This window comes from Streptomyces sp. CA189, from assembly GCF_056428985.1.
Map to the genome: position 1 here is coordinate 114071 of NZ_JBWJVM010000003.1, position 56193 is coordinate 170263.

51 protein-coding genes and 1 pseudogene (2 of these 52 only partly in view) are annotated in these 56193 nt (G+C 73.0%); 26 read left to right on the top strand and 26 right to left on the bottom strand.

Features of this window, described 5'->3' with window-relative positions:
- The 4 genes in view from AC061S_RS04055 to AC061S_RS04070 are tightly spaced (at most 49 nt apart) and all read left to right on the top strand, a layout consistent with a single transcriptional unit that may run on beyond the window.
- Window positions 1–18: the 3' portion of a rhamnogalacturonan acetylesterase gene (locus AC061S_RS04055; protein ID WP_478684416.1), read on the top strand. It extends 786 nt beyond the left edge of the window; the window shows 18 of its 804 coding nt (coding positions 787–804); its start codon lies off the left edge, out of view; it ends in the stop codon at window positions 16–18.
- 2 nt (window positions 19–20) lie between these two features.
- Window positions 21–1310, top strand: a complete 1290-nt coding sequence (locus tag AC061S_RS04060) for a pectate lyase family protein (RefSeq protein WP_478684417.1) — start codon at window positions 21–23, stop codon at window positions 1308–1310.
- A 49-nt stretch (window positions 1311–1359) separates the two neighbouring features.
- A complete protein-coding gene (locus AC061S_RS04065) occupies window positions 1360–2490 on the top strand; it encodes a pectinesterase family protein (protein ID WP_478684418.1) in 1131 nt (376 codons plus the stop codon).
- 43 nt (window positions 2491–2533) lie between these two features.
- A complete protein-coding gene (locus AC061S_RS04070) occupies window positions 2534–3658 on the top strand; it encodes a right-handed parallel beta-helix repeat-containing protein (RefSeq protein ID WP_478684419.1) in 1125 nt (374 codons plus the stop codon).
- Between the two features lie 16 nt (window positions 3659–3674).
- On the opposite strand, the gene AC061S_RS04075 is transcribed toward AC061S_RS04070, so the two are convergent.
- Genes AC061S_RS04075 through AC061S_RS04090 form a run of 4 tightly spaced genes read right to left on the bottom strand, consistent with a single transcriptional unit; the run spans window position 3675 to window position 7915 of the window.
- Entirely contained in the window at window positions 3675–4700 is a 1026-nt protein-coding gene (locus AC061S_RS04075; RefSeq protein ID WP_478684420.1) for a LacI family DNA-binding transcriptional regulator, read from the bottom strand.
- A gap of 28 nt (window positions 4701–4728) precedes the next feature.
- Complete coding sequence (locus tag AC061S_RS04080; RefSeq protein WP_478684421.1) at window positions 4729–5658, bottom strand: carbohydrate ABC transporter permease; 930 nt, start codon at window positions 5656–5658, stop codon at window positions 4729–4731.
- Entirely contained in the window at window positions 5655–6587 is a 933-nt protein-coding gene (locus AC061S_RS04085) for a carbohydrate ABC transporter permease (RefSeq protein WP_478684422.1), read from the bottom strand. The genes AC061S_RS04080 and AC061S_RS04085 overlap by 4 nt, the downstream gene beginning before the upstream one ends.
- Window positions 6584–7915, bottom strand: a complete 1332-nt coding sequence (locus tag AC061S_RS04090) for an ABC transporter substrate-binding protein (RefSeq protein ID WP_478684423.1) — start codon at window positions 7913–7915, stop codon at window positions 6584–6586. Before AC061S_RS04090 ends, AC061S_RS04085 begins: the two co-directional genes overlap by 4 nt.
- A 204-nt stretch (window positions 7916–8119) precedes the next feature.
- On the opposite strand from AC061S_RS04090, the gene AC061S_RS04095 reads away from it, so the two are divergent.
- Both AC061S_RS04095 and AC061S_RS04100 read left to right on the top strand, forming a co-directional pair.
- The gene (locus AC061S_RS04095) at window positions 8120–10141 is read left to right on the top strand and encodes a beta-galactosidase (RefSeq protein ID WP_478684424.1); all 2022 of its coding nucleotides are present in this window, start codon (window positions 8120–8122) and stop codon (window positions 10139–10141) included.
- Window positions 10142–10273: 132 nt separating this feature from the next.
- The gene (locus AC061S_RS04100; RefSeq protein WP_478684425.1) at window positions 10274–11893 is read left to right on the top strand and encodes a glycoside hydrolase family 53 protein; all 1620 of its coding nucleotides are present in this window, start codon (window positions 10274–10276) and stop codon (window positions 11891–11893) included.
- A 57-nt stretch (window positions 11894–11950) separates the two neighbouring features.
- On the opposite strand, the gene dgoD is transcribed toward AC061S_RS04100, so the two are convergent.
- The 5 genes from dgoD to AC061S_RS04125 all read right to left on the bottom strand — a co-directional run bounded on the left by dgoD (window position 11951) and on the right by AC061S_RS04125 (window position 16519).
- Entirely contained in the window at window positions 11951–13096 is a 1146-nt protein-coding gene (dgoD, locus tag AC061S_RS04105) for a galactonate dehydratase (protein ID WP_478684426.1), read from the bottom strand.
- Complete coding sequence (locus tag AC061S_RS04110; protein WP_478684427.1) at window positions 13093–13845, bottom strand: SDR family NAD(P)-dependent oxidoreductase; 753 nt, start codon at window positions 13843–13845, stop codon at window positions 13093–13095. The genes dgoD and AC061S_RS04110 overlap by 4 nt, the downstream gene beginning before the upstream one ends.
- 47 nt (window positions 13846–13892) lie before the next feature.
- Window positions 13893–14849, bottom strand: coding sequence for a sugar kinase (locus tag AC061S_RS04115; protein ID WP_478684428.1), 957 nt, complete (start codon window positions 14847–14849; stop codon window positions 13893–13895).
- Window positions 14846–15484 (bottom strand): bifunctional 4-hydroxy-2-oxoglutarate aldolase/2-dehydro-3-deoxy-phosphogluconate aldolase, encoded by a 639-nt coding sequence (locus AC061S_RS04120; RefSeq protein ID WP_478684429.1) that lies wholly within the window; start codon window positions 15482–15484, stop codon window positions 14846–14848. The genes AC061S_RS04115 and AC061S_RS04120 overlap by 4 nt, the downstream gene beginning before the upstream one ends.
- An 84-nt stretch (window positions 15485–15568) precedes the next feature.
- Window positions 15569–16519 (bottom strand): SMP-30/gluconolactonase/LRE family protein, encoded by a 951-nt coding sequence (locus tag AC061S_RS04125; protein WP_478684430.1) that lies wholly within the window; start codon window positions 16517–16519, stop codon window positions 15569–15571.
- Window positions 16520–16643: 124 nt separating this feature from the next.
- Between AC061S_RS04125 and AC061S_RS04130 the strand changes: the two genes are divergently transcribed.
- The 4 genes from AC061S_RS04130 (at window position 16644) to AC061S_RS04145 (ending at window position 22478) form a co-directional block, all read left to right on the top strand.
- Entirely contained in the window at window positions 16644–17912 is a 1269-nt protein-coding gene (locus AC061S_RS04130) for an ROK family protein (protein WP_478684431.1), read from the top strand.
- 593 nt (window positions 17913–18505) lie between these two features.
- The gene (locus AC061S_RS04135) at window positions 18506–19897 is read left to right on the top strand and encodes an MFS transporter (RefSeq protein WP_478684432.1); all 1392 of its coding nucleotides are present in this window, start codon (window positions 18506–18508) and stop codon (window positions 19895–19897) included.
- Window positions 19898–19987: 90 nt separating this feature from the next.
- Window positions 19988–21910, top strand: a complete 1923-nt coding sequence (locus AC061S_RS04140; RefSeq protein ID WP_478684433.1) for a helix-turn-helix domain-containing protein — start codon at window positions 19988–19990, stop codon at window positions 21908–21910.
- A 64-nt stretch (window positions 21911–21974) separates the two neighbouring features.
- The gene (locus AC061S_RS04145) at window positions 21975–22478 is read left to right on the top strand and encodes a GNAT family N-acetyltransferase (RefSeq protein WP_478684434.1); all 504 of its coding nucleotides are present in this window, start codon (window positions 21975–21977) and stop codon (window positions 22476–22478) included.
- A gap of 55 nt (window positions 22479–22533) precedes the next feature.
- On the opposite strand, the gene AC061S_RS04150 is transcribed toward AC061S_RS04145, so the two are convergent.
- Window positions 22534–23247, bottom strand: a complete 714-nt coding sequence (locus tag AC061S_RS04150) for a response regulator (protein ID WP_478684435.1) — start codon at window positions 23245–23247, stop codon at window positions 22534–22536.
- A complete protein-coding gene (locus AC061S_RS04155; protein WP_478684436.1) occupies window positions 23244–24149 on the bottom strand; it encodes a sensor histidine kinase in 906 nt (301 codons plus the stop codon). The genes AC061S_RS04150 and AC061S_RS04155 overlap by 4 nt, the downstream gene beginning before the upstream one ends.
- Before the next feature lie 225 nt (window positions 24150–24374).
- Here AC061S_RS04155 and AC061S_RS04160 point away from each other — a divergent pair, with 225 nt between their 5' ends.
- Window positions 24375–25139, top strand: coding sequence for an ABC transporter ATP-binding protein (locus tag AC061S_RS04160; protein WP_478684437.1), 765 nt, complete (start codon window positions 24375–24377; stop codon window positions 25137–25139).
- Window positions 25136–27439, top strand: a complete 2304-nt coding sequence (locus AC061S_RS04165; protein WP_478684438.1) for an ABC transporter permease — start codon at window positions 25136–25138, stop codon at window positions 27437–27439. The genes AC061S_RS04160 and AC061S_RS04165 overlap by 4 nt, the downstream gene beginning before the upstream one ends.
- 65 nt (window positions 27440–27504) lie before the next feature.
- On the opposite strand, the gene AC061S_RS04170 is transcribed toward AC061S_RS04165, so the two are convergent.
- On the bottom strand, window positions 27505–28218 hold the full coding sequence (locus AC061S_RS04170; RefSeq protein WP_478684551.1) for an ABC transporter ATP-binding protein: 714 nt from the start codon (window positions 28216–28218) through the stop codon (window positions 27505–27507).
- 235 nt (window positions 28219–28453) lie between these two features.
- Between AC061S_RS04170 and AC061S_RS04175 the strand changes: the two genes are divergently transcribed.
- The 3 genes from AC061S_RS04175 to AC061S_RS04185 are packed head-to-tail and all read left to right on the top strand — an operon-like array spanning window position 28454 to window position 35573.
- Complete coding sequence (locus AC061S_RS04175; protein WP_478684439.1) at window positions 28454–31780, top strand: FtsX-like permease family protein; 3327 nt, start codon at window positions 28454–28456, stop codon at window positions 31778–31780.
- Window positions 31777–34578, top strand: coding sequence for a hypothetical protein (locus tag AC061S_RS04180; RefSeq protein ID WP_478684440.1), 2802 nt, complete (start codon window positions 31777–31779; stop codon window positions 34576–34578). Before AC061S_RS04175 ends, AC061S_RS04180 begins: the two co-directional genes overlap by 4 nt.
- Window positions 34575–35573 carry an ABC transporter ATP-binding protein gene (locus AC061S_RS04185; protein WP_478684441.1) on the top strand — a complete coding sequence of 333 codons (999 nt, stop codon included), beginning with the start codon at window positions 34575–34577 and terminating at the stop codon, window positions 35571–35573. Before AC061S_RS04180 ends, AC061S_RS04185 begins: the two co-directional genes overlap by 4 nt.
- Before the next feature lie 19 nt (window positions 35574–35592).
- On the opposite strand, the gene AC061S_RS04190 is transcribed toward AC061S_RS04185, so the two are convergent.
- A complete protein-coding gene (locus AC061S_RS04190) occupies window positions 35593–36342 on the bottom strand; it encodes a hypothetical protein (protein WP_478684442.1) in 750 nt (249 codons plus the stop codon).
- Window positions 36343–36385: 43 nt separating this feature from the next.
- Between AC061S_RS04190 and AC061S_RS04195 the strand changes: the two genes are divergently transcribed.
- Entirely contained in the window at window positions 36386–36823 is a 438-nt protein-coding gene (locus AC061S_RS04195) for a hypothetical protein (protein WP_478684443.1), read from the top strand.
- A gap of 153 nt (window positions 36824–36976) precedes the next feature.
- Entirely contained in the window at window positions 36977–38464 is a 1488-nt protein-coding gene (locus AC061S_RS04200) for a condensation domain-containing protein (protein WP_478684444.1), read from the top strand.
- A 28-nt stretch (window positions 38465–38492) separates the two neighbouring features.
- Here the strand turns inward: AC061S_RS04200 and AC061S_RS04205 are convergent, their stop codons facing one another.
- Both AC061S_RS04205 and AC061S_RS04210 read right to left on the bottom strand, forming a co-directional pair.
- The gene (locus AC061S_RS04205; RefSeq protein WP_478684445.1) at window positions 38493–39722 is read right to left on the bottom strand and encodes an RNA polymerase sigma factor; all 1230 of its coding nucleotides are present in this window, start codon (window positions 39720–39722) and stop codon (window positions 38493–38495) included.
- A gap of 81 nt (window positions 39723–39803) precedes the next feature.
- Entirely contained in the window at window positions 39804–40163 is a 360-nt protein-coding gene (locus AC061S_RS04210) for a YciI family protein (protein ID WP_478684446.1), read from the bottom strand.
- A 205-nt stretch (window positions 40164–40368) separates the two neighbouring features.
- On the opposite strand from AC061S_RS04210, the gene AC061S_RS04215 reads away from it, so the two are divergent.
- Window positions 40369–40743 (top strand): DoxX family protein, encoded by a 375-nt coding sequence (locus AC061S_RS04215; protein ID WP_478684447.1) that lies wholly within the window; start codon window positions 40369–40371, stop codon window positions 40741–40743.
- A 157-nt stretch (window positions 40744–40900) separates the two neighbouring features.
- On the opposite strand, the gene AC061S_RS04220 is transcribed toward AC061S_RS04215, so the two are convergent.
- A complete protein-coding gene (locus tag AC061S_RS04220) occupies window positions 40901–41170 on the bottom strand; it encodes a hypothetical protein (protein ID WP_478684448.1) in 270 nt (89 codons plus the stop codon).
- Window positions 41171–41292: 122 nt separating this feature from the next.
- On the opposite strand from AC061S_RS04220, the gene AC061S_RS04225 reads away from it, so the two are divergent.
- Window positions 41293–41631, top strand: a complete 339-nt coding sequence (locus AC061S_RS04225; protein WP_478684449.1) for a thioredoxin family protein — start codon at window positions 41293–41295, stop codon at window positions 41629–41631.
- A 15-nt stretch (window positions 41632–41646) separates the two neighbouring features.
- Here AC061S_RS04225 and AC061S_RS04230 read toward each other — a convergent pair whose 3' ends face one another.
- Both AC061S_RS04230 and AC061S_RS04235 read right to left on the bottom strand, forming a co-directional pair.
- The gene (locus AC061S_RS04230) at window positions 41647–43392 is read right to left on the bottom strand and encodes a cation:proton antiporter (protein WP_478684450.1); all 1746 of its coding nucleotides are present in this window, start codon (window positions 43390–43392) and stop codon (window positions 41647–41649) included.
- A 113-nt stretch (window positions 43393–43505) separates the two neighbouring features.
- On the bottom strand, window positions 43506–44540 hold the full coding sequence (locus AC061S_RS04235; protein ID WP_478684451.1) for a BtrH N-terminal domain-containing protein: 1035 nt from the start codon (window positions 44538–44540) through the stop codon (window positions 43506–43508).
- 112 nt (window positions 44541–44652) lie between these two features.
- On the opposite strand from AC061S_RS04235, the gene AC061S_RS04240 reads away from it, so the two are divergent.
- Both AC061S_RS04240 and AC061S_RS04245 read left to right on the top strand, forming a co-directional pair.
- Window positions 44653–45006: a DUF1304 domain-containing protein gene (locus tag AC061S_RS04240; RefSeq protein ID WP_478684452.1), complete on the top strand. Its 354-nt coding sequence runs from the start codon at window positions 44653–44655 to the stop codon at window positions 45004–45006.
- Window positions 45003–45644, top strand: a complete 642-nt coding sequence (locus AC061S_RS04245; protein WP_478684453.1) for a TetR/AcrR family transcriptional regulator — start codon at window positions 45003–45005, stop codon at window positions 45642–45644. The genes AC061S_RS04240 and AC061S_RS04245 overlap by 4 nt, the downstream gene beginning before the upstream one ends.
- Window positions 45645–45744: 100 nt before the next feature.
- Here AC061S_RS04245 and AC061S_RS04250 read toward each other — a convergent pair whose 3' ends face one another.
- The 4 genes and pseudogenes from AC061S_RS04250 to AC061S_RS04265 all read right to left on the bottom strand — a co-directional run bounded on the left by AC061S_RS04250 (window position 45745) and on the right by AC061S_RS04265 (window position 48246).
- Complete coding sequence (locus AC061S_RS04250) at window positions 45745–46260, bottom strand: hypothetical protein (RefSeq protein WP_478684454.1); 516 nt, start codon at window positions 46258–46260, stop codon at window positions 45745–45747.
- A gap of 152 nt (window positions 46261–46412) precedes the next feature.
- Window positions 46413–47303 (bottom strand): annotated as a pseudogene (locus tag AC061S_RS04255) (RHS repeat-associated core domain-containing protein); the annotation flags it as partial.
- A 103-nt stretch (window positions 47304–47406) separates the two neighbouring features.
- The gene (locus AC061S_RS04260) at window positions 47407–47943 is read right to left on the bottom strand and encodes an AAA family ATPase (protein ID WP_478684552.1); all 537 of its coding nucleotides are present in this window, start codon (window positions 47941–47943) and stop codon (window positions 47407–47409) included.
- A 96-nt stretch (window positions 47944–48039) separates the two neighbouring features.
- Window positions 48040–48246: a cold-shock protein gene (locus tag AC061S_RS04265; RefSeq protein WP_478684455.1), complete on the bottom strand. Its 207-nt coding sequence runs from the start codon at window positions 48244–48246 to the stop codon at window positions 48040–48042.
- Between the two features lie 223 nt (window positions 48247–48469).
- Here AC061S_RS04265 and AC061S_RS04270 point away from each other — a divergent pair, with 223 nt between their 5' ends.
- Window positions 48470–49516: a 2-oxoglutarate and iron-dependent oxygenase domain-containing protein gene (locus tag AC061S_RS04270; RefSeq protein WP_478684456.1), complete on the top strand. Its 1047-nt coding sequence runs from the start codon at window positions 48470–48472 to the stop codon at window positions 49514–49516.
- On the opposite strand, the gene AC061S_RS04275 is transcribed toward AC061S_RS04270, so the two are convergent.
- A complete protein-coding gene (locus tag AC061S_RS04275) occupies window positions 49434–49802 on the bottom strand; it encodes an HGxxPAAW family protein (RefSeq protein ID WP_478684457.1) in 369 nt (122 codons plus the stop codon). The two genes, AC061S_RS04270 and AC061S_RS04275, sit on opposite strands and share 83 nt — an antisense overlap.
- Before the next feature lie 121 nt (window positions 49803–49923).
- Here AC061S_RS04275 and AC061S_RS04280 point away from each other — a divergent pair, with 121 nt between their 5' ends.
- Together AC061S_RS04280 and AC061S_RS04285 are read left to right on the top strand one after the other, a co-directional pair.
- Window positions 49924–50418: a MarR family transcriptional regulator gene (locus tag AC061S_RS04280; RefSeq protein ID WP_478684458.1), complete on the top strand. Its 495-nt coding sequence runs from the start codon at window positions 49924–49926 to the stop codon at window positions 50416–50418.
- Between the two features lie 92 nt (window positions 50419–50510).
- Entirely contained in the window at window positions 50511–52013 is a 1503-nt protein-coding gene (locus tag AC061S_RS04285; RefSeq protein ID WP_478684459.1) for a DEAD/DEAH box helicase, read from the top strand.
- 88 nt (window positions 52014–52101) lie between these two features.
- Here the strand turns inward: AC061S_RS04285 and AC061S_RS04290 are convergent, their stop codons facing one another.
- Window positions 52102–52629: a hypothetical protein gene (locus AC061S_RS04290; RefSeq protein ID WP_478684460.1), complete on the bottom strand. Its 528-nt coding sequence runs from the start codon at window positions 52627–52629 to the stop codon at window positions 52102–52104.
- A 206-nt stretch (window positions 52630–52835) separates the two neighbouring features.
- Between AC061S_RS04290 and AC061S_RS04295 the strand changes: the two genes are divergently transcribed.
- Window positions 52836–53900 (top strand): hypothetical protein, encoded by a 1065-nt coding sequence (locus tag AC061S_RS04295; protein WP_478684461.1) that lies wholly within the window; start codon window positions 52836–52838, stop codon window positions 53898–53900.
- Between the two features lie 9 nt (window positions 53901–53909).
- On the opposite strand, the gene AC061S_RS04300 is transcribed toward AC061S_RS04295, so the two are convergent.
- Both AC061S_RS04300 and AC061S_RS04305 read right to left on the bottom strand, forming a co-directional pair.
- Window positions 53910–54440: an SRPBCC family protein gene (locus tag AC061S_RS04300; protein WP_478684462.1), complete on the bottom strand. Its 531-nt coding sequence runs from the start codon at window positions 54438–54440 to the stop codon at window positions 53910–53912.
- Window positions 54441–54494: 54 nt separating this feature from the next.
- The gene (locus AC061S_RS04305; protein WP_478684463.1) at window positions 54495–55556 is read right to left on the bottom strand and encodes an NUDIX domain-containing protein; all 1062 of its coding nucleotides are present in this window, start codon (window positions 55554–55556) and stop codon (window positions 54495–54497) included.
- 296 nt (window positions 55557–55852) lie between these two features.
- On the opposite strand from AC061S_RS04305, the gene AC061S_RS04310 reads away from it, so the two are divergent.
- Window positions 55853–56193: the start of a VanW family protein gene (locus tag AC061S_RS04310; RefSeq protein WP_478684464.1), read on the top strand. It continues 1402 nt past the right edge of the window; only the first 341 of its 1743 coding nucleotides appear in the window; it begins with the start codon at window positions 55853–55855; the stop codon falls past the right edge of the window.

Here is a 56193-nt window from a genome sequence, read left to right on the forward strand (position 1 = left end):
GATTCCGAGGAGAGCTGAGCATGCGACCCACACGAACATGGGCGGTGGGCGCCACCGCCCTCGTCCTGAGCGTCACCGGTCCCACGACCGCCGCGCACGCCGGACCTGCGGCGCACGACCCCGCCCGTCAGGTTCTTCCGGCCGGTGACGGCTGGGCGTCCGAAGGTACGGGAACCAGAGGCGGCGCCGCTGCCGATGCCTCCCGCGTCTTCACCGTCACCACCTGGGAGGGGTTGCGTGCGGCGCTCGCCGTCGCGGGCACCGAGCCGCGGATCGTCAAGGTCGTGGGCACGCTGAACGCCACGGCCGCCGGCTGCGCGGCCTTCGAGGCTCCCGGGTACGACTTCGAGGCGTACCTCGCCGCCTACGACCCCGCGGTCTGGGGACACGACAACGAGGTAAGCGGGGAGCAGGAGGATCTGCGCGCCGCCTCCGCCAAGGCGCAGGGGAAGGCCATCAAGGCGTACGTCCCCGCCAACACGACGATCGTCGGCGTCGGCAGGAACGCCGGCATCACCGGCGGCAGCCTTCAGATCCAGGGCGTCGACAACGTCGTCGTCCGCAACCTGACCGTGGAGAGCCCGCTCGACTGCTTCCCGCAGTGGGACCCGACGGACGGGGCGACGGGGGCGTGGAACTCCGAGTACGACAGCGTGGTCGTGTACGGCTCCACCCATGTGTGGATCGACCACAACACGTTCACCGACGGGGCCCACCCGGACAGTTCCCTGCCCTCGTACTACGGGGTGCCCTACCAGCAGCACGACGGCGAGCTGGACATCGTGCGCGGCGCCGACCTGGTCACCGTCTCCTGGAACGTCTTCGCCGACCACGACAAGACCCTGATGATCGGCAACAGCGACAGCGCGGGCGCCACCGACCGCGGCAAGCTGCGTACCACCCTCCACCACAATCTCTTCAAGAACGTGGTCGAGCGGGCGCCGCGGGTCCGCTTCGGCAAGGTCGACGCGTACAACAACCACTTCGTGGTGCCCGGTTCGGACTACTCCTACAGCCTGGGCATCGGAATCGAATCCCAGCTCGTCGCGGAGAAGAACGCCTTCACGCTCGCCCCGGGCGTCCAGGCCGGAAAGATCCTCAAGAAGTGGAAGGATGCCCCGGTCACCACCGCGGGCAACCTCGTCAACGGTGCGCCGCTCGATCTCCTCGCTGTCCACAACGCCGAGTTCCCCGGCGAGATCCTGCGCGCCGACGCGGGCTGGACGCCGTCCCTGCGCACCCGGGTCGACGTGCCGCAGGCTGTGCCCGGCCTCGTCGGCCACCGCGCGGGCGCGGGCCGGCTGCGCTGACCTCCCGGCCGCCGCTCACTCCACCCTTTCGCAGCGAAGGAGCTCTCCCATGCCCTCGCACCACCCACGAGCCGTCCTCGGCCGCCGTTCCCTGCTCACCGCCGGCGCCGGAGCGGCGTTCGCGCTCGCCCTGGCCGCCGGTCCCGCCGTCGCCGGCGCGGGGGCCGGCCCGTTCGGCCGGTTCGGTTCGCCCGCCGCCCGGCTCACCGAGCGCACCCTGTACGTCCACCCGGGCGGCCTCGGGGACCACACCACCGTTCAGGCCGCGGTGAACGCGGCGGAGGGCCCGGGCTGGACGCTGGTCCTCGCTCCGGGCACGTACCGGGAGACCGTCGCCGTCAGCCCGGCCCGGCCCGCCATGACCTGGATCGGCGCGAGCGGGAACCCGCGCGACGTCGTCGTCGTGTACGACAACGCGGCCGGCACGGCCCGGCCCGACGGCGGCACGTACGGCACGACCGGTTCGGCGACCACGACCGTCCAGGCCGACGGATTCACCGCCCAGTGGATCACCTTCGCGAACGACTTCCTGCGTACCGACCTCCCGGGGAACCCCGGCACGCAAGCAGTCGCGATCAAGGTCCAGGGCGACCGGTCCGCCTTCTTCCACTGCCGGTTCCTCGGGCACCAGGACACCCTCTACACCGACTCGATGACCTTGGCGGCCGTCGCCCGCCAGTACTTCGCGCACTGCTACGTCGAGGGCGACGTCGACTTCGTCTTCGGCCGGGCCCGTGCGGTGTTCGAGCACTGCCACTTCCGCACCCTGCTCCGCACCGATCTGGCGGGCGCCCCGTACGGCTTCGTCTTCGCCCCCTCGACCGCCCGCGTCAACCCGTACGGTCTCCTGGCCGTCCGCTGCCGGGTCACCAGCGAGGCGCCCGCCGGCTTCTACAAGCTGGCCCGGCCCTGGGTTCCGGGCTCGGACCCGACCGCCTGGCCGTCCCTCGTCGTGCGCGACAGCGTGCTCGGTCCCGGCATCGACGCCACCGCGCCGTACGCGAACATGCGGGACGCCTATCCGTGGCAGGCCCAGCGCTTCGCGGAGTACCGCAACAGGGGTCCGGGTGCGGTGATCGACATCCCGCAGAACCGCCCTCAACTCACCTCCTTGGAGGCTGAGTCGGCGACGCGCGCGTGCTATCTGACCGACTGGCTTCCCGTGCCCGCCTGTTCCTGAACTCCACGCCTGTTCCCGAACCCCACGAGAGGACCCGCACGTCATGTCTCTCAACCGAACCTTGCGCAGCGCTCTCATCACGCTGTCCCTCATCGCCCCCACCGCCGGCCTCGGCGCACTGGCCGCACCCGCCCATGCCGCCACCGTCGTCGTCGCCACCTCGACCGAACTGGCGAGCGCGGTCAAGAACGCGACACCCGGCACGCTCATCCAGGTCCGCGGCGGCACCTACTACCCCACCGCCGTCCTCCAGTCCACCGCCAACGGCACCGCGAGCAGCCGCATCCGGCTCCAGCCCTACGGCTCCGAGACGGTGAAGATCGACGGCTCGAAGCTGCCCGCCGGGTCCTGGATCTTCAAACTGACCGCCGACTACTGGACCGTCTCCGACATCACCTTCCAGAACTCCCCGGACAGCGCCGTCGTCTGCACCTCCTGCACGGGCACGGAGTGGTCCCGCATCAAGACGATCAACGGCGGCGACTCCGGTTTCACGCTCACCGGCAACGACACGAACAACAACACCGTCAGGAACCTTGATTCCTACGGCCATTACGATGCGGCCAACCACGGTGAGAACGCCGACGGAGTCGCCGTCAAATTCGGTTCGGGCACCGGCAACCTGATCACCGGGGCGCGGCTCTTCAACAACTCCGACGACGGCATCGACCTGTGGTCCTGGTCCAGCCCCGTGACGATCGAACACACCTGGTCGTACGGAAACGGCAGGAACCGCTGGTCGGACTCCGCCTTCGCGGGAGACGGCAACGGCTACAAGCTGGGTGGCGACGGTGAGGTCGTCGCCCATGTCGTCAACAACTCTGCGGCCTGGGACAACGCGGGCAACGGCTTCACCGAGAACAGCAACAAGGGCGCCATCGTCCTCAACCGTACGACCGCCTACGCCAACGGGAAGTGGGGCTACTACTTCGCGACGGGGGCGGCCCGGCTGGCCCGGAACCTGGCCGTGGACAACGGCTCGGGGCTCGCCAAGCGGGGCTCCTCGGTCGTCTCGGCGGCCAACAACTGGGACTCGGGAATCGCGACCCCGGCCTTCGTCAGCAAGGACGCCGCCAGCGCGTACGGCGCCAGGAAGGCGGACGGCTCGCTCCCGGCGACCACGTTCCTGACGACCGGTTCCGCGACGATCGGCTCCACCATGAACTGAGGGCAGACGGCAGCGGCTATGCCGATTCGCGGCGGACGAGCTCCGTGGGCAGGATGACCGCGGCCGGCTCCTCTCCCGCTATGCGGGCGAGGAGCATCCGCACCATCTCGGTGCTGATCCGGTCCCAGGGCTGGCGGATCGTCGTGAGCGAGGGCCGGGAGGAGACCGCCGCCGGGGAGTCGTCGAAGCCTCCCACGGCGATGTCCTCGGGCACGCGGCGGCCGGCCCGGGCCAGGGTGTCGAGGACGCCCTGGGCCATCAGGTCCGAGGCCACGAAGACGGCGTCGAGGTCCGGGGAGCGTTCCAGGAGCAGGCGCGCCGCCTCCTCGCCGCTCGCGCGGCTGTAGTCGCCGGTGACGATCAGCGCGTCGTCCACGGGCAGGCCGTACTCGGAGAGCGTCTCCCGGTAGCCCGTGAGGCGTTCCACACCGCCGGGGGTGTCGAGCGGGCCGGTGACGGTGGCGATCCGGCGGCGGCCCGTCTCGTACAGGTGGCGCACCATGTCGCGGGCGCCGTCGCGGTCGTCGGCGGCCACGTAGCCGATCTTGGCGGTCTGGCCGAGGATCTTGCCGCAGGCGACGACGGGTACGCCGGCCTGGTGCAGGTGGGCGACGACGGGATCTCCGGCGTGGCTGGAGACCAGGAGGACGCCGTCGACGTGGCCGGCTTCGATGTACCGGAGGTTGCGTCGGCGTTCGTCCTCGGTGCCCGCGATCATCAGCAGCAGCGGGATGTCCTGGGCGGCGAGCGCCTGGGTGCAGGCCCGTAGCAGCACGTTGAAGTTGGGGTCTTCGAAGAAGCGCTCCTGCGGCTCGGTCAGCAGGAAGGCCACGGAACCGGACTTGCCGGTGATCAGCGAGCGGGCGTGCCGGTTGACGACGTAGCCCGTTCTGCGGATCGCGGCGTCGACGGCCGCCTTCGCGGCGGGGCTCACGTAGTGCCCGCCGTTGAGGACGCGGGAGACGGTGCCGCGCGAGACGCCGGCCTCGCGTGCCACGTCGTGGATCGTCGTCGGGCGACGCCTGTTCGCTGCTGTGCTCATGCTGTGATTCCCCTCGATCCCCAGTGTGTCAGGACTTTACGGCGCCGGAGAGCAGGTCGAGGCTCCAGAACCGCTGGATGAGCAGGAAGAGGGCGATGAGCGGGACGATCGCGAGGAGCGCGCCGGTGATCACCAGGGTGTAGAGGGCGGGCTGGCCCGCGCCCTGCTTCAGCAGGGTGAACAGGCCGACGGTCACCGGGAACTTCTCGTCGTCGCCCAGCATGATGAACGGCAGCAGGAAGTTGTTCCAGATGGCCACGAACTGGAAGAGGAAGATCGTGACCAGACCCGGGGACATCATCGGGACCGCGATCCTCAGGAAGATCCGCCACTCGCTCGCGCCGTCCATCCGGCCCGCCTCCACGAGTTCCATCGGGATGGCGGCCTCGGCGTAGATCCGGCCGAGGTAGACGCCGTACGGCGAGAGGATCAGCGGCAGCAGGACGGAGAGGTACGTGTCCGTCAGGCCGGCCTCGGCCATCAGCAGGTACTGGGGGATGGCGAGGATCACCGGGGGCATCAGAACGCCCGTCAGGATCAGGTTGAAGAACGTCTCGCGGCCGCGGAAGCGGTAGACGGCAAGGCCGTAGCCGGCGAGCGCCGACACCGTCGTGGACAGGACGGCGCCCAGCCCCGCGTAGAAGACGGAGTTGCCCATCCACCGCCAGTAGAGGCCGTCGCGGTACGCGTTCAGGTCCGCGACGTTGGCTCCGAGGGAGTCGCCGGGCAGGAAGGTGAACGTGGCGAAGAGGTCCGCGCCCGACTTGGTGGAGGCGACCAGGACCCAGGCGATGGGCAGCAGGCAGTAGAGCGCGCCGAGGGCCAGGGCGGCCGTCGGCAGCAGGGCGGTGCGGGGTGGGCGCGGCGGTCCCTGGGAGGTGCCGGGGGTGGTGGCGGCAGCACGGCCCCCGGCAGTTGCGGCCGTGCGCGTGCGCGCCGGGGAGGCGAGCCCGGTCATCGGGTTGCTCCTTGCTTCGTACGGCGGTTGGAGGCCTTGAGTAGGCCGAAGGACAGCAGGAAGGTCGCGGCGGCGAGGACCACGGCGGTGGCCGACGCCGCGTGGATGTTCCCGCCGGTGAAGGCGTCGTTGTAGACCTTCATCAGGGGGCTCCAGGTGGTGGGGATGCCGTTGGTGAGCGGCCTGAGCGTGGTCGGCTCGTTGAAGACCTGGAGCGTGGCGATGATCGAGAAGAAGAAGGTCAGCACCAGCGAGGGCGCCACCATCGGGATCTTGATGCGCAGGGCGGTCTGGAGTTCCGAGCAGCCGTCGAGCTTGGCCGCCTCGTACACCTCCGCGGGAAGGGACCGCAGCGCGGTGTAGATCACGATCATGTTGAATCCGGTGCCGCCCCAGACGGCGATGTTCGACATCGCCAGGTAGAGGGGCCCACCGTCCATCAGGTCCGGCTGCGGCAGACCGACGGCGTCGAGCACGTAGAAGAAGGGGCTGACGTCCGGCAGGTACAGGAACCCCCACATCAGGGCCGCGATGACCCCGGGGACCGCGTAGGGCAGGAAGATCGCGAGCCGGGAGAAGGAGCGGGCCCGCACCCGCTCGGAGTCGAGCAGCAGCGCGAACAGCAGGGCCAGGCCCAGCATGAGGGGGACGACGATCGCGCCGTAGCCGAGGATCCGCAGGGCGCTGTGGCCGAGCTCGGCGTCGGTCAGGGCCGCGGTGTAGTTCTCCAGGCCGGCCCAGACCTCGCTCCGGGCTCCCTTGCCCAGACCGAGGCCCTTGACCTCGATCTTGTGGAAGCTGAGCCGGATCGCGTAGCCGATGGGCAGCGCGAAGAAGAGGGCGAAGAGGACGGCTGCCGGGAGGAGGAAGCCGTACGGGGCCACCTTGACCCCGTACGACCGGCGCACGCCCGTGGTGGGCTGCGTCACTGGGCGACCTCGAAGCCCTGCTTCTTCAGGTCGGCGACGGTGGCGCCCTGCATGGCGGTGAGGGCCGCGCCGAAGCCCGACTTGGCCTTGGCGGCCGTGCCGAACTCGTCCTTGAAGGAGGTGTAGGCCACGTTCACGTTGGGGCCCCAGGCTGCGGGGGCGGTGGTCTTCGCGATCTCCGCGGCCTTCGTGTAGAAGTCGCTCTGGCCGGCGAAGAACTCCGGGGCCTGGGCGAGCGCCCCGCCGGTCTGGGCGGCGGTGGCCGCCGGGTAGATGCCGCTCTCCTTCACCAGCGCGGCCAGCGCCTCCGGGTCGGTGTTCAGCCAGGTCGCGAACTTCGCCGCGGCGGCTTTGTGCTTGGAGTCGGTGGTGACGGCCGTGGTGGATCCGCCCCAGCTGCCGGTGGCGGGCTTGGAGGTGTCCCACTGGGGCAGCGGGGCCATGCCCCACTTGCCCTTGGTGTCGGGCGCGGCGGTGGTCAGGACGCCCGGGGCCCAGACGGCGCTGACCCAGCCGATCTGTGTGCCGGTGTTCAGGGCCTTGTTCCAGGCGGGGGTGTACATCGGCTGATTGTCCACTGCGCCGTCCGCGACCAGGCCGCCCCAGAAATCGGCGACCTTCTTGGTGGCCGCGTCGTCGATGCCGACCTTCCACTTCTTGCCCTCGGTGGTCCACCACTGGGCGCCGGCCTGCTGGGCGAGACCGGCGAAGAGCCCGGAGTCGTTGGAGGAGAAGGTGGTCAGCGCCTTGTCGGGGGCCTTGGCCTTGAGGGCCCTGGCGGTGGTGGCGAACTCGTCCCAGGTGGTGGGCACCTTCAGGCCGTACTCCTGGAACAGGTCGGTCCGGTAGAAGAACATGAGCGGCCCGGAGTCCTGGGGTACGGCGTATACGGCATCGCCGCCCAGCGTGATCTGCTGCCAGAGACCGGGGGCGAAGGCCTCTTTGGCGCCGCCGACCTCCTTGGATATGTCGGCGAGGGCGTCATTGCTGACGAGGGTCGGCAGTGCCTGGTACTCGGCCTGGACAAGGTCGGGAGCCTGGTGCGCCTTGGCCGCGGTGATGATCTTGGTGACCAGGTCGTCGCCGGAAGCCTGCTTCTGGACCGTGACCTGGACCTCCGGGTGCTTCTGGTTCCAGAGCGCGGCCACCTTGTCCATGTTGGGCGCCCAGGCCCAGTAGGTGAGCGCGACCGGGCCGGACCCGGCCGCGGCCCCGTCCTTGCCGGCGGAGTCGGAGCCGGAGCCGGAGGATCCGCAGGCGGTGAGTGCGGTGGCGCCGAGGAGGACGGCGAGGGCGGCCGAAATTCCGCGGTACGTCGTGTGGGGCATGGGTACTTCTCCCTGACCGAAAGGGCCTCACCCTCGGAAGGGGAGGCCGACCATGCGTCTGTGAGCGTTCACAGTAGAGAAACGCCCCGGACACTTGTCAATGGTTGATCGAGTGCGGTTATCTTGCGTTGCCGCATTGAGACCGGATGTGTGAACGTTCCCAGTCCGGTGAAACTTTCAGGCTCGAACACCCAGGAGAGACCCATGCCGCAGACCACTCCGAAGGGCCTGCATCGGCTCGCCTTCGGCGGGGACTACAACCCCGAGCAGTGGCCGGAAAGCGTCTGGCAGGAGGACGTCCGGCTGATGCGCGAGGCCGGCGTCACCCTGGTGAGCGTCGGGATCTTCTCCTGGGCCCTGCTGGAGCCCGAGCCCGGCCGGTACGACTTCGGCTGGCTCGACCGGCTCCTCGACCTGCTGCACGAGCACGGCATCCGGGTCGACCTGGCCACGCCCACCGTGGCGCCTCCCGCCTGGTTCTACCGCGCCCACCCCGAGGCGCTGCCGGTCAGCCGCGAGGGCGTGCGGTACTCCTTCGGGTCGCGCGGCGCGATCTGCCACAGCTCCCCCGCCTACCGCGAGGCCGCCGCCCGCATCACCACCGAGCTCGCCCGCCGCTACGGCGGCCACCCCGTGCTCGCGCTCTGGCACGTGCACAACGAGTACGGGGTCCCCGTCAGCGCCTGCTACTGCGACGGCTGCGCCGCCCACTTCCGCCGCTGGCTGCAACAGACGTACGGATCGCTCGAAGAGGTCAACGAAGCCTGGGGCACCGCGTTCTGGGGCCAGCGTTACACCTCGTACGAGCAGATCGACCCGCCGCGCACCACGCCCACCGTCGGCAACCCGGCGCAGCAGCTCGACTACCGCCGCTTCACCGACGCCACCCTGCGCGAGAACTTCCGGATGGAGCGGGACATCCTGCACCGGCTCTCGCCCGGCATCCCCGTCACCACCAACTTCATGACCGCGCTGAGCCAGTGCGACTCGATCGACTACTGGGCCTGGGGCCGTGAGGTCGACCTCGTCACCAACGACCACTACCTGATCACCGACGGCCGGCGCACCCACGTCAATCTGGCCATGGCAGCCGACCTCACCCGCTCGGTCGCGGGCGGTTCGCCCTGGCTGTTGCTCGAGCACTCCACGTCCGGAGTGAACTGGCAGCCGCGCAACCCGGCCAAGCGCCCCGGCGAGATGGCCCGCAACGCGCTCGCCCACGTCGCCCGCGGCTCCGAGGGCGCGATGTTCTTCCAGTGGCGCCAGTCCCGGCGCGGCGCCGAGAAGTTCCACTCCTCGATGCTTCCGCACGGGGGCACCGACACCCGTGTCTGGCGCGAGGTGGTCCGCCTGGGCGCCGACGTCGACTCGCTGGCCTCCGTGCGCGGTACCCGCACGGTTGCGGACGTCGCCATGGTGTGGGACTGGCAGTCCTGGTGGGCGCAGAGCCTTGAGTGGCGCCCGAGCGAGGCCCACGAGGCCCGCGAGCGCGCCGACAGCTTCTACGAGACGCTGTACGACCGCCACCTCACGGTCGACTTCGCCCACCCGGAGGCCGATCTGTCGGCCTACCCGCTGGTGGTCGTCCCCGCGCTTTACCTCGCCACCGAGGCCGCCGGACAGAACCTGCGCGCGTACGTCGAGAACGGCGGCACACTCGTCGTCTCCTACTTCTCCGGGATCGTCGACGAGCACGATGCCGTGCACCCGGGGCCCTACCCGGGCGCGCTGCGCGACGTGCTCGGGCTGACCGTCGAGGAGTGGTCGCCGCTGCTCGACGGCGAGACCGTACGGATCGGCGGGCCCGGCGGCGCCTCGCTCACCGCCGACGTGTGGACCGAGTTCGTCGTGCCCCGAGGGGCCGAGACCATGTGGACGTACACCGACGGACCGGCCGCCGGCGGGCCCGCCGTCACCCGCCACCGGCTGGGCCGGGGCACCGCCTGGTACGTGTCCACCCGGCTCGACGCGGCCGCGCTGGACACGATCGTCGCCGCCGCCTGCGAGGACGCGGGGATCGGTGCGCGCGACGCGCTGCCCCGTGACGTGGAGGTCGTACTGCGCTCCGGGGACGGCGGCCGGTACCTCTTCGCCCTCAACCACTCCGGCCAGGAGGCCGAGGTGCCGCTGGAGGGCTCCGGAACCGAGCTCCTCGGCGGTGCGCCGGTGCACGGGAAGCTCGCCGTCCCGGCCGGTGCGGTCCGGGTCGTGCGACTGGACGCCTGACGGCATCCCCGACTCCCCCATTCCCCCCGGGGGACGGCCGCCGCTCGGCGCCGGCCCCCGGGTGACATCCGCACCATCACGGCACCACCCGCATCACCCCTCCCGTCCGCCACCGTCGAAGGGACATCGACGATGCACTCCGTACGAAGCACACCCCTGCGGAACCTGCTGAGAGGACTGAACCTGTTCAGAGGTACGGGGCTGCGAACCGCCGCCGTCGCCGCGCTCGGCGCCCTGCTCCTGACCCCGCTGCCCGCGCACCCGGCGCAGGCGGCAACCACCCTGGCCAATACCGGCTTCGAGGCCGACGGCGCCGGCACGGCCACTCCGGCCGGCTGGACCGCGTACTCGGCGACCGGACAGACGGCCGCCTCCTTCACCGAGTCCGGCGGCCACAGCGGCGGATACCGGCTCACCCACTGGTCCTCGTCCGCGTACAAGGTGGAGACCTACCAGTACCTGTCCGGACTGGCCGCCGGCAGTTACACGCTCAGTGCCTGGGTGCGCTCCGGCGGGGGCCAGAACTCCGCCTACATCGCCCTGCGCAACTGCGGGTCCGCCGAGCAGCGCACCGATCTGCCGCCCACCTCCAACGGGGCCTGGATACGACTCGTGACCTCGGTGACGGTGACCGGCGGCCAGTGCACGGTCAGCGTCAACTCGGACGCCAAGGCAGGCAATTGGCTCAACGTCGACGATCTGACCTTCACCGCCGGTTCAACCGGGCTCGCGGTCAAGGGAGTCGACGTCTCCTCCCTGAAGAAGAGCGAGGACCTCGGCGGCGTCTACCGCACCAGCGGCGGCGCCGCCGGTGACGCCCTGACGATCCTGAAGTCCGCCGGCGCCAACTACGGCCGGCTCAAGGTGTGGGTCGACCCGGCCGACGGCTACAACGACAAAGCCCGCGTCCTCGCGACGGCCAAGCGGATCAAGGCCCAGGGCATGAAGCTCCTCGTCGACTTCCACTACTCCGACATCTGGGCCGATCCCGGCGCCCAGACCAAGCCCGCCGCCTGGTCCGGGCACTCGTACTCCCAGCTCACGACGGACGTCTACCAGCACACGTACGACGTGCTGAACGCCCTGAAGGCGCAGGGCACCACCGCCGACATGGTGCAGATCGGCAACGAGACCAACACCGGAATGCTCTGGCCCGAGGGGTCGACCGACAACTGGGCGCAGCTCGCGGGGCTGCTGAAGTCAGGCGCCTCGGCGGCCAAGGCGGTCTCCTCCTCCACTCAGGTCGCGCTCCATCTCGCGCACGGCGGCGACAACTCCCTGTACCGCTGGTGGTTCGACAACGCGGCGACGCAGGGCGTGAGTTACGACGTGATCGCGCTGTCCTTCTACGGGTACTGGCACGGCGCGCTGTCCTCGCTCCAGGCCAACCTGGACGACGTATCGGCGCGCTACGGCAAGAAGGTGCTGGTCGTAGAGACCGCCTATCCCTTCCGGCTGGACAGCGAGGACGCCCACGAGAACATCATCGACACCACGGCCGAGCTGGTCACCGGCTATCCGGCGAGCGCGGCCGGGCAGTCCGCCTGGCTGCGGGACGTGATGAACGTCGTCGAGGCGGTGCCGAACGGCCGAGGTCTCGGTGTCGTCTACTGGGAGCCGGCCTGGACGGCCGTCGCCGGCAACGGGTGGGATCCGACTGATCCCGCCTCCGGCAACGGCTGGGAGAACCAGGCGCTGTTCGACTACGACAGCAGGCTGCTGCCGGCCGCGGGCTGGCTCTCGCACCGCTGATCCCTCACACGCGGGCGGGGGCGGGCTCTTGTGAGCCCGCCCCCGCCCGCCGTTCTCCTACCACTCGGCGAGGGAGCCGTCGTCGCGGCGCCAGGCCGGGTTGCGCCAGCGGTGGCCGGTCTCGGCTGCCCGCTCGACCGCCTTCTCGTCGACCTCTATGCCGAGGCCCGGGCCGGTCGGCAGGGCTACGTGACCGTCCTCGTAGCGGAAGACCGCGGGGTCCACGAGGTAGTCGAGGAGGTCGGAGCCGGTGTTGTAGTGGATGCCGAGGCTCTGCTCCTGGATCAGCAGGTTGGGCGCGGCGAAGCCGACCTGGAGGCAGGAGGCGAGTGCGATCGGGCCCAGCGGACAGTGCGGGGCGAGGGAGACGTCGTACGCCTCGGCCATGGCCGCGATCCGGCGGACCTCCGAGATCCCGCCGGCGTGCGAGAGGTCCGGCTGGGCCACGGCGATCCCCTGCGCGAGAACCTTCTTGAAGTCCCAGCGGGAGTAGAGGCGTTCACCGGTGGCGATGGGGATGCTGGTGGAACGGACGATGTCGCCGATGTGCTCGCTCATCTCGGGAACGACCGGCTCCTCGACGAACAAGGGCAGGTACGGCTCCAGGAGCGGCAGGACGCGCCGGGCCATGGGCGCGGTGAGCCGGCCGTGGAAGTCGATCGCGATGTCGAAGCGGTCGCCGACCGCCTCGCGGACGGAAGCGACACGCTCGACGATGCCGTGCACGGCCTCGGGGGTGTCGATGAGCCGCAGCTGGGGCGAGGCGTTCATCTTGATGGCGGTGAAACCCTGCTCCTGGCGCTCCACGGCTTCCTGCACGACGTCGGCCGGCCGGTCGCCGCCGATCCAGCTGTAGACGCGGGCGCGGTCGCGGACGTTGCCGCCGAGGAGCTGCCACACGGGGACACCGAGGGCCTTGCCCGTGATGTCCCAGAGGGCCTGGTCTATGCCGGCGACCGCGCTGGACAGGACGGGGCCCCCACGGTAGAAGCCGCCCTTGGTGAGGACCTGCCAGTGGTCCTCGATGCGCATCGGATCCTTGCCCACCAGGTAGTCGGAGAGCTCGTCGACGGCCGCCGCGACGGTGTGCGCCCGGCCCTCGACCACCGGCTCGCCCCAGCCGGTGATGCCCTCGTCCGTGTCGACGCGCAGGAAGCACCACCGGGGCGCGACCAGATAGGTGCGCAGGGATGTGATCTTCATTTGGACTCCTTCTTCACGGTCCAGCCGCCGTCGACGACCAGGTTCGTTCCGGTGATGTAGGCGGCGTCGGCGGAGGCGAGGAAGGCGACGGCGGACGCGACTTCCTCGGGACGGCCGAGCCGGGCCAGGGCGGTGGCGTCGGCGGAGAGCCGCCGCCCTTCCTCGTCCACGTCGTTCCACACGTCGGTGAGGATCGGGCCGGGGAGCACCGAGTTGAAGCGGACTTCCGGCCCGTACTCGACGGCGAACTGGCGTACCAGTGCGCACATGCCGCCCTTGGCGGCGGCGTAGGCCGGGTATCCGGGCAGGCCGAAGTCGGCGTGCACGCTGGAGGTGGCGACGAGGCAGCCGCGTTGCGCGCGCAGGTCGTCGAGGAACGTGCGGGTGGCCAGGTAGAGGGCCCGCAGGTTGACCGCCATCTCCCGGTCCCAGGTGGCGACCGTGAGTTCGTGGGCGGCGGCGGGGGTGTGGGTGAAGGCGTTGCTGTGGAGGATGCTCACGGGGCCGAAGCGGGCGTGGGCCTGTTCGCGCAGGGCGGTCCACTGCGCTTCGGAGGAGACGTCGCAGTGGACGTAGAGCGCGCGGCCGCCGTCGCTGCGGATGGCGGCGGCGACGGCCTCGCCCGCCTCGTCGGCGATGTCGGAGACGACGACGCGGGCGCCTTCGGCGGCGAGGCGGGCGGCGCTGGCGGCGCCGATGCCCGAGGCCGCGCCCGTGACGATGGCGGTCTGTCCGGAGAAACGGTTCATGGGTGTGTTCCTGAGGGGTGAGATCGGGTGCGGCGGTGGCGGAGCCGCTAGCGGCTGACGTCCTCGGCGGCGAGCAGGCCGAGTTCGTCCCGGCGGGGCAGGCCCTCCCAGTCGCCGGAGACGGACACGGCGAAGGCTCCGCACACGGCGGCGAGCCGGAGGCGTTCGGCCGCGGGGGCACCGTCGAGGACTCCCGCGAGGTAGCCGGCGACGAAGGCGTCACCCGCTCCGATGGGGTCGACGACCGTGACGGGAATCGCCGGCTGGACGACGATCTCGTCGCCGATCGCCGCGAGCGCTCCCCCGGCTCCGAGTTTGAGGACGGCCTGCCTTGGGCCGAGCCGGGTGAGCGCCCGCGCCATGCGCTCGGGCTCCTCCCGGGCCACGAACAGCGAGGCTTCGTCCGGCCCGGCGAAAACGATGTCGGCGTACGGGAGGATGCCGGCGAGCACGGCCGCGGCCTCGGGCCGACTCCAGAGCCGGTCGCGGTGGTTGACGTCGAACGAGACCGTCACTCCGGCCCCGCGGGCGATCGTCAGGGCGCGCTCGACCGCGGCGCGGGCGGTGCCGCTCAGCGCGGGGGTGATGCCGGTGATGTGGAGCACCCGGGCCCGGGCCACCAGGTGTTCGTCCACGTCTTCGGGTGACAGCCGGGAACCCGCCAGCCCGGCGCGGTAGTAGGTGACGCGGAGGCGGTCGGCGGTCCGGCGTTCGCGGAGCATCAGGCCGGTGGGGGCCTCCCCGTCCGTCCGGCCGCGCGAGACGTCTACGCCTTCGGCCCGCAGACCGGCGAGGATCATCGCTCCGGCCGCGTCCTGCCCGACGCGCCCCGTCCAGGCCGCCGGGTGCCCCAGGCGGCTGACGCCGACCGCGACGGTCGCCTCCGCGCCCGCGTATCCCAGGCGCAGGGCCGCTCCCGTGGCGAGCGGCCCTGGTTCGGTGGCGGCCACCACCGCCATGGCCTCGCCGAGGGTGACGAGGGCGGCGGGCACCTCGGGCGTCATCGGCCGATCCCGTTCACGAGCGCGGATGCCCGGTCGACGAGGGCGGCGAGGTCGCCGCCCTCGCATGCGTCGCCGACCAGCGGGCCGCCGATGCCGAGCGCGGCGGCGCCCTCGGCGAGGTACGCGGGGGCGTCCGCCAGGCCGATGCCCCCGGTCGGGACCAGCGGGATGTCGGGGAGCGGGCCCCGTACAGCCCGGAGGTACTCCGGTCCGCCGGTGGCCGCGGGGAAGAGCTTCACCATGGTGGCGCCCGCCCGCCAGGCGGTGAGGATCTCGGTCGGGGTGTAGGCGCCGGGAAGGACCGGGACGTCGAGTCGCACTGCCTCGGCGATGACGTCGGTGCAGGTCGCCGGGGTGATCAGGTAGGTGGCTCCGGCCTCGACCGCGCGCGTCGCGTCGGCGGGCGTGGTCACCGTTCCGGCGCCCAGCGCGAGCCCCGGCGGAGCATCGGCCGCGTACTCGCGCAGCGCGTCGAGCGCACCGGGCGTGGTGAGGGTGAACTCGGCGGCGCGCACGCCTGCGTTCCGCAGGGTGTCGGCCACTTCGGCGAACCGCGCGGCGGAGCGGGAGCGCAGGATCGCGATGACGGGGACGGCGTCAAGGGCGGCACGCAGTCCCGCGTGGGGGCTGGTCATGGTCGGGTACTTCCTCACGGGTGGGGAGGTGTTGGGAAGGGGTTTGGGGGGGGCGGCGGACGGGTGACGGCCGGGGAGACCCGGTTACGGCGCCGCAGCGGCGATGGAGGTGTCGTCGTAGGGCATGGACGTGTCGTCGTAGGGGGTGGCGGGGAGTCCCGTCACACCGGGACGGCAGACAAAGAGCCGCCCCGCGTCGGGTTCGGCGCGCCGCCTTTCCTCGTCGAGGCCCTGGGTGGCCGTGGTGATCACCAGGACGTCGAGGTCCGGCCCGGCGAAGGCGCAGCTCGTCACGTGCGAGGCCGGTACGTCCACGCGTGCGTGCGGGGCGCCGTCGGGCGTGTAGGCGCGGACCTCACCGCCTCCCCACACGGCGACCCAGACGTTTCCGTCTGCGTCCACAGCCAGGCCGTCCGGTACACCCCGGGAGATGACCGCGAACGGGCGCCGGTCGCCCAGCGCGCCGGTGCCGGGGTCGTACGCGAAGACGTCGACGCGTCCAGTCGGGCTGTCGGCGTAGTAGAGGAGGCGTCCGTCCGGGCTCCAGCCCAGGCCGTTGGAGATGGTCACGGAGTCGAGCAGCGTTACCGGGCCGTCGTGGTCGAGGCGGTGGAGCGTGCCCGCGCCGGGACTCTCGTCGTAGGCCATCGTCCCGGCGAGGAGCCGGCCTCTCGGGTCGCAGGCGGCGTCGTTCATGCGTCGCCGCACGCCGTCGCGCGGGAGGTGGGGCACGGCGATCTCGACGGGCGGACTGCCATCGGGGTCGAGGCGCAGGAAGGAGGTGCCGGCGGCGGCGAGCAGCGCGCCGGACGCGCACGGGACGACGGCGCCCACCGGCCGATCCAGGCGCAGCGTGCCGGTCTGGGCGAGATCCGGCAGACCGGAGCCGTCGTGCCGCGCGGTGAGCGTGGCACGGTGGACGAGCCCTTCGGTGATGTCCACCCAGAGCAGTTCTTCCCGGCGTCCGTCCCAGACAGGCCCTTCCGACAGGCGTCCGGGCAGGGGTGAACAGGGCAGGGCCCCGGGTCGCAACATCCGTCCTCCTCGATCGACACTCGAAAAACTACGACTTCGTCTAACGGTTGTAAATATCTCCCGGCCTACTTCTTCCAAGCCTTCGAATAAGATCCGGTGGTACGGATGGAAGGGGGCACGAGCGATGATCAATCGAACATCACAGGACATTCGCCGGCTCAACCGGTTCGAGGTCCTGCGGCGCGTCTACGCGGGCCCGGGCGCGATGAGCCGGCAGGACATCGCCGCGGCCACCGGGCTGTCGTTCGCCACCGTCGCGAACCTGACGGCCGAACTGCTCGATGCCGACGTCCTCGTGGAGGCCGGCCACGAGGACTCCAGCGGGGGGCGGCCGCGCGCCCGGCTGGCCGTCAACGCGCACCGGGGTGCGCTCATCGGCATCGACATCGCCGAGACCTCCGTCCACGCGGAGCTGTTCGACCTCGCGCTGCACGTCCTGCATTCCGTCGAACGCCCCCTCCCCACGGGCGACGTCCGGCCCGCCGAGGTGGTCGAGCAGATCGCCGGCTGCGTGGACGAACTGCTGGAGGGGTCGGGAGTGCCCCGGGAGCGGGTGCTGGGCGCCGGGGTGAGCGTGCCGGGCATGGTCGAACGCGAGGGCGGCGTCTCGTCGTTCTCCCCGTACTGGTCGTGGCGCGAGGTGCCGCTGCGGTCCCTCCTCGACGCGCGGCTCGGCCTCCCGCTGTGGCTCGACAACCCACTGCGGGCCAGCACGGTCGCCGAGATGTGGTTCGGTGCCGGGCGCGACGTGGAGGACCTGATCGTGGTCACGCTGCGGGCCGGCGTGGGCGCCGGGATCGCCGTCGGCGGCCAGCTGTACCGCGGTTTCACCAACAGCGCGGGCGAATGGGGCCACACCTGCCTCGCCCTGGACGGCCGGCTGTGCACGTGCGGCAACCGGGGTTGCGTGGAGGCGTACGTCAGCACGCGCGGGATCGTCCACACCTGGCGCGAGCTCGCGCCCGACGACGAACGGAACGCTCCGGGGGACGACGCGGCCGCGCTCGCGGCCCTCGCGCGCGCCGCCGCGCAGGACGACCCGACGGCCGCCGCGGTGATCGACCGGACCGGACGCTATCTGGGCGCCGCCGTGGCCAACCTCCTCAACCTCGTCAACCCCGAGGTGCTCGTCCTCGGCAACCAGGTCGTCGACCTGCTCGGGGAGCGGCTGCTGCAGGCCACGTACCTGGCGGTCACTCAGCACGCCCTCCCCCTGCCGCACCGGGCCGCGGCCCTGCGCCGGAGCGCGCTGCCGCACAACGCGGTCACCCTCGGGGCCGCCACGTTCGCCCTGGAGGGCTTCCTCAACGACCGGGACGTCTTCGGCCCCGTCAGCCGCACGCGCCGGCCGCGGGAGGACAAGCGCATCCGCCCTGGCGACACGGAGGAATGAGGGGCGCCCTCCAGCGCCCGCTCCGACAGGCAGTCCCGCCCGGCACTGGGCCGGGCGGGCGGCCCCGCGCCACGGGTTCCACCGCCGCGGTCAAGGCGGGAGGCGTCGCGCGACGGCCGGGGGTTCCAGGATCGGATCCCTCTGCCACGACGCCCCTGCCGGAACACACACCCGTACTTCCCGCTCAAGTACCTGACTACCAGTCGATAGAGTCAGCATTCATCCGACTAGACCTGGCCACACCCTGATCCGCAGGGGACGCGACCCCGAACAGGCCCTGCTCAACGCAGCGCAACCAGCACCGAACCAGCACGGTACGGGTGGCGAAGGGTGCCGACGTGGGGTTTCAGGTCAGCACCGAACCAGCACGGGAGCCGGCACCGCCTCCCCAAAACAGGTGTAACTCCGCAATTCCGGTAGGGCTTCACGACCCCGCTCCGGAGGGGTTGCGGGGCAGGAGTTCGGGTTGTGTGGTGTGCGGGCACATCAGTCGTGGCGTGATTGTGATGGCGGGCCACATATGCGGTTGACCTGGGGACTTCTACCTTGTGGCCACACCCGACGTCCCCGCAGACACCCTGGAAGTGGTTCACATGGCCTCGCCCGCAGCCGTCCCGCAGGCTCCATCCGGAATCCGGCGCATCGTTGCCGCCAGCCTGATCGGGACCACCATCGAGTGGTACGACTTCTTCCTCTACGGGACCGCCGCCGCGCTGGTCTTCAACAAGCTGTTCTTCCCCACCGCGGACCCGCTCACGGGCACCCTGATCGCCTTCCTCACCTACGCCATCGGGTTCCTCGCCCGGCCCCTGGGCGGGGTGGTCTTCGGGCATTTCGGGGACAAGGTCGGGCGCAAGAAGCTGCTGGTGCTGAGTCTGCTGATGATGGGTGGGGCGACCTTCGCGATGGGGCTGCTGCCCACCCACGCGACCATCGGGGTCTGGGCGCCGATCCTGCTGACCGTGCTGCGCCTGGTACAGGGGTTCGCGCTGGGCGGCGAGTGGGGCGGGGCCGTGCTGATCGTCTCCGAGCACGGCGGGGCCGAGCACCGCGGGTTCTGGGCCTCCTGGCCGCAGTCCGGGGCTCCCGGGGGCAACCTGCTGGCCACCGGGGTGCTGGCGCTGCTCGCCGCCGTGCAGTCGGACGCGACGTTCCTCGCCTGGGGCTGGCGTATCCCCTTCCTGCTCTCCGGGGTCCTCGTGATGGTCGGTCTGTGGATCCGCATCTCCGTCTCCGAGTCGCCCGTCTTCCTCGCGGCGCAGGCCGAGGCGGCGGCCTCGGGCCGGGGCGAGGAGGAGAAGGCACCCGTCGTCCAGGTGTTCCGCAAGGACTGGCGGCAGGTGCTGGTCGCCATCGGCACCCGCTTCGGCGAGAACATCTCGTACTACGTCCTCACCTCCTTCCTCCTCGTCTACGTCACCACCCACCTCGGGCTCCCCAAGACCACCGCGCTCAACGCGCTGCTGATCGGCTCGGCCGTCCACTTCCTGACCATCCCGGCCTGGGGCGCGCTGTCCGACCGGATCGGGCGGCGGCCGGTGACGCTGATCGGTTCGGTCGGCATGGCGCTGTGGGCGTTCGCGTTCTTCGCGCTGGTCGACTCCGAGTCGTTCACCGTCATCACCCTCGCCGTCACCGCCGGGCTGCTGCTGCACGGGGCCATGTACGGGCCGCAGGCCGCCTTCATCTCGGAGATGTTCGACACCAAGGTCCGCTACTCGGGCGCCTCGATGGGCTCCCAGCTCGCCTCGATCATCGCGGGCGCCCTGGCCCCGATCATCGCCGTCGAGCTCCTGAAGGACTACGGCTCCTCCGTGCCGGTCTCCGTGTACCTGTCCGCGGCCGCCCTCGTCACCACCCTCACCGTCCTCTTCGCCCGCGAGACCCGGGGCCGCGACCTGTCCACCCCGAAGGCGGCGGCAGCGGCGCCGGCCGGCGCGGCCGCGGAAAGCGGGTACGCCGGCGCTGTCTCCGATCGCGCCTGAGTCCGCCCGCCCCACGGGCCGCCCGCCCGACCGGCGCCTCCGGTCCGGCGGGCGGACCCGCTCGCCACCCCGTACCGAAGGGCTGCCAGCATGGCCCCCGTGAACGATCCCACCGCGCCCGCGGCCGCGTTGCGCCGGCTCCTGGACCTGCTCGCCCAGGGCGCGCCCGTCGAGCATTTCGCGCGGCCGGGCGCGCAGGCCCGTACCGCCGGTGCCGACGCCGCCGAGCAGGCCCTCGTGGAGGAGGCGACCCGGGTGGCCCTCGACATCCGGCGCACGCTCGACCAGCACCGCAGGCGCGAGGCGGAGCTCACCGCCCTCTTCGACACGGCCGGCGACCTCGCGGCGCTGCGCGATCTCGACGCGGTGCTACGGGCCATCGTGCGGCGGGCCCGGACCCTGCTCGGCACGGACTGCGCCTACCTCACCCTCAACGACCCCGTCGTGGGCGATACGTTCATGCGGGTCACCGACGGCTCCGTCTCCGCCGCCTTCCAGCAGTTGCGGCTCGGCATGGGCGAGGGCCTCGGCGGTCTGGTCGCGCAGACGGCCCGCCCGTACGCCAGCGCCGACTACCGCGCCGACGACCGTTTCCGGCACACCAGCACCATCGACGCCGGGGTCCGCGAGGAGGGGCTGCGGGGCATCCTCGGGGTGCCGCTGCGCGTCGCCTCGCGGGTCATCGGGGTGCTCTACGCCGCCGACCGGTCGGTGCGCGAGTTCGCCCCCGACGCGGTGGCGCTGCTCTCCTCGCTGGCCGACCACGCCGCCGTCGCCATCGACGGGGCACGGCTGCTGGAGGAGACCCGTACGGCGCTGGTCGAGCTGAACGCCGCCACCGAGACCGCCCGGGCCCACAGCGAGGCCGCACGGCTGGCCACCGAGACCCACGACCGGCTCACCGATCTGGTCCTGCGCGGCGGGGACGTCACCGATGTGGCCCGGGAGGTGGCCGCGCTGCTGCGGGGAGGGCTGGTGGTGCACGACGCCGACGGCGCCGAGCTGGCCCGGGTCGCGACCGAGCCGATCGGCGCGCCCGCCGAGGGGGTGGCGGCCTCCCGTTCCGGCGGCCGGGCCGTGCCGGTCGACGGGGTGTGGGTCTGCGCCGTGCTGGCCGGACCCGAACTCCTCGGCAGCATCGCCCTGACGGGCCGGGCGGAGCTGTCGGACAGCGACCGGCGGCTGTTCGAGCGCACCGGCCTGGTCACCGCGCTCCTCCTGCTGCTGCGGCGCTCGGTGGCCCACGCCGAGGACCGGGTGCGCGGCGAGCTCCTCAGCGACCTGCTGACCCCGCGGAGCCCGGGGCACACCCCCGACACCGGCAGCCGGACGATCCGGGCCCGCAAGCTCGGCGTCGACCTCGCGCGCCCGCACTCCCTCCTGGTGCTCCACTGCGACGCGGCGCTGCGGCCCCGGCTGGCGGCGGAGGCCGCGCGCCGTGCCCGCGCGCTCGACGGGCTGGCCGGGCTGCACGAGGGCCACGTCGTCCTGCTCGCCCCGGCGGAGCGGCCCGGGGACCTTGCGCGGTCCCTGGCGGCGGAGCTGGGTCAGGCGGTGGGCACGCCCGTCACCGTGGGCTCCGCCGGGCCGGCGGGCGACCCCGGCGGGCTGCCGGCCGTGTACGCCGAGGCCGTGCGCTGTCTGCGGGCCCTGCACGCGCTGGGCCACACCGGACACGGGGCCGCCCTGCCGGACCTGGGCTTCGTCGGCCTGCTGCTCGGGGACCACGGTGACGTCGGCGGGTACGTGGACCAGGTGCTCGGCCCCCTCATCGACTACGACGCCCAGCGCGGCACCGAGCTGGTCCGCACCCTGCAGGCCTACTACCTCCACGGGGCGAGCCTCTCCAAGGCCAAGGACGTGCTGCACATCCACGTGAACACCGTCGTACAGCGCCTCGACCGGATCCGCCGGCTCCTGGGCGAGGACTGGAACAGCCCCGCCCGCGCCCTGGAGCTCCAACTCGCCCTGCGCCTGCACCTCCTGGCGAACTCCGGCCCGCCCGCGGCCTGATCCGGAAGAAGCGCCCCGCACTCCGCCTGCGGTGCGCGGTGATCCGTGGGGCAGAGTGGACGGCATGACTACGTACGAGACGATGGCGTACCACCTGGAGACCGAGCGGCTGATACTGCGGCCGTGGGCCGAGTCGGACGCCGCCGAGTTCCGTGACCTGGTGGCTGAACGCGGCAAAGGGGTGGGCACGGTTGAACACATCCGGACGGCCGTCTCGGAGCTGCTCGCCGCGACGGAGACCACGGGGATCGCTCTGCTGCCCATCCAGCGCCGTGACGAAGGCGACTTCATCGGCTACTGCGGGCTGATCATCGGCCGCTCCACTCTGGAGGAGCCGGAGATCGCGTACGAGCTGTTCCAGAGCGCGCACGGCCACGGCTACGCCACCGAGGCTGCCATGGCGGTGGTCGATGCCGCCATCGCGACCGGGCGGAAGCGGCTCTGGTCGACCGTCGGCACATGGAACACACCGTCCTTCCGTGTCCTGGAGAAGATCGGCTTCGAGCGGCATCACGTCGCCACGGACGACCGTGGTGAGCACGTGTGGCTCACACGCGAGTTGCCGTAACACGAGGCCGGCCGGGGAAGTCTGCGCGGGCCAGGCAAGATCCGAAAGAGACGGCCTAGCCCGTCCCCGGGGTGACCAGGCCCGTCTCGTAGGCCAGGACGACCGCCTGGGCGCGGTCGCGCAGGCTCAGCTTGGCGAAGATCCGGGCCACGTGGGTCTTCACGGTGGCCTCGCTGAGCGTGAACTCCTGGGCCAGTTCGGCATTGGAGAGCCCGTGGCCCATGAGGGTCAGCACCTCCCGCTCCCGTGGAGTGAGGACGTCCAGGTGGGTGTGGGATGCCTGAGTCCGGCCGTCGCGTGCGGCCGACGCCGAGGCGCAGCGCTCCACCAGTCGGCGGGTGATCGACGGGGAGAGCAGCGCGTCGCCGGTGTCGACGAGCCGTACGGCGTTGGCGAGGTACTCGGGGGTGACGTCCTTGAGCAGGAACCCGCTGGCTCCGGCGGCGAGGGCGGCGTAGACGTACTGGTCGAGGTCGAAGGTGGTCAGCATGATCACCCGGCATTCCGGGGCCTCGGCGAGGATCTGCCGGGCGGCCTCCAGCCCGTCCAGCCGGGGCATGCGTATGTCGAGGAGGACGACGTCGGGGCGCAGCCGGCGCACTTCCGAGACGGCCTCCACCCCGTCGGCGGCCACCCCCACCACGTCGATCCCCCGGGCGGTGAGGATCATGCGGAATCCGGTGCGGACCAGTTCCTGGTCGTCGGCGATGACCACCCGGGGCGAGGCAGTCCCCGGGTTCGGCTCGGTGGCCGGAGCGTGCGTGGTCACGGCCGCTCCAGCGGGAGGCGGGCGCGGACCCGGTAGCCGCCACCGAGCCGTCGGCGTGCGTCGAAGTCCCCTCCGTACACGGCGACCCGCTCGCGCAGCCCGACCAGCCCGTGCCCCGCTCCGTCCGCCTTCGGGCGCGGCACGGTGAACGCTGTGGACACGGCCGGGGCGGACTTCCCGGCGTGCCCGGGTATCGGGTCCCCGGACAGCACGCTCGGTCCGCTGTTGAGCACCTCGACCCTCAGTGCCTGGTCCGCGTATCTCACCGTCACCTCGGCTTTCACCCCGTCCCCGTGTTTGAGGGCGTTGGTCAGCGCCTCCTGGATGATCCGGTAGGCGGTGACGTCGATCCCGGCCGGCAGCGGCCGCGGTTCGCCGGATATCCGGACCTCGACCGGCAGCCCGGCGAAGGCTATCCGGTCGATGAGCGGACTGAGCCGGCTCAGACTCGGCTGCGGCGCCAACTCCACGGCCGGATCCCGCCTTTCGGGCGCTCCGCCCCCGTACGGTTCGTCCGTGCCGTCCTGGGCGGGCGCGAGGAGACCCAGCAGGTGCCGCAGTTCGGTCATGGTCGTACGCCCGGCCTTCTCCACGGCGGCCATCGCGGCCGCCGCCTCCACCGGCATCGTGGCCAACACCTCGCGGGCGGCCCCGGCTTGGACGATCATCAGGCTGACGTTGTGGCTGACGATGTCGTGGAGCTCCGCCGCTATCCGGGTCCGCTCCGCGTCCACCGCGGTGCGCGCCGCGGTCTCCCGCTCCCGCTCCAGCAGCCAGCCGCGCTCCTCGATCGCCGCCCGGTATGCCGCGCGGGCCCGCAGGAGCGCCACGGTCAGTCCGAGCACGACCGCCACCGCGCACACCGCTGCCACCACGGCGGCGACCGCCCATCCCGTCGTCACAGCGACTCCCCCTCCCCCACCCATGGTCCTGGTCCTGGTCCTGGTCCTGGTCCTGGTACCCATAGTCCTGGTTCCAAGATCCTCCTACCCGACCCTCGCAGACCCCCCGTGTAGTCCACATCACCCTCCCGGTTCTGTCCCGCGTACATCCCCAGGATGACGCGGCCCCCCGTTTACATCCGGGGGTTGACGCGACCCCTCCGACCGGCCTTCTAGGTTCGTGCCATGACACCTCATCACGACAGCACCGGCCAGGTCGTCGTCCGGCTGGACCGCGTATCGAAGGAGTACGGCGACACCCTGGCGCTCGACGCCCTGTCCCTGGAGATCCGCCGGGGCGAAGCCGTCGCCGTGATGGGCCCCTCCGGCTGCGGGAAGTCCACCCTGCTCAACATGGTGGCCGGCCTGGACCGGCCGACCGCCGGAACGATCAGCGTGCACGGCCAGGACCTCGGCGGCCTGACGGAGACCGGCCTCGCCCTCTACCGCCGCCGCGACGTCGGCATGATCTTCCAGTTCTTCAACCTCATCGACGACCTGCCGGCGCTCGACAACGTCGCGCTGGCCGCCCAGCTCACCGGCACCTCCGCCCGCCAGGCCCGCCGCCGCGCCCTGGAACTCCTCGACGAGCTCGGGGTAGCCGACCGCCGCAACAACTACCCGGCGACGCTCAGCGGCGGCGAGCGCCAACGCGTCGGCGTGGCCCGCGCGCTGATGAACCGCCCGGCGCTGCTCCTGGCCGACGAGCCGACCGGCGCCCTCGACAGCCGCTCCGGCGAGCAGGTGATGGACCTGCTGATCGACCTCAACCAGATAGGCCAGACGCTGCTGATCGTCACCCACGACCCGCATCTGGCGACCCGCTGCGCCGGCCGCCTCGTCGAGATGGCCGACGGCCGCGTGGCGCGCGAACGCGCGCTGGACGGCGAGACCCTGGACGGCGAGACCCACGACGAGCCCCACGGCGAGACCCTGGAGCGTTCCGCGTGAGCGCCGTGTGGCGGGCCTCCCGGGCCGCCGTGAAGCGCCGCAGGGTCCAGACGTTCGTCATCGGCCTCGTCGTCCTCTGCTCCACCACAACCGTCCTGCTCGCGCTCGGCCTGCTCGCCGCCGCCTCGGGCCCCTTCGACACGGCGTACACCGCGCAGCGCGGCGCGCACACCGTGGCCACGTACGACCCGGCGAAGGTCTCCGACGCCCAGCTCGCGCAGACGGCGCACCGCCCGGGGGTCGAGGCCGCCGCGGGCCCGTTCCCCCAGGCCGTCATCGACGTACCCACGGACTGGATCGGGAGTCCGCCGGGGCCCCTCACCGTGGTGGGCCGCGCCGATCCGGCCGGACCGGTGGACCGCGTCGAGATGCGGCAGGGCCGCTGGGCCGAGGCGCCCGGCGAGATCGTTGTCAACTGGACCACCAACGGCACTCCGTACGCCCGTCTCCTCGGCACCAAGCTGGAGGTGCCCGGGCTCCCGACGCTCACCGTCGTCGGTTTCGCGACGAGCATGAGCCAGTCGGCCGCCGCCTGGGTGACGCCCGAGCAGGCCGCGGCCCTCCACCCGACGTCCACCCAGATGCTGTACCGGTTCACCGACTCGGCCACCGGCGCGCACCTGCGCGACTCCCTCGCCCGGGCCACGGACGGACTCCCCGCGGACTCGGTGACGGCCGCTCAGACCTACCTCACCCTCAAGAAGGCCTTCGGCGCCCGGGCGGACGCCTATCTGCCCTTCATCGCCCTCTTCGGCGTCCTCGGCCTGCTCGTCTCCGCCCTGATCGTCGCGAACGTGGTCAGCGGCGCCGTGGTCTCCGGCAGCCGGCACATCGGCGTGCTCAAGGCCCTCGGCTTCACACCGAACCAGGTCGTCGCCGTCTACCTGACGATGGTCTCGGTCCCCGCCGTGGCCGGCTGCGTGCTGGGCACCCTGCTCGGCAACGCGCTGGCCGCGCCCATCCTGCAGACCGCGTTCTCCGGCATCGAGACGGGGATGGCGGGCGTGGGCTCCGTCTCGCCCTGGCTCAGCGTCGCGTGCCTGGCCGGGATGCCCGCCCTGGTCCTGCTGACCGCCCTCGTACCGGCCCTGCGCGCACACCGGCTGCCGGCCGCGCAGGCCATCAGCGCGGGCGGCGCGCCCCGCACCGGGCGCGGACTGCGCGTCCAGCGCGTGCTGGCCTCCTCGCGGCTGCCGCGCTCCGTCAGCCTGGGCCTCGGCCACCCTTTCGCGCGCCCCGGCCGCGCCTTCATGACCACGGCCGCCATCGTCCTCGGTGTCACCACGGTGACCCTGGCGACGGGTCTGACCAGCACGATGGTCTCGTACGCGCAGACCGGCCGCGGTCCCGGCGGACCGGTGGTCAACGTCCTGGTCGGCGGCCACGGCGACAACCACAACGAGCCGCTGCTGAGCGACGCGCAGATCGAGGAGCGGCTGCGGTCGCTCGGTGCGCAGGAGGTACAGGCGCGCGGGCTGATCCAGGTCGGCCTGGTCGGCTACGCGCAGCCCGCGTTCGGAAACTTCTACCGGGGAAGCACGTCCCCGGCCGAGGCCTTCGTGGAAGGCCGGCCGCCCCGCGGACCCGGGGAGATCGCGGCGGGCCCCTCCTTCCTCACGGAACGCGGGCTGGCGGTCGGCGACCGGGTCACCCTGGAGGCCAACGGGAGGCGGGCGGCCGCGACCGTCGTCGGCCAGCTGATCGACAGCGACGCACGCTCCCTGGAGTCCACGTGGGAGACCCTCGGCCAACTCGCCCCGGACAGCCGCGCGGTCGACTACGCCGTCCGGCTCGCCCCGGGGGCGGACGCCCGCGCCTACGCGGACGCCGTCGACGCGACCGACCCCGGACTCCACGCCGAGGTGGGGTACTCGGTCAACGCGGCCACCACCACGGTCATCGGCTTCTCCTCGGTGTTCTCGGTCATGCTGACCCTGGTCGCCTCGCTCGGCGTCTTCAACACCGTGCTGCTGAACACCCGTGACCGCCGCCGCGACCTGGGCATGCTCAAGTCGATCGGCATGACCCCGCGCCAGGTGGTCGCGATGACGGTGACCTCGGTGACCGGTCTCGGCCTGGCCGGCGGGCTGCTCGGGATCCCCCTCGGGATCGTCGCGCACCGGCTCGTCGTGGACAACGTGGGCATCGTCGCCTTCCCGGAGTCGATGAAGGACGTCTGGCACGCGCCGCAGCTCGCCGGAATGCTGGGCGCGGGGGTCGCGATCGCCGTCCTGGGGGCGCTGATCCCGGCCCGCTCGGCGGCCCGGATGACCATCGCCTCGGCCCTGCACACCGAGTAGGGCCCGCCGTAAGCCCCATAAGCCCCGCAGGGCTCAGCCCGGCGGGGCTTACGGTGCTTACGGGCTTACGGAGCCTCAGCCGGCTCCCCGGAAGCCGGGGCACCCTCCGACGAAGTCTCCACGATGCGCCCGTCGCGCAGTTCCACCACCCGGTCCGCCAGTTCCATCAGCGCCGGGTCGTGCGTGGCGACCAGCGCCGTGACCCCCTCGCTGCGCACCACCGCGCGCAGCAGCCGCATGATCTGCCGGCCGGTGTCGGAGTCGAGCTGGCCCGTCGGCTCGTCGGCGATGATCAGATCGGGCTCGTTCGCGAGGGCCCGCGCGACGGCGACCCGCTGCTGCTGGCCGCCGGAGAGTTCGCCGGGGCGCTGCTCGGCGTGTTCGGAGAGGCCGACGAGGGCGAGCAGGGTGCGGGCCCGTTCCTCGCGCTGCTTCGCCGGTATCTTGCGCAGCCGCATCGGGACCCCGACGTTCTCGGCGGCGGTGAGGGCGGGGATCAGGCCGAAGGACTGGAACACGAAGCCGATCCGGTCGCGGCGCAGCGCGAGGCGGCCGTCTTCGTCGAGGCCGGCCAGATCGGTGCCGTCGAGGGCGACGCTGCCGCCGGTCGGGGTGTCGAGGCCGCCGACCAGGTTCAGCAGGGTGGTCTTGCCGGAGCCGGACCTGCCCTTGAGCGCGGTGAGTTCGCCGCGGCGGACCTCGAAGGACACTCCGCGCAGGGCGTGCACCGCCTGCTGACCCGTCCCGAAACTGCGCCGCACGTCGTCCACGACCACCATCGGCGGCGCCTCGGCGTCCTGCCGCGGTTCGGGTCCCGACTCCTGTCGCCGTTCCTGGTCCTGCGTCATGCTGCGGCTCCCCCTCCAAGCTGAAAACGGCGTTCTTGCGGTCCCGCCCCGACGATTTGTTCATCCGTTGCACCACTCACGCAAGTCCCTTCCGCTCTCTGTTCGAATCTGGCAGCATCGTCCGGTATCCGGGGCCACCAGTCCGGTGCGGGGGAGGAACAAGCACATGCTCGGCTTCGTCGTGCGCCGGCTGCGCGGGCGATTGCCGCTCGCAGCCGCCGTTCTGCTGACCGTTTTGATCACCACGACCGTGCTCACCGCGCTCTTCGCCTTCACCCGCGGAGTGGGCGATGCCGGACTGCGCCAGGCCCTCCAGGGGCCCGGCCTCGCGCGCGGCACCGTGCTGGTCACCGGTTCGCACCCGACGGCCGACCGTGCCAAGGACGACGAGACGGTACGGAACTTCGGGCGCGAGCTGTTCGGCCCCCTGCCGGCCGCGGCCGAGAGCGTGGCGCGCAGCCGTTCGTACGGGCTGCCCGGCCCGCACACCCCCGGCAAGGACGCCGATCTGACGCTGCTGGCGGCCTTCGCCAAGGAGCGCGTACGGCTCCTCGCGGGCACCTGGCCGCAGCCCGTCGCGGGACCGGTCTCCGATCGGAGCGGTCCCGTTCCCGTGGCCGTGCCAAAGGCGGCGCTGGACCGGCTCGGGCTGGCCGAGGGAGCGCTGCCCGCGCAGGTGCGGCTCGACGACCGGTACGGCGGCTCCCCGCTGACCGTGCTGGTGACCGGCGTCTACCGGGCGGCCGACCCGGACGCCCCGTACTGGCGGCTCGATCCGCTCGGTGCGCGCGGGCTCCAGGTCGCCGGGTTCGCCACCTACGGGCCGCTGTTGGTGGACGACTCCGCCTTCACCGCGGGCGGGCTGGCCCAGGACAGCCGCGCCGTGCTCCTCACCGCCGACTTCTCCACCGTGGACGCGGCCGGGGCCGAGGCGGTCCGCGGCCGGGCCGCCAAGGCCTTGAAGGAGCTCCAGGGCACTTCCGGGCTCGCCCCGTCGACCGAACTTCCCGCGCTGCTCGGGGAGTTGCGGTCGGGCCTGACCGTAGCCCGCTCCACCCTGCTGGTCGGCGCGCTGCAACTGGCCGTGCTCGCCGCCGCGGCGCTGCTGCTCGTCTCGCACCTGCTGACGGAACGCCAGGAGGGCGAGCGCGCCCTGCTCGCCGCGCGCGGTGCCTCCCGCGGGCGGCTCGGTGTGCTCACCGCGGCCCAGTCGCTGCTGCTGGCGCTGCCCGCCGCCCTCCTCGCCCCCCTGCTGACCCCGCCGCTGCTGCGCCTGCTCGGCGGCTACGGCTCGCTGGCGCACGTCCCGTTCACGGTCACCCGGAGCTGGCTGCTCTGGCCCGTCGCCGCGGGCTGCGCCCTCGGGTGCGTCGTGCTGACCACCCTCCCGGTCGTCCTGCGGGGCGCCGCCGCGTCCGCCCTGCACCGGACCGGCCGCCGCCAGGCGCTCGTCGCCGGCGCCGCCCGATCCGGCGCGGACCTGGCGCTGGTGGCCCTGGCCGTACTCGCCTACCAGCAGCTCGCCCGGTACGGCGCGAGCGGCTCCGGCCCGGCCGCGCGCTCCGGCGGACTGTTCGGCGTCGACCCGGTGCTGGTCGCCGCACCCACGCTCGCGCTGTGCGCGGGCACCCTGCTGGTGCTGCGGCTGCTGCCCTTCGTGGCGCGGCTCGGCGCGCGGATCGCCGCCCGGGGCCGGGGGTTGGGTCCGGCGCTCGTCGGCTGGCAGCTGGCCCGCCGGCCCGGACGGGCCACGGGGCCGGTGCTGCTGCTCGTACTGGCCGTCTCCAGCGGGGTCCTGGCACTGGGCCAGCACACGGCGTGGTCCGCGTCCCAGCGCGACCAGGCCGATTTCACCACCGCCGGGGGCCTGCTGATATCCAACAGCGACCTGCCCGCGCTGGGCCGGGGCGGCCGGTACGCGGCGCTGCCCGGCGGGGAGCGCGTCCTGCCGGTGCTCCGTGCCCCGCAGCAGCTGCCGGGCGGGCGGCACGGCCAGGTGATGGCGCTGGACGCGGCGGCCGCCGCCGACCGGCTCGCCCTGCGGGCCGACCTGCGCGACGGGCGCCCCCTGCGCGGGCTGTTCGCCCCGCTGGCCGCCACCCCCGCCGCCTCTGCCACTTCGATCCCCCTGCCCGGCCGGCCGCAGCGCATCGACCTCTCGGTCTCCGTACGCTCCACCGGCGCGGGCGGCCGCCCCGGGCTCGGGCTGCTGCTGCGCGACCGGTTCGGCATCACCTACCGGGCCGCGATGGTGCAGCTCCCGGAGCGCGGCGACGCCACCGTGTCGGTGCACATCGGCACGATGCTCGGCGCCCCCATCGGGTCGGCCGCCACCCCGCTCAGCCTGGCCGGGCTCGTGTTCTCGTACGACCGGGAGGGCCCGCTCCCCGGTACCGATCCGAACGCCGATCCGGGCGCCGGCTCCGGCGAGGCCGGTGCGGTCAAGGTCTTCGACGAGCTGACCGTACGCGGCCTCGCGGTCGCGCAGACCCGGGACGGCGCGGCGGCGCCGGTCGCGACGCCCGCACCCGACTGGAAGCTGTCGGCCCCGCCGCTCAACGACGGCGCCCCGGCCGCCGAACTGCTCGCGCACTCCGAGCCCGCGCCGGGCGGCCCGGCCCTGGTCAAGCTGCGCTACCGGGACGGTTCCGGTGAACGCGGAGGCGTCCAGGCCGGCCTGACGCCGGGGCCCGCTGCGGCCGCCGAGATTCCCGGGATCGCCACCCGGGCGTACCTGTCCGCGATCGGCGCGGCCGTGGGCGATCTGGTGCCGGTCAAGCTGGACGACGTCACCCTCGCGGTCCGGGTCACCGCCGCGGTCGGCTCGCTGCCCGTGGCCGGCGACACCGCGATCGCCGTCGACCTGGACACCGCCGCCCGGCTGCTCGCGGCGGGCGGCCGGGAGCTGCCGACGCCCGGCGAGTGGTGGCTGCCGGCCGCCTCCGCCGACGACCCGGCCCCGGCCCGCGCCGCCGCGGAACTGCGCGACGGCGCGGGCTCGCAGCAGGTGCGCCTGCGCGAGGAGGTGGCCGCGGCCCTGCTCGACGATCCGCTCAGCGCGGGCCCGCAGGGGGCCCTGGCCGCGCTCGCGGTGGCCTGCGCGGTGCTGGCGGCGATCGGCTTCGCCGCCTCCGCCGCGGCCGCCGCGCGGGAGCGGGCCCGGGAGTTCTCGGTGCTGACGGCGCTGGGCGCCCGGCGCCGGGACCTGGCCCGGACGGCCACCGCCGAGAGCTGCGTGCTGGTGGGGCTCGGCACCGCGGTCGGGGTGGGGCTGGGCGTGGTCATCGTCCACCTCGTCGTCCCGCTGACCGTGCTCACGCCGGCCGCCGGCCGCCCGGTGCCCGAAGTACTGGTGGACCTGCCCGCGGTGCGGACCCTGCTGCTCGCCGCCGCCATCGCCGCCGTACCGCTGCTGTCGGCGGTCTTCGGCGGCGGCCGCAATCAGAACCGCTCGAAGCCGGCCGACCGGCTGCGGCACGTGGAGGACATATGACCGGGCCGGCCGCGACCAACGCCGACCGGCACGCCCCGGGCGGGGCCGGCGAGCAGGCACCGCGAGGGTCCGCCCCGCGCGCCCTGCCCCCGCCCGCGCCGTGGGTGCGGACCCGGCTGCGCGCGACCCCGCTGAGCGCCTTGCTCGGCGCGGCCCTGGCCTTCGTCGCCGTCCTGCTCTCCGCCGCCCTGCCGCGCGCCATGGACCGGGGTACCGACCAGGCGCTGCGCTCCTTCCTGGAGTCGCGCGGGCCGGGTCAGACCAGCCTGTACGTCAGCGCGCGCCCCCGTTACGGGGAGCAGAGCCCGCAGAACCTGGACGAGGTGCTGGCGACCCTCGTCTCCCGTACCGCGCCGCATTTCGGCGTCGCGCCCGCCGGCGCCGTCCACGGGTTCGCCGCGGGTTCCCGGCCGCTGGCCAACCCCGGTCTGACCGCCCCCGACGGGGTCCCGCCCCAGCTGGGGCTCTACCACCTGCGCACGGCCGCCGAGCACGTCCGCCTGGTGGAAGGGCGCTGGCCGGGCGCGCCGGGCCCGGCGCCCGGCAGCCCCGTACCCGTAGCGCTGTCGCAGAGCGCGGCGAAGACCATCGGAGTCCGCGTCGGCATGGTCCTGGAGACCACCACCGGCCAGGCCATGACCACCGTGAAGGCGGAGGTCGTCGGTCTGTACGCCGCGAACGACGACGCCGAGGACTACTGGACCGACCACACCTGCCTCACCCGTGCCTGTCTCACCCTGACCCCGACCCATCCGCCGCAGTCGTTCTGGAGCACCGACGCCCTCGTCGGCCAGGAAGCGCTCGGCCGGCTCCCCGAGTGGGGCGAGACGGACAGCGAGGACTTCTGGCGGATCCCGGTGGACACCGGAACGCTGCGGGCCGACCAGCTCCCGGCCACCGCCAAGGCCGTCGCCTCCTACGTCCGCGGCCCGACCGCGGCGCGCCTCACCCAGGAGACCGGTCGGAGCGATCTGCGGATCACCTCCCACCTGCCCGAGCAGCTCACCCTTGCCGAGGCCCGGCAGCAGGCCGCCGCGCCACTCGCCGCGATGGGCCCGGCCGGGGTGGCCGGCGTGGCGTTCGTGGTGTTCTGCCTGGCGGCCGGACTGACCGGTGACCGGCGGGAGGCCGAACTGCGGCTGCTGCTGGCCCGCGGCGGTTCCCGCGCGGGCATCGTGCGCCGACTGCTCGCGGAGAACGCCGTCACCGTCCTGCCGGCCGCGGCTCTCGCAACGGCGCTCGCCGTGGTCCTGCTGCCGACCCCCCGCTCTGCGGGCACCCTGCTGGCCGCTTCGGCCGCCACGCTCCTGGCGCTGCTGGCCGTCCCCGTACGGGCCTTCGTGCTGCTGTCGCCGAAACGCCCGCCGGGCCCCCGGCGGCGGCTGGTCGCCGAACTGCTCGCCCTGGCGGCCACCGCGGCCGCCGTGTTCGAGGTCCGCTCGCGCGGGGTCGCCCCGGCCGGCGCCGGGGTGGACCCGCTGCTGGTGGCCGCCCCGCTGCTGCTCGCACTCTGCGGCGGCCTGCTGCTGGCCCGGCTCCAGCCCGCCCTGGTCGGGGCGCTGGCCCGGGCCGCCGGGCGGGGCCCGGGGCTGATCGGCTTCCTCGGGCTGGCGCGCGCCGCGCGGGGCACCGGCGGCCGGACACGTCCGTCCGTACTGCCGCTGATCGCGATGCTGCTGGCCGTCACCACCGGCGGCTTCGGCGCCACGGTGCTGACGGGGGTGGCCGACGCCCGGTTCGAGGCGGCCCGCGCGGCCGTCGGCGGCGACGCGCAGATCTCGGCTCCCGGTGGCACGCTCCCCGACTCCCTGACGAAGGCGGCGGCCGCGCTGCCCGGCATACGGTCCTCCGTGAAGGTGTGGACCGACGACAACGTGTTCCTCTACGGCACCAAGACGGGCAGCACCCAGATCTCCGTGGTCGTCGCGGACCCGGTGGAGTACGCGAGACTGTCGGAGGCGGCCGGGACCGGCCGGTTCGATCCGGCTCTCCTGGCGGCCGGAGCCGCCGGCACCTCGGGCGCGACGGTGCCCGCGCTGATCAGCAGCGACCTCGCCGACGACGACACCTCCGGCTTCCAGCTGCGGCTCGAAAACGGCGGGGAGCTGAAGCTCGCGGTCGTCGGAGTGGTCACCGGCACCCCTGCCCGGCCCGGCGCCAAGTACACCACCGTGGTGCTGCCCGCCGCCCAAGTGCTGGCCGCCGTACCGCAGATGGGGCTGCCCAACACCTGGCTCGCGCTCGGCCCGGTCGACCAGGACCGGCTGGAGCAGGCGGTCCGCACCGCGGAACCGGCGGCCGCGGAGGAGCTCTATCGCATCCGCACCAGCTCCGCCGCGGCCGCCGAGCTGGGATCCGACCCGCTCCAGCGCTCCGCCGAGCGGCTGTTCTGGGCCTCGCTGGCCGGAGCGGCGGGCTTCGCGCTGCTGGCGGTCCTGCTGACCCTGGTCCGGGCCGCCCCCGACCGCGCGGCGCTGCTCGCGCGGCTGCGCACCATGGGCCTGCGGCCCCGGCAGGGAATCCTGCTGATCCTGGTGGAGTCTGTGCCGCTGGCGCTGGCCGCGGCACTCGGCGGCGCGCTGCTCGCGGCGGGCGCCGTCGCGCTGCTCGGCCCTGCCGTGGACCTGTCCACGCTGGTCGGCACCCGGGTGCCGACCGGTCTGCAGGTCCTCGTCCCGCCCGTACTGACCCAAGCCCTGGGCCTGACCGTCCTCGTCGCGGGGGCCGTGCTCGCGGAGGCGGCGATCTCCGGCAGGCGACAGATCACGACCGAGTTGAGAGCGGGAGACCAGCGGTGAACAGCGATCAGCCCACCTACGAAGAGCTGCAGCGGCAGGCCCTGGCCGCCGCCGAGCCCCGCCGGCACGGCGCGGACACGGCCATCGCCTGCGACCGCCTGGTACGGATCTTCAGTACGGACGGGGTCGAGGTACAGGCCCTGCAAGGACTGGAACTGACCGTGGCGCAGGGCGATCTGATGGCCCTGGTCGGCGCGTCCGGCAGCGGCAAGTCCACCCTCCTGAACATCCTCGCGGGACTGGACGTCCCCACGGCCGGCACCGCCAGCGTCGGAGGCTACGACCTGCTGGAGATGTCGGCGCGCGACCGGCTGCGCTACCGGCGCGAGGCGGTCGGGTTCGTCTGGCAGCAGACGGCCCGCAACCTGCTGCCCTTCCTGACGACGGCGCAGAACATCGCCCTGCCCATGCAGTTGAAGGGTGGGCGGCGCGCCGCCGCCAAGCGCCACGCGGTCCGGACCGGCGAGCTCCTCGAAGCCCTGGAGATCGGCGATCTGGCGGACCGCCGCCCCGCCGAGCTCTCCGGCGGTGAGCAGCAGCGCGTGGCCATCGCGGTGGCGATGGCCAACGATCCTGCGGTGCTGCTCGCCGACGAGCCGACCGGCGAGCTGGACTCCGAGACCGGTGGGGCGATCTTCGAGGCCTTCCGCACCGTCAACCGGGACCTGGGCGCGACCGTGGTCATCGTGACCCACGACCCGCTCGTCGCGGGCGAGGTCCGGCGCACGGTGGCGATGCGCGACGGCCGCACCAGCAGCGAGGTGCTGCGCCGCACGGTCACCGACGAGCACGGCGCCGAGTCGGTGAGCGAGCGCGAGTACGTGATGCTCGACCGCACGGGCCGGGTGCAGCTCCCGCAGAAGTTCCTGGAAGCCCTGGGCATGGAACACCGGGTGGCGGTGGACCTGGCGGCGGACCACATCGAACTGCGCCCGGACGACGCGGCCGCCGCCTCGGGAGACGGCGACGGCTCACCGGAGGCGGCCGCGGGCTGAGGCACGCCGGGAGGTGCATTCAGCCAGTGCGCCGTTTCCGGGCCGCCTCGTCCGCCGCTTCGCGGATGTAGCGGAACATCCGGACCAGCGGCTCTCCGGGGAAGACCTCGCGGACCGGTTCGCAGTCCTGGAGCCGGAAGGGCGCAGGGTCGATCGGGGTGAGACTGATGACCAGGGGCTGGATCCGCGCCTGGTGGTAGGCCTCCAGCTTGTGGTGGCCGTCCAGGAGATAGGCGGCGATGGAGTCCTGGGCGGGGCTCAGGGCCACCAGCGCGGGGCGGTCTCCTGCCCGGATCCGCCGCACGTAGCCGCGTACGGCGTCCCGGTCGGGCGGGGGCCAGTGGTCGGTGGTGAGCAGGGTGAGTTCCTCGTCGGCGTACCAGCTCTCGACGTGCCCGGCGCGCGGGTGGACCAGGCGCAGCGGGTGCGGGGCCGGGGCTGCGGTCATCGCGTAACGGCCGGGGGCGAGGAGGGAGAGCAGGGGCCGCAGCCGTTCCGGGTCCGGCGGCAGGAAACTCCCGGTGAGCGGGTCGACGGCGAGCTCCGGGGCGGCCAGCCATGCGGTGAGCTCCTTGGCCTCCGCGGTGGTGGGAGCGCCCGGGCCGGTGGCGCGGGAGGCCAGCCAGCCGATGCTGCCACAGCAGTCGCCGCCCTCCAGGACGACGGGCCGGCCACCGAGGAGGAGCAGGCTGGCGCCGTCGTCCCCGGTGACCTCTATGAGACCGAGGCCGTCGGGGACCTCGCAGACGACGACGGGATCGGTGGGCACGGGCCGAGTCTGCCAGAGTACGGGCCGGGAGAAAGAAGGGTTTGTGGTGGTGGTCGAGCCATGGGTGACCGGACTGGTCAACGGCATTCTGTACAACGCCATGTTCCACAGCGACGGGTCGGCGCTCGACGACGATCTGGTCCGGCGTTACGCGGTCGCCCTGCGGGTGAGTCCCATCAGCGGCGAACCGCTGCACCGGCAGGCGGCGGGCCTGCGCGCGGCGGTCGCCTCCGGCGCGGTGCTCGCGTCGGCGTTCGAGCCGTATCCAGGACGGCGCCCTTACGACGAGGCCGAGTTCCGCGCGTTCCTGACGCGCCTCGCGGACGCCGTCGACGGGAGCATCGGCACGGACGAACCCGACCGCACCGGCGCGCCCGATCGCCCCGGTGCGCCCGGTCTCCCCGATGAGCCCGGTCTTGCCGATGAGCAGAATGCCCCGCGCCCGAGGGGTCTGCGCGCGCTCCTGCGCCGCCTGCGGTGAACCCGCGGGGACCGTACGCCGGAACCGGGCGCCGGGCACGTGCCCCCGGTCCGCGCGGCGCGCCTCCCGGTGAACCGCCGTGCGCGCGTCACTTCCGTGGCCCGGGTGTCGTTAGGCGCTCGGGGTTGACTCGGGGGTCGAAGGGATGACGGAATGCGGCAGTTTCCTCTGGAGATGCACCACATGGCACCCGGCCGGGTCGTCGAGTGGCGGTTGCGGTCCACGGCCGGGGTGCAGTCCCCCGGTCCGGACGGCGCGGCGGACAGGAGGGCCTCCTTCAACCAGGACAAGCACTTCACCGTCGCCGAGGAGAGCCGCGCGGCCGACGACCCGACCGCGTCGTGGATCGCGGTCACCTTCGAGGTCGCGGGCCCGCTGGACGAGGATGCCCTGACCGGCTCGCTGCTGGCGTTCGTACGCCGCCACGAGGTGCTGCGCTGCGAGTTCCGGCGGCTGGCCGGGGAGTTGGCGTGCGCGCCGATCCCCGCCGCCGAACTGGCCCTGGACACCGTCCAGGTCGCCGAATTCGACCGCACCGAGGAACTGACCGGCTTCCTGGTGGAGCGGTTCAAGCGGAGCATCGACACGCTGTCCTGGCCGTTGTTCACGATGGGCGCCGTCCTGCGCGAGGATTCGGCGACCGTCTACCTGGCCTTCGACCACATCGTCTGCGACGGCATGTCGATGCCGATCGTGGTCCAGGAGGTCGAGAAGGGCTACGAGGCGCTGCGCCGCGGGGAGTTGCCGGATCCGGCGCCCGCGCCGAGCTATCTCGACTTCGCCGAGGAGCAGCGCGGCCGCTACCTCTCCATCGACGCGGACGACGAACGGCTCGGCTACTGGAAGGAGTTCATGGCCAGCGGCGGTGGCGAGTTCTTCCCGCGCTTCCCGCTCGAACTGGGTGTGGAGCCGAACCGGATGTACGCGATCGTGAACGAGGCCTCCCCGCTGCTGGACGCCGCCGAGGCGGAGGTCTTCGAGAAGGCGTGCCTGGCGGTGGACGGCAAGCCGTTCATGGGCGTGCTCGCCGCCGTCGCGGTCTGTCTGCGCGAGGCGGGCGGGCCGGGGGTCTACCGGGGGTTCATGCCGGTGAGCGAGCGCGGCCGGGCCGGGTGGGGCAACTCGGTCGGCTGGTTCGTCAACACCATGCCCATCGAGTTCGACGCCTCGCCCGGCCGGGACTTCGAGCAGGTCATGGCCTCCGTGCGGGCCGGTTTCAACGAGATGATCGGCCACCTCGACGTGCCGTTCGTGCGGGCCTGGGAACTGCTCGCGCCCCGCGAGTTCGCCGCCCGTTCCTGGCCGTACCCGGTGAACTTCTTCTCGTACATCGACATGCGCAAGTGCCCGGGCGCCGAGCGCCACGAGGACTGGCGGCCCACCTCCCACGTGTGGTCGGCGCAGGCCAACGGTGCCTGCTCCTGGTTCCAGCGGGACGCGGACGGGCTGCACATGAACTCGATCTACTCGGACACCCCCGCCGCCCGCCGCACCATGGACGGTTTCCTGGACGCCCTGCGCGAGACGGTCCGGGAGATCGCCCGCCACGGCTCGTTCCGCCGCCCCATCGCGCTGACCCCGCCGCGGCGGCCGGCGCGGCGGACCCCGCTCGATGTGGCGGCCTTCGCCCGCCGCGGCTGATCCGGGCCGCGCCTCCCGACCGCGGATCTCAGAGGCGGGCCGCGCGGGCGCGCAGCAGGGTCTGCTCCCGGGCGTTGCGGGTGAGCGAGGCGGCGCGTTCGAACTCCGCGCGGGCCTCTGCCGGGCGGCCGAGCCGCTCCAGCAGGTCTCCTCGTACGCTCGGCAGCAAATGGTAGGAGCGCAGGGCCGGTTCCGCCGTCAGGGCGTCGACCAGGGGGAGCGCTGCCGCCGGGCCCTCGGCCATCGAGACGGCGACGGCCCGGTTGAGTTCGATCACCGGTGACGGGATCAGCAGGACGAGCCGCCCGTAGAGGGCGGCGATCGTGCGCCAGTCGGTGTCCTCGTAGCGGACGGCGTCGGCGTGACAGCCGGCGATGGCGGCCTGGAGGGAGTAGGGGCCGGTGCCCGCCCGGTGCAGGGCTTCGACTCCGCGCCGGATCAGCAGGCGGTTCCACTGGGAGCGGTTCTGGTCGGCGAGGAGCACCGGCTCCCCGTCCGGGCCGGTGCGGGTGACGATGCGCGAGGCCTGGAACTCCAGCAGCGCCGCCAGACCGTGCACCTCGGGCTCCCCGGGCATCAGGCCGGCCAGGACCCGGGCGAGGCGCAGGGCGTCCTCGCACAGGGCGGGGCGGACGAGATCGTCGCCGGCCGTGGCCGAGTAGCCCTCGTTGAAGACGAGGTAGATGACCTCCAGCACGGAGGCGAGGCGCTCGTCGCGGTCGGCCCCGTACGGGACCTCGAAAGGCACTCCCGCCTTCGCGAGCGCCCGCTTCGCCCGGACGATCCGCTGGGCGACGGTCGGCTCGGGGCAGAGGAAGGCGCGGGCGATCTCCTGGGTGGTCAGGCCGCCCATCAGCCGCAGGGTCAGCGCGATCCGGGCATCGGTGGCGAGGACGGGGTGGCAGGCGGTGAAGATCAGCCGCAGCAGGTCGTCGTCGATGGACTCGGGGTCCGTGAGCACGGCCTCCTCCTCGGGAGGCGGCACGTCCTCGAGGGTGCGGCCCACTTCGGCGAGCTTGCGCGCGTAGGTCTCCTTGCGGCGGACCAGGTCGATGGCCTGGTGCTTGGCGGTGGCCATCAGCCAGGCCCCCGGCTTGTCGGGCACGCCGGAAGCCGGCCACTGCTCCAGCGCCGCGACCAGCGCGTCCTGGGTGATCTCCTCGGCGATGCCGACGTCGCGCACGATCCGGGCGACGCCCGCGATGATCCGCGCGGACTCGATCCTGAACACCGCTTCGACCGCTCGGGTCGTACTCACTGCCGTCACGGCTACCCATCAGAGCAGCCGTGACGAGGCAGGGCAAACGGCAGGGCAACCGGCGCCGGGCGGATCCGGCCGTCAGCTTCCGTCGAGCTGGCGGAGCTCGGCGCCGACCGTCCAGTTCTCGGGGTGGATCTCCAGGAAGCGCTTGGTCCACTCCAGCGCCTCATCCTTGTCCTTGCACTGCATGAGGGCGTACCCGCCGACGACCTCCTTGGTCTCGGTGAAGGGACCGTCGGTGTAGCTGAGCTTTCCGCCGGACCAGGTGACCCGGGTCCCCTCCGACGTGGGGAGCAGACCGGCGGTGTCGAGCATGACACCCGCTTTGGTGATCTCCTCCATCAGGGCGCCCATGCGGTCGTTGAAGTCGGCCGGGAAGGGGGTGTCGGGGGTGAGGTTCTTCTCGTCGATGCGGATCAGCGAAAGGAAGCGCGGCATGGTGACTCCTCGGTGGTGGAGGACGGGGGCTTTCCCCGCCTCTCACCCCTGCGTCGAACAGGAGACGCCGGGATCGACAGCTTCCCGGAAAAATCTTCGGAGATTTTCGGGACGCGCGCGGTGGCGGAGATTCCGGGCACTGCCCCACACCGAGCTACCGACGAGTAGGATCGCCGGGCCCAGGCCCCTCCGAGAGGATCCCTCGATGCCGCGCATACCTTCCTCGCCGCTCCTGCTCGCCGGCCTGCTGGCGGGCGCGGCGGTGGCGCACGCCGTCGCCCCCAAGCAGTTCGACGCGATCGTGCCGCGCTCGCTGCCCGGCACCCCGCGCCAGTGGACGTACGCGAGCGGCGTGGCGGAGCTCGTGCTGGCGGCCGGGGTGGCCCACCCGCGCACCCGCCGGGTCGCGGCGCTGGCGACGGCGGCGTTCTTCGTCGGCGTGTTCCCCGCCAACGTCAAGATGGCCGCCGACGCCCGCCACCGCTCCCCCGCCCTGCGGGCCGTGGCCCTGGGCCGGCTGCCGCTCCAGGTCCCGCTGGTGCTGTGGGCCCGCAAGGTCGGCCGGAACGCGGCGGGCTAGTGCTGTGACCGGAAAGGTTCACCGTGTCACGGCGCCCGGCACGGCACCTCGCCGCGTTGTCGGACCATGACGGCACGTCCAGTACGAGTCGCGGTCCTCCGCCTTGCGATGCACCGCACCGGACACCGCGACCCGGCAAACCTTTCCGGCCACAGCACTATCGGCTGTCGCCCGTCCAGTCCCAGTGCCCGGGATCGGCGGCGCGGCGGCGGTAGTGGGCCCGGCCGCCGGGCCCGTAACGCCCTATCTCCGTGGGCAGCCGGGCCTCTTCGTCGAGCTGCGGAACGCTCCAGCCCGTGATGTCGAGGAGCAGTCCGTCGAGGGGACCGCCCACGAGCTCTCCGTAGGCGTGCCCCGGGAGCGGACCCGGGTCGGGGTCGTCGTGGTCGGCGCCGTAGACCCGGCGCCGGAGCATCCTGTCGTCCATACCGGTCAGCTTCACAGACGGCACTGACAACGCCCCCGGCCGGCGGCGGCGCCTGCCCCGGGGCCGAGCGGCGATGATGGGAGCCGTTCGGATCGCACGGCACACGAAGCGGAGCACCATCCATGGCACGTCGGGTACACCAGCCTCTGGAGGACCAGGAGTTCGACTTCATCCTCGGCATGACGGACGGGCCCGTGCTCGCCTACTTCTGCGGGAGCTGGCCGAAGGCCCTGGAGCCCTGCCGCGCGATGGACACGGTCGTCGCCGCACTGGCCCAGGAGTACGGGACCCGGCTGACGGCGGTGCGCGTGGACATCACCCGCTGCCCCGCCCAGACCAAGCGGTACGAGGTGACCGGGGCCCCGACCGCCCTCCTCATCGCGGGCGGCGAGGTGCTGGCGACCCGGGCCGGGCCGATGACGGCCGAGGAGTTCCGGGTGTTCCTCGACGCCCACCTCTGAGCGGGCCACGCCGGCTCAGTGCCGGGTGGCGGCGCCCAGGCGCTGGAACAGGGCCTCGTCCAGGTCCAGCCCCTGCTGGGCCTGGTTGATGGCCTGCGAACTGTAGATCCCGGTCGAGCGGGCGGCCAGTACCGCGTCCCGCGAGGCCGCGATCACGCCGAGCCGCAGGTCCACGTACTGCTCGCGCGCGCCGTCGAACACGGGGACGCTCCCGTCCCCGTCCTCGCGGTCCAGCCGGGCGTCCTCGCGGACCTTGGCGAGGATCTCCGGCGCGTACGGGCTTCCGTCGGCCTGGACGAGGCCCGGCCCTTCCAGGGCGGCCCGCCCGGCGGCGGCGACTTCGTCGAGCAGGCGCGCGTACTCCTCCCTGAAGCGGACCGGATCGTCGCCGGAGATCTTCACCGACCGGATGACGGCGGGCAGGGTCAGGCCCTGGAGCAACAGGGTGGTGGTGGCGACCACGAAGGCGATGAGCAGCAACTGCGGGCGGTACGGGGTGTCCTCGGGCAGGGTCTGGGCCGCGGCGACGGTGATCGCCCCGCGCATCCCGGCCCAGGCCAGGGCCACGCCGCTGCGCCAGCCGAGGCTCTCGTTGACCTTGAAGTCGGCGTCGGCCGAGGCCCGGGTGACGCGCTCCTTCATCTGCTCCCTGCGGCGGGGCGTCAGCTCCCTGCGCGGCCGCAGCGGATTGGCCTGCTGCTCGGACTCCGGGGCACCGAGCCGGTCCATCAGCCAGTCGAGCCGGGGCTTCTTCTCGGCGGCCCGCTGCGCGTCCTTGCGCAGCGAGGCGATGAGCGGGGCGACGAACACCACGCGCGCCACGATCACCAGGGCGGCGGCCGCGAGGCCGATGAACAGGGCGCGCCAGGCGCTGAGCCCGTCCGCGGCGACCTCGTCGAGGAGGCCCTTCAGGCCGAGGCCCATCAGGAGGAAGATCGCGCTTTCGAGCAGGAAGGCGAGGGTGCGCCAGTTCATGGCCTCGGCCAGCCGGTCCTGGGCGCTGAGGAAGCGCGGCGCCTGGTGGCCGGTGACCAGCCCGGCGACGACCACCGCGAGGACCCCGGAGGCGTGGAACTCCTCGGCCGGCAGGAAGGCGACGAAGGGCACGACGAAGGAGATCGCCGTGTTCAGCAGGCTGTCCTTGAGCAGCGCCCGGACCCGGACGTTGACCAGGCCCACGACGAGGCCGACGGCGGTGGCGAGGGCCACGGAGAAGAGGAAGTTCGCGGCGACCCCGGCCAGGGAGACGGTTCCCGCCATGGCCGCGATCGCGGAGCGCAGCAGCACCAGGGCGGAGGCGTCGTTGACGAGTCCCTCGCCCTCCAGCATGGTCAGCAGCCGTGACGGGAGGCCGAGCTGTTTGCCCATGGAGGTCGCGGCGACCGCGTCGGTGGGGCTGACCACGGCGCCGAGGGCGAAGGCGGCGGGCCAGCCGAGGCCGGGCATGAGCCAGTGGAAGAGCCAGCCCGCCCCGAGGGTGGTGACGGCCACGAGCAGGACCGCGAGACCGCTGATCGCCTTGATGTTGCGGCGGAAGTCCGACGCGGGCATGTTCACGGCCGTCGAATAGAGCAGGGGTGGCAGCACGCCCGCGAGGACCCACTCCGGCTCGATGGCGAGCGCCGGCACGCCCGGTACGAAGCTCAGGGCGATGCCGACGACCACCAGGCTCAGCGGGGCGGCGAGGCCGAGCCGCTTCGAGAAGGCGGCGACGGCGACGATGCTGCTGACGCCCACGATCGAGACGAGGGTCATTTCCATGCGCGGTACAGGGCCTTAGGGGTGCTCGGGGACGGTTTGTCCACCGTACGCCCAGGGGTTTCACCGCGTCAAAAATTGAGCGACTCAACTTTTGACGCGGTCCCACACCGCCCTCACTCGCCGGGCGCCGCCTGCGGCAGCGGTTCGACCGCCCGCCGCTCAAGCGCCAGGGCGCCGTCCACCAGCTCGGCGCAGGCGTCGAAGAGCGCCCGCCGTCCCGCGGCGTCCGCCTCGGGGTCGGCCGTACGGGCCAGCTCCGCGAGCCGCGACCACTGCCGCCCGGAGTCGCGGAAGAGCTCGGCCGCGTCCCCGTGCCCGGCGAGGTCGAGGAAGTCCGCGTACAGCGGCCGGGTGGCGCCCGGGGCGGTCCACTCCTCCTCCAGGCAGGCGTACAGCCTCTGGGTGCCCAGACCGAAGGCCTCGGGGGTGGCGAAGCGGCGCTCCCAGCCCGTCTTGGTGCTGGTGTCGCGCAGCTGCGCGGCGAACTTCTCCATGCCGGAGAAGCCGAAGTTGACGTCGAAGTGGTTGCCGAGGACGGGCCCGGTGAGACGGGAGACCGTGGCGGCGATCGCCGCGTCCAGGTCGGGTTCGCCGGCGGGCTTCCCGGTGGTCACCACCATCTGGTGGCGGCCCTTCTTGTGCCCGGACCAGGCCGCGCCGAACTCCTCCCGGCCGATCGCGTACGGCCCCCCGGCCCCGTCCAGACCTGCCGCCGGGTCGTCGACGTAGTAGGTGTCCCCCTCGTAGCCGACCACGACCACCACGTACGGATCGGCGGCGGCCAGCTCTGCCATCGGGGCGGAGCCGTGCCAGGGCAGGGCCGACCGGTCGACGGTGCAGAACACCGGGGCCCCGGCGTCGAGCGCGGCCTCGACCCGGTTCCAGCGCGGCTTGGCGCTGCGAGTGGCCTCGTACGGGATGCGCAGGCGGCCCAGGGCGACCTGCACCCAGGGGTCGGGGTGGGCCTGGGCGACGATCGTCGGCATCGGCGGATGGCCCGCGTACTCGAACACGAAGTACATGAAGCCGATACCGCCCGCCAGGCCCGCGACCAGGGCCTCTTCGTGCACGCTGCCGAGGGCGTGCCGGATCAGCGTGGCCTCGCGGTGGCGTCCGGGGGCGAAGTCTTCATATACGAGCGCAGTCATGCGGTCAGCGTAGCCGCGCCGGGGACCGCCGGCCGCGACGCGACTTCCCGTACAGTTGTCCAGGAAGTCGGAGAGGCCGCTCTCCGCTCACCCCGCCCCCAGGGAGGTGGCCGTGCACACGGTCGCAACGATCCTCATCGGCCTCGTCGCCGCGCTGCACGCGTACTTCCTGGTCCTGGAGATGTTCCTGTGGCAGCGGCCGCCCGGCCGCGCCCTGTCCGGCTTCGACGCCGACACGGCCCGCCTGACCGCCCCGCTCGCCGCCAACCAGGGCCTCTACAACGGGTTCCTCGCCGCCGGCCTGGTCTGGTCCCTCGTCATCGACTCGCTCGCCACGCAGATCTTCTTCCTCGTCTGCGTGATCGTCGCCGGGGTGTACGGGGCCGCGACCGCCAACCGCCGCATCCTCATCGCCCAGGCCCTGCCCGGCGCCCTCGCCCTGGGCGCGGCGCTGCTCGCGGGATGACCTCCGGCGAGCGCACGCGGCCGCCCGCCGGAGCGGGCGGGGACGCCCCCGCGGATGCCGGCACCGCCCCCCGCACCGACCCCCGCACCGCCCGCACCAAGGCCCGGCTGCGCGAGAGCCTCCTCGCCGCATGCGCGGACCGGCCGCTGGCCGGGGTCAGCGTCTCGGCGGTGGTCCGACGGGCCGGCGTCGGCCGGGCCACGTTCTACCTGCACTACGAGGACCTCACCGCGCTCGCGGTGGACGCGTGCGCCGACGTCGTGCACGCGGCGGTCGACGCCCTGCACGCCTGGCAGACGGATCCCACGGCGCCTCCCCCGGCCCGCCCCCCGGCCGCGCTGGCCGCCTTCCTCGGCGGCGCGGCCGACCGGGCCCCGCTCTACCGCACCCTGCTCCTGCCGGGCGGCGGCGGCCCGCTCGGCGAACGCCTGTACCGGGAACTGCGCGCCCGCAGCCGCGCGGAGCGCGCCGCGGTGGGCGCCCCGCGCCCCGAGCTGGTGGCTTCGGCCGTGGCCGCCACCTTCACCGCCGTGCTCGCGGACTGGCTGCACGGCGACCTGCCCGCGGACCTGGCGGACCCGGCCGAACTGGCGGACCGGATCTGGCCGCTCCTCACCGCCCTGCACCGGGCGGGGTGATCCCCGGAAAATCGACGGGCAGGGACGCGAAAAGGCGCCCGGCGGGCCATCGGCCCCCCGGGCGCCTCTCGCGCTGTCAGCGGTTCAGCGGTTCAGCGGTTCAGCAAGAGATCTCGGATCCGTCCAGTGCCGATGACACGGTCACGACGAACCGTCCCGGCCCGTCGGCCCGCACCATGAGCTGGGCGGGCCCGCCTGCCACCTCCTTCTGGAAGCACATGCCGAAACCGCTCCGGAACCTGTCCGGGGCTTCCGCCCGGCGGCCGACCGCTTTCCATCCTTCTTCACTCGCGGTGTCCCAGTAGCGGGTGGCCAACGACGGGGCGTCCGTGTCGTACGCGTAGGTGCTGTACGCGGCGACCCAGGGCTCGCCGCTGTCGTCCATGCACTCGACACTGGTCGGTTCCGGCACGAGCGTGGTACCGGCCGCGGCGGCGGGCGCCGCGGTCGAGACCTGGGCCGTGCGCGCGACCGCCTGCTTCTCCTCGCACGAGCCCTCCGACCCGTAGAGGAGCAGGTACGCCGACCCCGCGAGCAGGGCGAGGCCGGTCAGGCAGCCGACGGTGATGGCCAGGCCCAGGAACAGCCCGCGACGCGGGGAATGTGCCGTGTTCAAAGGGTTCTCTCCCTAACTCGTGCGCAGGTAGCCCTTGGAGATGTAGACGCGTGCGTAGTAGTAGAGGTTCGCCCAGAAAGCGCCGCTCGCGCGCCGAAGTAGATGCACGCCTTGGCCTCGATGAGCTTCTTGCGCCAGGACTTGGCGCTCTACCCGTCCAGGTCCTGCTGGTTGACCGGGTCGGCGTTGGCGTACTCGTACGCGTTCGCGCTACCGCCGTAGACCGGGTCCGAGGAGAGAAAGCGGCCGGTGGACGGGTCGTAGAGACGGGCGCCCATCAGGACCAGCGCGCTCGGCCTCTCGCTGGAGCGCTGGTGCGCGCCCAGCCAGCCGTAGCGGGCGGCGGCCTGCCCCGTGCGGGGCTTGCCGTACTCGTCGCTGTCCAGGGCCACGGGTGCCTGGGAGAGGTTCAGCGGGAGCTGGACGGCCACGGAGCCCTGGATCGTCGTCAGGTGCAGGACGACGTCCCCCGTCTTGCTGGTGGTGGTCAGGCCGCCCGCGGTGGCGACGTTGCGGGTCACCGCACCGGTCGCGGTGTCCTCGTAGGTCGCCCGGGTGCCGTCCAGCTTCGGGGCGGGCAGACCGCCACGCCACTGGAGGGTGATCGCCTCGTCCCCCGAGCCCAGGGTGACCAGGTCGGTCGCGGCCGCGGACTGCGCCGCCGCCAGCGACCGGGCCCTCTCACCCGTCTTGCCCGACAGGCGCAGGCCCTGCGGATGGGCCTTGGAAGCGACCGAACCGTCGGGCGTCGCTGTGAGGTTCACATCGACGTCGCGCCACTGGCCCGTGGCCGCGTCCTTGAAGCGGATCGGGCCGGCCGCGACCTCGGCGGTCAAGGATCCGTCCGGGTTCGCCCACGTCGTCGACGTCTCGGAGCGCTCCGAGAGCGCCTCCACGCGGTGCTTGTACAGACGCGCGGCCACCCGGGCGGACGGTATGTCCGCAGCAGACTGCGCGGCCTCCTCGGCCTGCTTCGCCCTGTCGGCCGCGGGGGCGGGGGCGGCTAAGGCGCCCTCGGCTCCGTACACCGTCGAGACGGTCATCAAGACGGCCAGCGCCGTCGCCGTGACACTCAGTCCGACCGGTACCCGCAACGGCGAACGGACGTGCGGGGTTGCTGGGCCGACGCGCCCGGTTCGCCCACGTCTACTGGCCGGTAGGCCCGCCCTCCACGGCCAGTCCGACTTCGGCCATGACCCGGGCGACGGTGTCCTCCAGCGAGTGCTCCGCCTCGATGACGCTCTCCCAGTCGCCGGGGAGCAGGTCGAGCGGCCGGTACCACTCGCGCATCTCCGCCTCGCCGTACGCGTCGGCCTGCGGCTTGCCCGCGTGCCGTCGCAGGGTCTCCTCGAACGGCACGTCGAGGTAGTAGAAGTGCGTCGGCCCGCGGTGGGCCCGGCGCAGCGCGTCGAGCATGGGGCCGTAGCGATCCGCGTAGAGGATCCCCTCGACGATCACGTGGAAGCCGTGGTCGAGCGCGTAGCGCGCCACGCTTCCGATGAGCCCGATGTTCGCCGCGCCGGGCGTGTCCCGCTCGCGCAGGACGACCCGGCGCAGGTTGTCCTGGCCCACGAGCGCGAGGCCCCGGCCGTGGCGGTCGCGGATGCCCTCCGCCACGGAGGACTTGCCCGCGGCGGAGTTGCCGCGGAGCACGATCAGCCGGGTGTCCGGCGTGCCGGTCATCATCCGGCCCACGCTACCCGTCCGCCCGGGACGTGCGTGAGCCCCGCCTGAAGATCCGGCGGGGCTCACGTCACGGGCTGGGCTCGTGAAGCGGCGCTAGCCGATGACGACCACCTGCTCCGCCTGGGGCCCCTTCGGCCCCTGCGTCGTGCTGTACTCGACCTTCGCGCCCTCCGCCAGCTCCTTGAAGCCGGTGCTCTGGATGGCGGAGAAGTGCACGAACACGTCGGGACCGCCGTCGTCCTGCTGGATGAACCCGAACCCCTTCTCCGAGTTGAACCACTTCACGGTGCCAGTTGCCATCTGTACTGATCCTTCACAACGTTCCACCGGCCGCACACGCGGCCGGACCCGATCCTGCCCATTGATCGGCTCGAGCACACGCCAAGCGCGGCCAACCGGGGTGCATCCGGATATTCGAACTTTCCTCCGCCCCGTCCGTGAAACGGGGGAGCAGGCCTTCGCAAGGGCCCTGGAAAGGGCTCTCGGCGGGGCGCTCCGAAGGAGTCTTCGAGAGGGGACGGACATGGGCGAGCTCGCGACGTTCCGGGTGCCGGCTCGGATCACGGGAACCACGGCGGACACCATGCTCGGCGGGGCGATGGTCCGCGCCTGGCAGCGCGACGGGATCTTCCAAGTGGCCGCCGACGCGCGGCAGGAGGCCCGCACGCGGGCCGCGCTGGCGGCGAGCCGGCGGTTCTTCGCCCGGCCCGCGGCGGAGAAGGCTGCGTGCGTCGACGACACCTCGTACAGCGGGTACATCGCCTCGGGCGAGGAGGTGACGGCAGGCCGGCCGGACGCCTCGGAGATCTTCACCATCACCCCCGACATCCCTCCGGCAGCGGCCGCCGGCCTGCCCTGCCACGGCCCGGTCCCCTGGCCCTCCCCCGGCTACCGCGCGGCCATGAAGGCCTACCTCGCGGGCGTCGGCGGGCTCGGCCAGCGGCTGCTGCGGCTCGTGGCCCTCGGGCTCGGCCTCGGACCGGCCGGCATCGACCGCCTCGCGGGGCTGACCCGCGACGGCTGGCACCACATGCGGGTGCTGCGCTTCCCCGGCGCCGAGCGGACCGCGGAGCGCGGGATCGGCGCCCACACCGACTACGGGCTCCTGGTCATCGCCGCCCAGGACGAGGTCGGCGGGCTCTTTGTACGGCCTCCGGTGCCGGGCGAGCACCGCCCGCGCAACTGGCTGCCGGGCGAGAGCACGGCGGGCTTTGCCGAGGACCGGCCCGGCTGGACCCCCGTACGGCCCGTGGCGCGGGTGCTGACGGTGTTCCCCGGGGACATCCTCCAGTTCATGACCGGCGGCGCACTGCTGTCCACCCCGCACCGGGTGCGGCTCGCGGACCGGGAGCGGTACGCCCTCGCCTACTTCCACGGGCCGCGCTTCGGCGCCCGGATCCGCCCCCTCGACCCGGCGCGGGCCCAGCACGGCGGGGACGGCACGGAGGCCGCGGTGATCCACTACGGGGAGCACTTCACCCGGATGTTCATGCGGTGCTATCCCCAGCGGGCAACGACGCGGCGGATCGAGGCCCAGGGACTGCTGCGGCACCTCGCCGCGGCCCGCTGACCCGGCAGCCGAGGCAGTCGGCGTGGCCGGTGTGCGCGACGGTGTCGCGGACCCGCCAGTCCCACTGGCTCTCCGGCCGGGGACCGCTCGGCTTGCCCCAGCCGGCCAGGTGCAGCAGCCAGGTGGTGACCCCCGACGCGAGGACGACCCCCAGGCCGATCCAGACGCCGGGGGTCCAGGAGGCGCACAGGGCCGCGCCCGCCGCCGTGCTTCCCACCAGCGCGATCGCGGTGCCGGTCCAGCCCGCCACCGTGTGGCCGAGGTCCACGTGGCCGTGAGCGCTCATCGTTCTCCCCTGGTTCGTCGGTTCAGTAGGCTCGAATGGCGCTCTCTTACGGAGGAAGCCTCTTACGGAGAAAGCCATTTATCTCACGAGCTAAGTAACTTAGATGCTAAGGAGTAACCGCGTGCAGGGCAAGCCCCGCCCCGCGGCCACGGTCCAGGAAGCGCTGTCGCGCATGGACCGGTACGTCGCCCTCGGCATCGTCGGCCAGCAGGAGGTGGCGCAGCTCCTGGGGCTGAACGTCACCGACCTGACCTGCCTCGGCCACATCCTGGGCGCCGGGAAGGACCCGCTCGGCGCGGGCGACCTCGCCGAGCTGACCAACCTCACCACCGGCGCGGTGACCGGGGTGCTCAACCGTCTGGAGCGCGCCGGATATGCGAGCCGGCAGCCCGACCCCGCCGACCGGCGCCGGGTCCGGGTGGTCGCGGAGCCGGCCGCCGCCGCGCGGATCTTCGCCGTCTACGAGCCCTTCTACGCCCGGCTCGGCGCGGTGTTCGCCGAGTACACCCCGGACGAGATCGCCGTCATCGCCGACTGGTTCGGGCGGGCGACGGCCGAGGTCACCGCCCATCTGGACCGGGTACGGGCCGGGGAACTGGGGCCGCCGGCCCCGTAACCCCGATGGTAAAATTTGCCTTTTGGCGACGTTCGCGCGGTGATGCGCGCGTCGCACTCCGAACATCTTGTACGTCTCACGGAAGGTTCTGCATGAAGAACCCGTCGGCTCATGGGCGCTTCGGCATCAAGGCCGGAGCGAAGGCCAGCCCGAAGGGCGGTGCGAAGGGCGGCGGAAAGACCCCGCGGACCCTCGGCCCCCAGGGCGAGTACTCAATGCCCCGGACGACCACGCCGGCGCTGCCGCCGGTGGAGTCCTTCTCGGAGCTCGGCCTGCCCCCTGAGCTGGTGAAGACGATGGCCGACCAGGGGGTGGCGAAGCCGTTCCCCATCCAGGCGGCGACCCTCCCCAACTCCCTGGCGGGCCGCGACATCCTCGGCCGCGGGCGGACCGGCTCGGGCAAGACGCTCGCCTTCGGCCTGGCCATGCTGGCCCGTACTGCGGGTCAGCAGGCCGATCCGAAGCGGCCGCTCGCGCTGGTCCTCGTACCAACCCGCGAGCTGGCGCAGCAGGTGACCGAGGCCCTGTCCCCGTACGCGCAGGCCCTGAAGCTGCGGATGGCCACGGTCGTCGGCGGCCTGTCGATCGGCAAGCAGACGGGCGCGCTGCGCACCGGCGCCGAGATCGTGGTGGCCACCCCGGGGCGGCTCAGCGACCTCATCGGGCGGCGCGACGTGCACCTGGAGCGCGTGAAGACCGTGGTCCTCGACGAGGCCGACCAGATGTGCGACATGGGCTTCATGCCGCAGGTCACCGAGATCCTCGACCAGTGCCACCACGCCGGCCAGCGGATGCTGTTCTCTGCCACGCTGGACCGCAACGTGGACCAGCTCGTCCAGCGGTACCTGAAGGACCCGGTCGGGCACTCCGTGGACCCGCAGTCCGCCTCGGTGTCCACGATGGACCACCACGTGCTGCACATCCACGCGGCCGACAAGGTCTCGGCGGCGACCGAGATCGCGGCGCGCGAGGGCCGGGTGCTGATGTTCCTGGACACCAAGCACGGGGTCGACCAGTTCGTGAAGCACTTGCGGGCCATGGGCGTACGGGCGGAGGGGCTGCACAGCGGGAAGTCGCAGCCGCAGCGCACCCGGACGCTCGGGCAGTTCAAGGACGGCCTGCTGAACGTCCTGGTCGCGACCAACGTCGCCGCGCGCGGCATCCACATCGAGGACCTCGACCTCGTGGTCAACGTGGACCCGCCGGCCGACAGCAAGGACTACCTGCACCGGGGCGGCCGCACGGCGCGGGCCGGTGAATCCGGCAAGGTCGTCACCCTGGTCACCCCGAACCAGCGGCGCGACATCGTCCGGCTGATGGCCGACGCGAAGATCCGGCCGACCATCACCCAGGTCCGCTCCGGCGAGGCCGCGCTAAGCCGCATCACCGGCGCGAAGGCCCCGTCCGGCGTGCCGCTGGCCGGCGCCGCGGCCACCGACGCCAAGGGCCGGCCCTCGGGCTCGGACCTCGGCTTCCGCGGGATCGGCACCCGGCCCGGGCGGCCGGGCAAGGGCAAGGAGTCCCGCAAGACCATCGAGGCCCGGCAGGCCGCCGAGGCCCGCGCGGCGGCGCGGGTGCGGCGCGGCACGAAGTAGTACGGCGCGGCACGAAGCAGCACGACGGGAGGGCCGGGACCGCGGATGCGGTTCCGGCCCTCCCGCGCGTCAAAGCGGGGTTACGAGGTCAAGCGGCTCGCCGCAGCAGGCGCTGGGCCGCCGCGTTGCGGACCCGGCGGGTCCGGGCGCCCGCGGCGAGCAGGCGTAGGGCCTCGTCCGCGTGCAGGGACTGGGCCGCCGTGCGCTGACACCAGTCGGAGGCGGCGAGGAGGTCCGCCGCGGACCAGGGCTCGCCCCGCGTGACGGCCTTCAGCAGGGTCCACTCGCGCAGCCGGCGGGTGGCGAAGGTGCGGCCGCCGAGGACTGCTCCGAGGGCCTGTGCCCAGGCCGGAAAGGCCTCGTCGGCCAGCAGCCCGGCCGCCCGCCGGTCGAGGTGCGTGACCACCGCGCTCTCGGCCATCACCAGGTCCGGATCGCGCAGTACGGCGGCCACGGCCTCGGCTTCCGCGGGCTGACCGGAGACGGCTGCCAGGGACTCCAGGTGCCGGGCATAGCGCCAGTGCTCGGACGGCTGGTTCACCGCCACCGCGCCCGCCGTTCCCTCGGTCCGGCTCTCCGGGCCGCCCGGGCGTATCTGGTACTCGCTTCTCCCCATGCGGCCATTCCACACGACACCGGTGAACGCCACGTTGTCAGGGTGGCATCAAGCCCCTAGCGGACGGCGACGACGGGGTCATCGGGGGCTACCGGTCCACATCTGCGCAGGTCACAGGACTGTTACGTGATCTCGGTCCGGGTTGTGCCGCCTCGGTGACGCCCTGTGAGATGGGCCGGAACCAAGAAAACGGGCGGGGGCCTCATATGACGGAGCCGGCGGAATTCGTCACGCGACTGCGCGCGGGCGGCCAGGATCCGGTCCAGGACCAGAGCCAGAGCCAGGACCAGGACCAGGACCAGCGCCAGAGCCAAAGCCAGGACCAGGCCCGGGACCAGGACCGCGAGGCGGCCTGGCAGGCCCACGGGCGCCGACGGCGCGTCGGCCGCCTGGCCGTCGGAGCCGTCGCCGCCCTGGCGCTCGCCGGCGTCACCGCGTGGCTGGTGACCGCCCCGGACGAGCGGACCGACGGCAAGCCCTACGCCGCCGCGCTCGACGAGCAGGCCTGGCCCGATGCCTGGCCGGCCACCACGAGCCTGCCGCTGCGCGGTTCCCCCGCCCGTACCTGGGCGACCGAGAAGGATGAGCTCCCGCTGCCCGAGGCCACGGCGGTCGGTTCGATCCCGAAGGCGAAGGTCTCCGACGGACTGCTCCGGGCCCGGGAGTTCGTGGTCGCGGCCAATCTGGATCCGGAGGTGCTCCGGGGCGCATGGCCCGCCGAGGCCTTGGAACTGCTCGATCCGCAGCAGCCCGCCCGCGCCGAGCTGACGGCGCACCTGCGCGAGCCCGGTCTCCCGGACGCCGACCCCACTGAGCTGTTCACCCGCTTCGACCCCGCCCGGCTCACACCGGCCCGGGGAGGCATCAGGGTGCGCGGCCGGATGTCCTTCGAAGCCGGCGGGAATCCGGGGCAGCTCAGGATCCACGCCGACTACACCTTCGTCTACGCCGTGCGGCGCGTGGCCCCGCACGCGGAGCCGGGGCCCGCGCCGGGCACGGAGGAGGTCGCACGGGTCGTCGTACGCAGGCAGCTCGTGCTGCTCTACGCCGCGGCCGACTCCCCCGGCACGACGGCCGGGAAGCTGGTCCCGGCCGGGTACCGCCGGCAGCTCGGCAACCACGACTGCGGCACGGTCGACGGCTTCGTCCACCCCTACTTCTCCAGGGAGGCGGCCGCCGCCCAGCGGCCGTGGCCGGTGGTCGACCCGTACGACGACAGCAAGGCCATCCCCGACGGACAGCCGAGCTGCACCGTCCCGTCACGCACCTGAGCCCCGCGCTCAGCCCCCGTGGCTCTCGTACCCGCCGGAGCCCTGGTCGTTCGCGTGCCCCTGCTCGGGGAGCGGGGCACCGGTCTCCAGGAGGGTCTTGAGGCTGGACGCCAGCATCGGCCAGGCGCGCCCGCACATGCCGATGAGGGTGCCGCCCGGTTCGAAGTCCTCGTGGAGGATCGTGAGCCGCGCGAGCGTGTCACCGACCGGCTCGATCTCGTACGTCACCTTCGTGCGCCGCTCGCGGGCCAGCTCGGCGCGCAGTTCCTCGCCGATGCCCGCGGAGGCGGCCCACTGCGGGGTGAAGGTGTGCCAGGTGTAGGAGAGCAGCCGCTCCGGTACGCACTCCAGCACCACCTGCTCCGGATCGCTCGTCCGCGCCCCGCGCTCCACCCAGTCCATCGTCGAGCCCACCCGCCAGTCGGTCTCGAAGTCGAGCCCCCAGTAGCGGCGGGTGAACGCGGGCTCGGTCAGGGCCTGCCACACCCGCGCGGGGTCGGCCTGGACGTACACGGTGTAGGTGATCGCAGTCTCGCTCATCCCCTCATGCTGCGGGACCGGGGCCCGCGGACCGGGGATTGAGCCGCTCTGCGCTCACCAGTGGCAGCCCTCCGCCGGGAGTTCCGTCGGCGGGGTTCGGGGCGGCGACGGGAGGGAGAGGCGGGCGCGGGCGCTGTGGACGGCCGCGAGTTCCTCGTGGCCCGCCGGACCCCAGTCGCTGAGTTCGCGGACCTGTTCGGGGGTGGCCAGCAGCCGGGCGTACGCCGGGTCCGGGCCCGGTGGCAGCGCCGTGAGCCGGGCCGCGGTGCGCGGGTGGGCGCCCTGGTCGGCGTACCGGTACCCGAGCGGGAGCGCGGCCGCGGTCCGGGCCGCCGCCGGGGGCGGAAGGTGGGCGGCGCCGGTCGCTCGGGCGATGAGCAGGAGGACCCGCCCGTCGGGGGCGAAGAGCCAGCCGGCGGGATCCCGCGGCGCCAGGTGCGCGGGGGCCCGACCCGGGTGCCAGGTGCCGTGCAGGGGGACGCGGCGGCTGCGCAGGACGCCGAGCCGGTCCAGGGCGGTGGGGGTGGTGGGACGGCCGTCCTCCAGCAGGGCGGCGCCGCCGCCGTTGATCCGGGCCCGCAGGGCGGACAGGGCGCGGCGGGCGTCGCCCGCGTCCATCAGGGCGGGCAGCTCGGCGGGCTCGGCGAAGTGGATGCCGGTGATCTCCTGCGCGGGGAGGCGGACGGAGTCGATGCGGTCCCGGGTCCAGGTGCCGCCGTCGAAGACGTGCAGGATCTCGCCGGGGAACCGCATCCCGGCCGGCATGCCGGGCGCGTCGGCCGGGATCCAGTCGACGGCGAGGCCGCGCGGGTAGCGGCCCTCGACGCCCAGCTCCTCGTACATCTCGCGGGCGGCCGCCGCGGCCGGCGCCTCGCCGGCGTCCACGGCGCCGCCGGGCAGCAGCCGGTCGGGGCGGTAGTCGACGCTCTGGACGAGGACCCGCCCGTCGGCATCGGTGACGAGGACGACCGCGCCGGTCCAGAGCGCGGCGCGGGAGGCCCCGTACTCCTCCGGGGTCATCCACGTGCCCGGCTTCGCGGCCGGGGCCTGGTCCTCGGGTGCGGCCGGGCCGGCGCCCGTGTCCTCCGTCACGTCCTCGTCGGTCAGTTGCGGCATCGGACTCCATTCACCGTAGGGGCACACGGGGCACCGCGGGGCGCCTTGCGGCCCCCGTCGCGCGGGCCTCGCAGGTCCATCGCGCGGGCCTCGCGGGGACGTTCCGCAGGGGTGGACCCGCGGGCTGTGCAACAGCGCGGACGGCTCCCGGGTTACGGAGATCCACACATTCCGCTTTGCCACCCCTATACCTCCTTATTACCTGGTTACACGGATCTTGCTAGGTTCCCCGGGCGGACTGGCGGCATGAAAACCGCCGGTCCGACCACGTCACCGAAGCGAGGAGAGACCCAGACATGCGACGCGCACCCCGTACGGGCACCCCGGCGGACACCGGCAAGCGGTGGACCGTCCCGGGCGTGGCCGGCGTGGCCGGCGGCGTCGCGGTCCTCGGCTTCGGTGGGCTCTACGCCGCGGGCCTGCTGCTGGCGGGCGACGACATAGCCACCGGTACGAAGGTGCGCGGCATCGACATAGGCGGGATGAGCCGCGCCGAGGCCCGCCATACCCTGGACCGTGCTCTCGGCCCGTCCGCCGCGGCCCCGCTGGGGCTGCGGATCGGTGAGCGGACCGAGCAGGCGCAGCCGGCGACGCTCGGACTGTCCCTGGACACCGGCGCCACCGCCGACCGGGCGGC

Excerpts from the sequence above, each read along its gene's own strand:
- AC061S_RS04285 (WP_478684459.1), top strand. The coding sequence starts at position 50,511 with ATGAAGAACCCGTCGGCTCATGGGCGCTTCGGCATCAAGGCCGGAGCG.
- AC061S_RS04220 (WP_478684448.1), bottom strand. The coding sequence starts at position 41,170 with ATGGACGACAGGATGCTCCGGCGCCGGGTCTACGGCGCCGACCACGAC.
- AC061S_RS04230 (WP_478684450.1), bottom strand. The coding sequence starts at position 43,392 with ATGGAAATGACCCTCGTCTCGATCGTGGGCGTCAGCAGCATCGTCGCC.
- AC061S_RS04180 (WP_478684440.1), top strand. The coding sequence starts at position 31,777 with ATGACCGGGCCGGCCGCGACCAACGCCGACCGGCACGCCCCGGGCGGG.
- AC061S_RS04115 (WP_478684428.1), bottom strand. The coding sequence starts at position 14,849 with ATGACGCCCGAGGTGCCCGCCGCCCTCGTCACCCTCGGCGAGGCCATG.
- AC061S_RS04130 (WP_478684431.1), top strand. The coding sequence starts at position 16,644 with ATGATCAATCGAACATCACAGGACATTCGCCGGCTCAACCGGTTCGAG.
- AC061S_RS04160 (WP_478684437.1), top strand. The coding sequence starts at position 24,375 with ATGACACCTCATCACGACAGCACCGGCCAGGTCGTCGTCCGGCTGGAC.
- AC061S_RS04275 (WP_478684457.1), bottom strand. The coding sequence starts at position 49,802 with ATGAGCGCTCACGGCCACGTGGACCTCGGCCACACGGTGGCGGGCTGG.
- AC061S_RS04095 (WP_478684424.1), top strand. The coding sequence starts at position 8,120 with ATGCCGCAGACCACTCCGAAGGGCCTGCATCGGCTCGCCTTCGGCGGG.
- dgoD (WP_478684426.1), bottom strand. The coding sequence starts at position 13,096 with ATGAAGATCACATCCCTGCGCACCTATCTGGTCGCGCCCCGGTGGTGC.
- AC061S_RS04295 (WP_478684461.1), top strand. The coding sequence starts at position 52,836 with ATGACGGAGCCGGCGGAATTCGTCACGCGACTGCGCGCGGGCGGCCAG.
- AC061S_RS04125 (WP_478684430.1), bottom strand. The coding sequence starts at position 16,519 with ATGTTGCGACCCGGGGCCCTGCCCTGTTCACCCCTGCCCGGACGCCTG.
- AC061S_RS04245 (WP_478684453.1), top strand. The coding sequence starts at position 45,003 with ATGACCTCCGGCGAGCGCACGCGGCCGCCCGCCGGAGCGGGCGGGGAC.
- AC061S_RS04120 (WP_478684429.1), bottom strand. The coding sequence starts at position 15,484 with ATGACCAGCCCCCACGCGGGACTGCGTGCCGCCCTTGACGCCGTCCCC.
- AC061S_RS04140 (WP_478684433.1), top strand. The coding sequence starts at position 19,988 with ATGGCCCCCGTGAACGATCCCACCGCGCCCGCGGCCGCGTTGCGCCGG.
- AC061S_RS04305 (WP_478684463.1), bottom strand. The coding sequence starts at position 55,556 with ATGCCGCAACTGACCGACGAGGACGTGACGGAGGACACGGGCGCCGGC.
- AC061S_RS04170 (WP_478684551.1), bottom strand. The coding sequence starts at position 28,218 with ATGGTGGTCGTGGACGACGTGCGGCGCAGTTTCGGGACGGGTCAGCAG.
- AC061S_RS04290 (WP_478684460.1), bottom strand. The coding sequence starts at position 52,629 with ATGGGGAGAAGCGAGTACCAGATACGCCCGGGCGGCCCGGAGAGCCGG.
- AC061S_RS04100 (WP_478684425.1), top strand. The coding sequence starts at position 10,274 with ATGCACTCCGTACGAAGCACACCCCTGCGGAACCTGCTGAGAGGACTG.
- AC061S_RS04300 (WP_478684462.1), bottom strand. The coding sequence starts at position 54,440 with ATGAGCGAGACTGCGATCACCTACACCGTGTACGTCCAGGCCGACCCC.
- AC061S_RS04200 (WP_478684444.1), top strand. The coding sequence starts at position 36,977 with ATGCGGCAGTTTCCTCTGGAGATGCACCACATGGCACCCGGCCGGGTC.
- AC061S_RS04075 (WP_478684420.1), bottom strand. The coding sequence starts at position 4,700 with ATGAGCACAGCAGCGAACAGGCGTCGCCCGACGACGATCCACGACGTG.
- AC061S_RS04175 (WP_478684439.1), top strand. The coding sequence starts at position 28,454 with ATGCTCGGCTTCGTCGTGCGCCGGCTGCGCGGGCGATTGCCGCTCGCA.
- AC061S_RS04060 (WP_478684417.1), top strand. The coding sequence starts at position 21 with ATGCGACCCACACGAACATGGGCGGTGGGCGCCACCGCCCTCGTCCTG.
- AC061S_RS04260 (WP_478684552.1), bottom strand. The coding sequence starts at position 47,943 with ATGACCGGCACGCCGGACACCCGGCTGATCGTGCTCCGCGGCAACTCC.
- AC061S_RS04235 (WP_478684451.1), bottom strand. The coding sequence starts at position 44,540 with ATGACTGCGCTCGTATATGAAGACTTCGCCCCCGGACGCCACCGCGAG.
- AC061S_RS04070 (WP_478684419.1), top strand. The coding sequence starts at position 2,534 with ATGTCTCTCAACCGAACCTTGCGCAGCGCTCTCATCACGCTGTCCCTC.
- AC061S_RS04065 (WP_478684418.1), top strand. The coding sequence starts at position 1,360 with ATGCCCTCGCACCACCCACGAGCCGTCCTCGGCCGCCGTTCCCTGCTC.
- AC061S_RS04110 (WP_478684427.1), bottom strand. The coding sequence starts at position 13,845 with ATGAACCGTTTCTCCGGACAGACCGCCATCGTCACGGGCGCGGCCTCG.
- AC061S_RS04145 (WP_478684434.1), top strand. The coding sequence starts at position 21,975 with ATGACTACGTACGAGACGATGGCGTACCACCTGGAGACCGAGCGGCTG.
- AC061S_RS04270 (WP_478684456.1), top strand. The coding sequence starts at position 48,470 with ATGGGCGAGCTCGCGACGTTCCGGGTGCCGGCTCGGATCACGGGAACC.
- AC061S_RS04215 (WP_478684447.1), top strand. The coding sequence starts at position 40,369 with ATGCCGCGCATACCTTCCTCGCCGCTCCTGCTCGCCGGCCTGCTGGCG.
- AC061S_RS04225 (WP_478684449.1), top strand. The coding sequence starts at position 41,293 with ATGGCACGTCGGGTACACCAGCCTCTGGAGGACCAGGAGTTCGACTTC.
- AC061S_RS04265 (WP_478684455.1), bottom strand. The coding sequence starts at position 48,246 with ATGGCAACTGGCACCGTGAAGTGGTTCAACTCGGAGAAGGGGTTCGGG.
- AC061S_RS04080 (WP_478684421.1), bottom strand. The coding sequence starts at position 5,658 with ATGACCGGGCTCGCCTCCCCGGCGCGCACGCGCACGGCCGCAACTGCC.
- AC061S_RS04090 (WP_478684423.1), bottom strand. The coding sequence starts at position 7,915 with ATGCCCCACACGACGTACCGCGGAATTTCGGCCGCCCTCGCCGTCCTC.
- AC061S_RS04210 (WP_478684446.1), bottom strand. The coding sequence starts at position 40,163 with ATGCCGCGCTTCCTTTCGCTGATCCGCATCGACGAGAAGAACCTCACC.
- AC061S_RS04135 (WP_478684432.1), top strand. The coding sequence starts at position 18,506 with ATGGCCTCGCCCGCAGCCGTCCCGCAGGCTCCATCCGGAATCCGGCGC.